Origin of the sequence: Azohydromonas sp. (genome assembly GCF_035325925.1) — a bacterium.
Taxonomy (GTDB): Bacteria; Pseudomonadota; Gammaproteobacteria; order Burkholderiales; family Burkholderiaceae_C; genus Calidifontimicrobium.
In genome coordinates, this window is the sequence record NZ_DAOKZA010000023.1 from 1 (window position 1) to 54,220 (window position 54,220).

Here is a 54,220-nt window from a genome sequence, read left to right on the forward strand (position 1 = left end):
CGGTGGCCACGCTGCCGGTGATGGTGCTCGCGGTGGGCATCGGCGTGGACTACGCGTTCTACATCTACAACCGGCTGCAGCTGCACCTCGCCGACGGGCAGCCGATCGTCAAGGCGCTCGAGCACTCGATGCTCGAGGTCGGCATGGCGACGATCTTCACCGCGATCACGCTGGCCATCGGCGTGGCCACCTGGTCGTTCTCGGCGCTGAAGTTCCAGGCCGACATGGGCCAGCTGCTGGCGTTCATGTTCATGGTCAACATGGTGATGGCGATGACGGTGCTGCCGGCGTTCGCCGTGTGGCTCGAGCGGCTGTTCCCGCGGCGCGCGCCGGTGCGCGCCTCGGGGCTGCTGCGTCACTGAGGGCGGCGGCGGTGCGCGCACGCGGGTGGGGGCCGTTCGTGGTGCTGGCGGTGCTGGGCTTCGGCGGCGCCGCGGCGGCGCTCGACGCGGCGCTGCTGCGGGTGGCGCCGCGCGCGGCGGTGCACACGCCGGCGGCGACGTCGGCGATGCTGCTCGGCGCGGCCTGGGCCGGCGCGCGTGCGGTCGCGGTCGGCGAACACGGCGTGGTGCTGCTCGCCGACGACGAGGGCCGCGCGCCGCCGCGCCAGGCGCAGGTGCCGCTGGACGCGACGCTGACCGCGGTGCACTTCGCCGACGAGCGCCACGGCTGGGCCGTGGGCCACTGGGGCGCGATCGTCGCCAGCGACGACGGCGGCGCGACCTGGCGCCGGCAGCGCCTCGACCTCGACGAGGACCGGCCGCTGTTCGCGGTGCACTTCTTCGACGCGCGCCACGGCGTCGCGGTCGGGCTGTGGTCGCTGGTGCTGACCACCGACGACGGCGGTCGCAGCTGGCGCCAGCGCGAGCTGGCGCCGCCGCCCGGCGCTGCGAAGGCCGACCTCAACCTGTGGTCGCTGTTCGCCGACCGCGAAGGCCGCGTCTACGCCACCGGCGAGCGCGGCTTCGTGCTGCGCTCCGACGACCGCGGAGCGACCTGGCGCTACCTCGCCACCGGGTACAACGGTTCGCTGTGGAGCGGCATCGCGCTGGGCGGCGGTGCGCTGGTCGTCGGCGGTCAGCGCGGGTCGCTGTGGCGCAGCGACGACGACGGCGCAAGCTGGCGCGCGGTCGACCTCGGCGCGCGGCAGTCGGTGACGGCCTTTGCTGCGCGCGGCGACACCGTCGTCGCGGTCGGGCTCGACGGACTGGTGGCCACCAGCGCCGACGGCGGGCGCAGCTTCGTGCTGCAGCCGCGCGAAGACCGGCTGTCGCTGACGGCGGTGCTCGCCGCGGGCGACGGGCGCTTCCCGATGTGGTCGCGCGCCGGAGCGGTGCCCCCCTGACGTCGAGGTCACTCCCGCGGCGATGCGATGAACCCCCGCGCGCGACCGCGCATCGGCAGCCGGCGGCGCCTGATCGCGTCGTCGCTGTGGCTGGCCGCGCTCGGCGCGTTGGCGTGGCCGCGCGCGACGCCGGTGCACGCGCGCGACGCCCGCCGCCTGCGCCCGCCCGGGGCGCTGGCGCCCGGCGCCTTCGAGGCCGCCTGCGTGCGCTGCGGGCTGTGCGTGCGTGCCTGCCCGCCGCAGGCGCTGCGCCTGTCGACCGCGACCGAAGGTGCGGCGCCACCCGGCACGCCCTACCTGCGCGTGCGCGAGCGCCCGTGCCTGATGTGCGACGGCCTGCCGTGCGTGCGCGCCTGCCCCACCGGCGCGCTCGACCCGGCGCTGCGGCGCGCCGGCGCGATGCGCATCGGCCTGGCGTCGCTGTCGGACCCGAAGGCCTGCTTCAGCCACACCGGCGCGGCGGCGTGCCGCAACTGCTGGTCGGCGTGCCCGCTGAAGAACCGCGCGCTGCGTATGCGTGCCGGCGCGACGCCGCTGGGCGGGCGACTGACCCCGGTGGTCGACGCCGAGGTCTGCACCGGCTGCGGGCTGTGCGAGCGCGCGTGCGTCGCCGCCGAGCCGGCGATCACGGTGCGCGTGCGCGGCGATGCGAGCGCCTGACGCTCTGCGCCGGCCGCGCCGCGCGCCACGCGCGCTGCGCCGCGTGCGCTGGCTGGCCGCGCGGCGTGTCGTGCAGGCGCTGGTGATCGCGGCGTTCGCCGGTGCGCCGTGGTCGGCCGGCGCGCCGGTCGTCGCAGGCACGCTGGCGGCCAGCCGCTGGTTCGACGCGTTCACGCTGGCCGACCCGCTGGTGGTGCTGCAGGCGGGGTTCGCCGGGCAGGCGCTGGCGTGGCCGGCCGTGGCCGGGGCGCTGGTCGTGGCCGCGTTCGTCGGCGTGGTCGGCGGGCGCGTGTTCTGTGGCTGGGTGTGCCCGGTGGGGCTGATCGCCGACGCCGCGGCGGCGACGCGCCGCGCGCTGGGCCTGCGCCGGCGCGCGTGGCCTGCGCCGGTCGACCGGCGCGCGCGCTGGCTCGTGCTCGCCGGCGTGCTCGCGGCCAGCGCGGGCACCGGCACGCTGGCCTGGGAGGCGGTCAACCCTGTGACCCTGAGCGGCCGCGCGCTGGCGTTCGGTGCCTGGGGTGCCGCGACGGCGGCGCTGGCGGCGGTGTTCGTGTTCGACGCCGTCGTGCTGCCGCGCGGCTGGTGCACGCACCTGTGCCCGCTCGGCGCGCTGCACGCGGCGAGCGGGGGCTGCGGCGTGGTGCGCGTCGCTGCAACGCGCCTCGAGGCGTGCACGCGCTGCGGCGACTGCCTGGCGCGCTGCCCCGAGCCGCAGGTGCTCGCGCCGGTGCTGCGCACCGGCGCCGCGACCACCGCCGTCATCGCAGGCGACTGCCTGCGCTGCGGGCGCTGCGTCGAGCGCTGCGACGCCGAGGTGTTCGACTGGCGCGTCACGCTGCGCGCGCGCTGAGCCGGCGCGCAGCGGGCCTCACTCGATGTTCTGCACCTGCTCGCGCATCTGCTCGATCGCGACCTTCATCTCGACCGCGACGTTCGTCAGTTCGAGCGCCGACGACTTCGAGCCCAGCGTGTTCGCCTCGCGCTGCAGTTCCTGGATCAGGAAGTCCAGCCGCTTGCCGACCTCGCCGCCCCTGGCGAGCAGCCGCTCGATCTCGTCGAGGTGCGCGCGCAGGCGCGCCAGCTCCTCGGCCACGTCGATGCGCAGCGCATAGGCGGCGGCCTCGTTCAGCGCGCGCTCCTGCTGCGCCTCGGCGCCGACCGGCGACGCCGCGCCGGTGGCCTGCAGCGCTTCGTGCCAGCGCTCGACGAAGCGCTGCTGCTGGCGCTGCACCACCGCCGGCACCAGCGGCGCGGCCTGCGCCGCCAGATCGCGCAGCCGCGCCAGGCGCTCGGCGAGCACCGCGACGAGCCGCGCGCCCTCGCGTTCGCGCGCCGCGCGCAGCGACTCGATCGCGCGCTGCGCGGCGTCGAGCACCGCGTCGTCGAGCCGCGGCGCCGGCGCCGCGGCGCGGCACCACTGCATGACTTCGTGCGTCGACAGCGGCGCGGCCTGCGGCAGCCACGACTGCACCTGCGACTCGATCCGAGACAGCCGGTGCAGCTGCTCGGCGACGGGTTGCGGCCACGCGGCGTCGGCGTCGCGCGCGGCGGCCACGCGCAGTTCGATCTTGCCGCGACGGAACGCCGCGCCCAGGCGCTCGCGCAGCGCCGGCTCGAGGCCGCGCAGCTCGTCGGGCAGCCGGAACGCCAGGTCGAGAAAACGGCTGTTCACCGAGCGCAATTCGACCGTTGCCGCGGCGCCGGACCCCGCAGCATCGGGCCCTTCGCACGCGCCCGCGGCGGCGCTCGCGTAGCCGGTCATGCTGTAGACTGACATCGCGCTGTAGCCTCGAAAATTCCCATTATGTCGAAGCCCAAACCAGCCCCGCTGCCCTCGGGCACCGTGGTCGGTGGCTACCAGATCGTCAAGAAGCTGGCCGCCGGGGGTTTCGGTGTGGTCTACCTCGCCGAGGACGAGCAAGGGCACCTCGTCGCGATCAAGGAATACCTGCCGGCGTCGCTGGCCGAACGCGCGCCGGGCGAGCTCACGCCGCGTGTCAAGCCCGAGAAGCAGCCGCTGTACCGCCTGGGCCTGAAGAGCTTCTTCGAGGAGGGGCGCAGCCTCGCGCAGATCAGCCACCCGAGCGTGGTCTCGGTGCTGAACTTCTTCCGCGAGAACGAGACCGTCTACATGGTGATGAACTACCTGCAGGGCGACACGCTGCAGGACTTCATCGTCACCGCGCGCGACCTCAAGCGCGACAAGGTGTTCCGCGAGTCGACGATCCGCTCGCTGTTCGACGAGACGCTGCGCGGTCTGCGCATCGTGCACCAGCACAAGATGCTGCACCTGGACATCAAGCCGGCGAACATCTTCATCACCAACGACAACAAGGCGGTGATGCTCGACTTCGGCGCCGCGCGCGAGGTGCTGAGCAAGGAGGGCAACTTCATCCGCCCGATGTACACGCCCGGCTTCGCCGCCCCCGAGATGTACAAGCGCGACGGCGCGCTGGGCCCGTGGACCGACATCTACGCCATCGGCGCGTGCATCTACGCGTGCATGCAGGGCTATCCGCCGAACGACGCGCCGCAGCGCCTCGAGAAGGACCGCCTGGCGCTGAGCCTGTCGCGCCTGCGCAATGTCTACTCGGACAACCTGATCGAGGTCACCGAGTGGTGCATGTCGCTCGACTCGCTGTCGCGCCCGCAGAGCGTGTTCGCGCTGCAGAAGGAACTGGCGCGCGAGACCGAACGCCGCTACACCAAGCTCAGCTTCTCCGAGCGCCTGAAGCTGCAGCTCGAGAACCTGAAGTCCGGCGTGAAATCGTGAGCCCCCACGCTCGCAGTGCTCGCTGCCCCCCGAGGGGGCTGCGCGGCCTTGGGGTGGCCCGGCGACCGCGCGTGAGCCCCCACGCTCGCAGTGCTCACTGCCCCCCGAGGGGGCTGCGCGGCCTTGGGGCGGCCCGGCGCGTCGTTCGCTGACGACCATGCGTTTCTCGGTGTACCAGGTCAGCCGCAAGGGCGGGCGGGAAAAGAACGAAGACCGCATGGGCTACTGCTACACGCGCGACGCCGGGCTGTTCGCGCTCGCCGACGGCATGGGCGGGCACCCGCAGGGCGAAGTGGCGGCGCAGCTGTCGCTGCAGACCCTGGCCGCGCTGTTCCAGCGCGACGCCAGGCCCAGGCTCGACGACCCGGCGCAGTTCCTGCCCGACGCGGTGTTCGCCGCGCACCGCGAGCTGCTGCGCTACGCCGAGCAGCGCGGCATGGCCGACACGCCGCGCACCACGCTGGTGGCCTGCGTGCTGCAGGACGGCGCGATGTGGTGGGCACACTGCGGCGACTCGCGGCTGTACCTGGTGCGCGACGCGCGGCTGCTGGCGCGCACGCGCGACCACTCGTACGCCGAACTGCAGGAGACGCTGGCGACGGTCGTCGCGATGAACCCGGCGTTCGGCCGCAACGTGCTGTTCACCTGCCTGGGCAGCCCCGGCAAGCCGATGGTCGACTCCGCCGGCCCGCTGCGGCTGCAGGCGGGCGACCGCGTGCTGCTGTGCTCCGACGGCCTGTGGGGCAGCGTCGGCGACCCCGAGATCACCGCCGAACTGGCGCGTCGCCCGATCGCCGACGCGGTGCCCGACCTCGTCGAGCTGGCGCTGCGCCAGGGCGGGCCGAAGAGCGACAACGTCACCGCGATCGCGGTCGAATGGGAAGGCGGCGACGACGCCGACGCGGTGTCGACGCAGTCGCTCGGCGAGGACCTGTTCGCCTCGAGCATCCAGCCCAGCGGCCTCGGCGACGCGTCGGTCGACGACCTCGACGACGCCGCGATCGAGCGTTCGATCCAGGAAATCAACGACGCGATCCGCCGCTCGTCGGACAAGCGGCACTGAAGCCCCATTCCCGGAGTCCACGATGAGCATCCGCCCCCAGGGCCGCGCCGACGACGCGCTGCGCCCGGTCACGCTGCAGCGCCACTACACCCGCCACGCCGAAGGGTCGGTGCTGGTCGCGTTCGGCGACACGCGCGTGCTGTGCACCGCGTCGGTCGACGAGAAGGTGCCGCCGCACAAGCGCGGCAGCGGCGAGGGCTGGGTCACCGCCGAGTACGGCATGCTGCCGCGCAGCACCCATACGCGCAGCGACCGCGAGGCCGCACGCGGCAAGCAGAGCGGGCGCACGCAGGAGATCCAGCGCCTCATCGGGCGCAGCCTGCGCGCGGTGTTCGACCTGGCCGCGCTCGGCGAGCGCAGCATCCTGATCGACTGCGACGTGCTGCAGGCCGACGGCGGCACGCGCACCGCGGCGATCACCGGTGCCTTCGTCGCCGCGCACGACGCGGTGACCTGGCTGTTGCGCGAGGGCCGCATCGCCGCCAGCCCGATCCGCGACCACGTCGCCGCGGTGTCGGTGGGCCTCGTCGACGGTGCGCCGCGGCTGGACCTGGAGTACGTCGAGGATGTCGCCTGCGACACCGACATGAACGTCGTGATGACCGGCGCCGGCGGCTTCGTCGAAGTGCAGGGCACCGCCGAGGGCGCGCCGTTCACGCGCGCGCAGCTCGACGCGCTGACCGACCTGGCCGCGCGCGGCATCGCCGAACTGGTGCGCGCGCAGCGCGCCGCGCTGGCCGGATGAGGGCCGCGTCGATGCGGCTGGTGCTGGCGTCGAACAACGCGAAGAAGCTCGCCGAACTGCGCACGCTGTTCGGCGGGCTGCCGCTCGAGGTGGTGGCGCAGGGCGATCTGGGCATCGCCGAGGCCGACGAGCCGCACGCGACCTTCGTCGAGAACGCGCTGGCCAAGGCGCGCCACGCGGCGCGCCTCGGCGGCGCCGCGGCGATCGCCGACGACTCGGGCTTGTGCGTCGACGCGCTGGGCGGCGCGCCCGGCGTGGCCTCGGCGCACTACGCCGAGGTCGCCCTGCCGGCGCTGGACCGCGAGGAGCGGCGCCGCGTGCAGGACGCGGCCAACAACCGCAGGCTGCTCGACGCGCTGCAGGGCGCGGCCGACCGCCGTGCGCGTTTCGTCAGCACGCTGGTCGCGCTGCGCCACGCCGACGACCCGCAGCCGCTGATCGTCTCCGGGCGCTGGGAGGGCTTCGTGCTCGACGCACCGCGCGGCGAGGGCGGCTTCGGCTACGACCCGCTGCTGTGGATCGACGAGCTCGGCTGCAGCGTCGCCGAGCTCGATGCGGCGACGAAGAACCGCATCAGCCACCGCGCGCAGGCCGCGCGCGCGATGCGTGCGCTGCTGCGCGAGGCCTGGCGGCTTGGCTGACCCGCGTCGCGGCGGCGACGGCGCGGCAGCGCCCGTGCGGGTGGTGCGCGCCGGCGACACGACGCTGGCGTCGCTGCCGCCGCTGTCGCTGTACGTGCACCTGCCGTGGTGCCTGCGCAAGTGCCCGTACTGCGACTTCAACTCGCACGAACTGCCGACCACGCCCGGGCCCGCCGCGCTCGACCCCGGGCTCGAGCGCGACTACGTCGATGCCCTCGTCACCGACCTCGAGGCGTCGCTGCCCCAGGTCTGGGGCCGGCGCGTGGTCTCGGTGTTCCTCGGCGGCGGAACGCCGAGCCTGTTCGGCCCGGCGGCGATCGACCGGCTGCTCGCCGCGGTGCGCGCGCGGCTGCCGCTCGAGCCGGGTGGCGAGGTCACGCTCGAGGCCAACCCCGGCACCTTCGAACGCGAGCGGTTCCGCGCCTACCGCGACGCCGGCGTCACGCGGCTGTCGCTGGGCGTGCAGAGCTTCGACGACGCGCTGCTCGCGCGCATCGGCCGCGTGCACGACGCGCGCCAGGCGCTCGCCGCCGCCGAGGAGGCCGCGCGCTGCTTCGACACCTTCAACCTCGACCTGATGTACGCGCTGCCCGGGCAGGACGGGGCCATGCTCGAGCACGACCTGCGCCAGGCGCTGGCGTTCGCGCCGCCGCACCTGAGCGTGTACCACCTGACGATCGAGCCGAACACGCGGTTCGCGACGCGCCCGCCGGCCGGCCTGCCCGACGACGACACCGCCGCGGCGATGCTCGACGCCATCGTCGAACACACCGCCGGCGCCGGGCTCGAGCGCTACGAGGTCTCGGCCTTCGCGCGCCCCGGCCACCGCTGCGTGCACAACCTGAACTACTGGCGCTTCGGCGACTACCTGGGCATCGGCGCCGGCGCGCACGGCAAGCTGAGCTTTCCCGACCGCATCGTGCGCCAGGTGCGCTGGCGCGACCCGGCGACCTACCTGCAGCGCGTGCGCGAAGGCCGTGCGGTGTCGAACGAGCACCGGGTCGGCGTCGACGAGCTGCCGTTCGAGTTCGTGCTCAACGCGCTGCGCCTGCGCGAGGGCTTCGCGCCGTCGCTGTTCGCCGAGCGCACCGGACTGTCCCCGTCGGTGCTCGACGACGCCGTCTCGCGCGCGCTCGCGCGCGGGCTGGTCGAGCGCGGCGCCGACGCGCGCGTTCGCCCGACGCCGCGCGGCTTCGACTTCCTGTCCGACCTGCAGGCGCTTTTCCTGCCGGCGCGCTGACGGCGCCGGCCGACACGCGGTCTCGCGAGCGCGACAGTTCGGCGGTCAGCCAGCGACGCAGCGCCACGAGCGGCGCCCACGCCGACAGCCGCGGGGGATAGACCAGCCAATAGGGGTCGGCCCGGTCGTCGTGCAGCACCTGCGGCGACAGGCGCACGAGCCGTCCCTCGCCGAGCGCGTCGGCGGCCAGCAGTTCGCGCACCAGCGCCAGCCCCAGGTCCTGCTCGACCGCCTGCAGCATCAGCCCGGCGTCGTTGAACGTGGCCACCGGCTGCACGGCGACCCTGACGCCGGCCGCGTCGAACCATCGCGCCCACCGCGTCGCGCTGCCCAGCAGAGGCTCGGCGGCCAGCGCCGCGTCGCCGCGCCCGCGCAGCCGCAGTGCGGCCTGCGGCGCGCCGACGGCGATCAGCGGCGAGTCGAGCAACTGCTCGCCGTGCAGCCCGCGCCACGGCCCCTGGCCCTGGCGCACCGCAGCGTGAAAGCCCTCGCGCTCGAGATCGACGACCTGCTGCGAGGTGTGCAGCTCGATGCCGATGTCCGGGTGGCGTTTGCGCCACAGCGCCATGCGCGGCAGCAGCCAGCGCTGCGCGAACGACGGCAGCGTGGTCAGCCGAAGGCGGTGCGCCTGGCCTGCGGCCACCTCGGCGGCGGCGCGTGCCGCGTCGTCGAGTTGCGCCAGCGCCGGCTCGACCGCCGCCAGCAGCGTGTGGCCGGCGGCGTTGAGCACCACGCGTCGCCCGCGGCGGTCGAACAGCGTGAAGCCCAGCTGTTGCTCCAACGTGCGGATCTGCTGGCTCACCGCGCTGTGCGTCAGGTGCAGCTCGTCGGCGGCGGCGCGCAGGTTCGCCAGCCGCGCGGCGGCGCGGAACGCGGGCAGGAGGTGCAGCGGCAGGCGGGCCATGTTGGTAAGCGTAACTTACCAGTGTTGCCAGGAAGAATCGTTTTGCACGGCCGCGTTGGCTGGATATCCTGACCAGGACCGATGACCCCACGGAGTTCACGATGCACGCCGCCGTCGCCGCCTGTCCCACTTCGGCCTGGCGTTGCCACGCCCTGGCGCTGGCCGCCTCGGCGCGCCGCTGGTGGGGCGTCAACGCGCCGGCGCGTGCCGACGCCGAGTCGTTCCTCGCGCTGGACGACCACCTGCTGCGCGACATCGGCGTGCCGCCCGAGTGGCGGCACGAGGCGCGCGCGCTGCACGAGGCCGCGCTGCGGCGCTGGAGCGACCTGGGCCGCTCGTGAGCCGCGTGCCGCGTCGCGGCAAGGGGCGTGTCACACGCGGGTCAGCGCCAGGCCCGCGGTCGCGCGCAGCCGCTCGAGCAGGCGCGGCGCGATCTGCGTCAGCGGCAGCACCTCGTGCGCGGCGCCGGCGGCGATGGCCTCGCGCGGCATGCCGAACACCACGCAGCTCGCCTGGTCCTGGCAGATGTTGTAGGCGCCGGCGTCGCGCATCGCGCGCATCGCCGTCGCGCCGTCGGCGCCCATGCCCGTGAGCATGATGCCGAACGCGTTCGGGCCGACGACGCGCGCCGCCGACTCGAACAGCACCTCGACCGACGGCCGGTGGCGGTTGACCGGTTCGCCGTCGCGCACGCGCGCGACGTAGTTCGCGCCAGAGCGCTCGACGCTGAGGTGCCGCCCGCCCGGGGCGATGTAGGCGTGGCCGGGCAGCACGCGCTCGCCGTCTTCGGCCTCCTTGACGCGGATGCGGGTGAGCCCGTCGAGCCGCGCCGCGTAGCTGCGCGTGAACCCCGGCGGCATGTGCTGCGTGACGACCACCGCCGGGCTGTCCGGCGGCAGGCGCAGCAGCACCTCCTTGGTGGCCTCGGTGCCGCCGGTGGACGCGCCGATGAACACGAGCTTCTCGGTCGACAGACGGCCCAGCGGCGGCGCCTCGGCGGCCGCGGTCGGCGTGGCCGCCGGCGACGCGGCGCGACGCACCTGCGCTGCGGCGGCCATGCGGATCTTCGCGGTGATGTCGTCGGCCAGACGCTGCAACCCGTCGGCAATGCCGATCTTCGGCTTGGCGACGAAGTCGACCGCGCCGAGCTCGAGCGCGCGCAGCGTCGTCTCGGCGCCGCGTTCGGTCAGGGTCGACACCATCACCACCGGCATCGGGCGCAGCCGCATCAGCCGCGCGAGGAAGTCCAGCCCGTCCATGCGCGGCATCTCGACGTCGAGCGTGATCACGTCGGGGTTCAGGCTGCGGATCGCCTCGCGCGCGGCCAGCGGGTCGGCCGCGGTGCCGATGCACTGCAGGTCGGCGGTGCGGTTGATGATCTCGGCCAGCAGCGTGCGCACCAGCGCGGAGTCGTCGACCACCACCACGCGGGTCTTCGCCATCACCGCCTCCGCTCAGAACAGGTCGACCGTGCCGGCCGCCGGCGCGGCACGCTGCGCCGCGAGGCGTTGGCGCTCCTCGCGCAGCACCGCCTCGGCGCTGGCCGGCGCCAGCCGCTTGACCATCGCCTTGCCGCTGGCCGGCAGGAAGCACACCTTGCGCGGGTACACGTCGAGCACGTCCTTGCTGACCACCGCGACGCGCTCGGTGGCCAGGTAGTCGAGCACGAAACGCGTGTTGCGCTCGCCGACGTTGAGGTGCGTCATGCCGCTGATCACCGCGCCGCCGCCGAACACCTTGGCCTCCAGCGTCGAGCGCGTCGCGCCGCGCTTGATGAGCTCGTTGATCAGCAGCTCCATCGCGTACGACCCGTAGCGCCCGCTCGCGCTGTCGCCGCCGGCGCCGACGTCGGGCAGCATGAAGTGGTTCATGCCGCCGACGCGGCGCTCGCGGTCCCACAGGCACGCGGCGATGCACGAACCCAGCGTGGTCATCAGCAGCACGTCGTCGTCATGCACGAAGAACTCGCCGGGCAGCACCTTCACCGCGGCGTTGTCGAAGCGGGTGTCGAGGTAGAAGAAGCTGGCTTCGCCGGGGCGCGGAGCGCGCCGCTGCAGCGCGGCCAGGCGGGTGCGGGCGGGCGAGTCGGTCATCGGCGCGCGCTCACAGGCGTTCGTAGACCGTCTTGCCGCGCAGGCGGAACAGGTCGCGCGCGTCGTTGAAGTGCTCCGAGTGGCCGACGTACAGCCACGCGCCGGGCCGCATCGCGCGGTGCATGCGCTCGAGCACACGGCGCTGCGTCGGGTGGTCGAAGTAGATCATCACGTTGCGGCAGAACACCGCGTCGAAAGGCTCGCCGAGCGACCACGTCGGCTCCATCAGGTTGAAGCGGCGCCACTGCACGGCGCGCGCCAGCTCGGGCTTGACGCGGATGCGCCCTTCGTTGGCGCCGGTGCCGCGCAGGAAGTGGCGCTTCAGCCGCTGCGCATCGAGGCCGCGCGCGCCGGCGTCGTAGACGCCGCGCTGCGCCACGGCGAGCACGCGCGTGTCGATGTCGCTGGCCAGCACGCCGGCGCGCCCTGCGCCGAGCACCTCGGCGCAGACCATCGCGATCGAATAGGGCTCCTCGCCGGTCGACGCGGCGGCGCACCACAGGCGCCACGCGTGCTGCGGGCGCCGGCTCAGCTGCTCGGCGAGCAGGTCGAAGTGGTGCGCCTCGCGGAAGAACGAGGTCAGGTTGGTGGTCAGGCAGTTGACGAACTCCTGCCACTCGCCGTCGCCGGCGGCGCCGCCGTGCTGTTCGAGCCAGTTCAGGTAGCTCGCGAAGCTGGGGTGCGCGGTCTCGCGCAGGCGGCGCGACAGCCGGCTGTAGACCATCGCCTGCTTGCCCTCGTGCAGGCTGATGCCCGCGCGCTGGTGGATCAGCCGGCGCACGCGTTCGAAGTCGGCGCCCGAGAAGGCGAACTCGGCGTCGCCGCGCTCGGCGAGCGCGGCGGGTGCGGTGGGTGGCGGGGCGGACATCGGCGATCGGGCGTGCACCGGCCAGTGTGCCGGCGCCGCCGCCGTGCCGCGGCGCGAACAGCGTCGCTTTCGCGGCGCAGATCGCACCGGCGCGCACGGTCGCGCTGGCTACACTGCCGCCACCGCCTTCGAAGACCGGCCGCCGCCCGACGCTGCTTGGACGCCCTCGACATCGCCTCGCCGCGCGCCGCCGCCGCGTCGCCGGGGCTCGACCTGCGCGACGCGCTGCAGCTGTTGGCGCAGTCGGGCCGTGCGCTGCCCGCCGATGCCCCGCCGGGCAGCGCCGCGTGGTTGCAGGCGCTGATCGACGCGCTGTGCGAGCTGTCCAGCCGCGACCCGCTGACCGGGCTGGCGAACCGGCGCCAGTTCGAGCTGGCGCTGGGCCAGGAGCTGGGGCGCGTCGCGCGTTCGGGCGACCCGGCGCTGCTGCTGGCACTGGACATCGATCACTTCAAGTCGATCAACGACCACCACGGCCACGCCGTCGGCGACGCGGTGCTGCAGGCCGTCGCGGCGCGGCTGCTCGAGTGCGTGCGGCCGATGGACACCGTGGCGCGCGTCGGCGGCGAGGAGTTCGCGATCGTGCTTCCGAACTGCCCGCCGGGCTTCGCGCCGGCGGTGGCCGAGCGCGTGCGCCGCCGCGTCGCCGCGCACCGCGTGAGCGCGCCCGACGGCCGGCAGGTCGCGGTGACGGTGAGCCTGGGCGGCGCGTTCGCGCCGCAGTGGGTGCGCTCGTCGCCGGCGCTGTGGATGGAGCGTGCCGACCAGCAGCTGTACCGCGCGAAGGCGGCCGGGCGCGACCGCGCCTGCTTCGAACCGACCGTGGCCGCCGAGGTCAGCGCCGAGGAGAAGGGGCTGCTGTTCGGTGCGTCCCCGTTGCAGGATGCCGAATGAGCCCGATGCCCCAGCCCCAGCCCGCGCGGCGCGCGCGCATCACCGCCGTGACCAGCGGCAAGGGCGGCGTCGGCAAGACGCTGGTCTGTGCCAACCTGGCTGCAGCGCTGGCGGCGGCCGGCGAGCGCGTGCTGGTGCTCGACGCCGACCTCGGACTGGCCAACCTCGACGTGGTGCTCAACCTGGCGCCGCACGTCACGCTGCACGACGTGATCGGCGGGCGCGCCGCGCTCGACGACGCCCTGGTCGACGCGCCGGGCGGCTTCACGGTGCTGCTCGCCGGCTCGGGGCTGGTCGAGTACTCGCGGCTGACCGCCGAGGTGCGCGAGCGGCTGCTCGGCGTCGTCGAGGCGATGCGCCCGCACTTCGACCGCGTGCTGCTCGACACCGGTGCCGGGCTGTCCGACGTGGTGCTCTACACCGTCGCGCTGGCCGACGAGGTGCTCGTCGTCGCGACCCCCGAGCCGACCTCGCTGACCGACGCCTACGCCACCGTCAAGGTGCTGGCGACGATGCAGCAGCGCCGGCGTATCGGCCTGCTCGTCAACCAGGCGGCGCGGCGCGGCGACGGCCGGCGCGTGTGCGCGCAACTGCAGCAGGTGGTCACGCGCTACGTCGACCCCGCGGTCGGCGCACCGGTCACGCTCGAGCTGCTCGGCGAGGTGCCCGAAGACGCGTCGGTGCGCGACGCGGTGCTGCGCCGCGCGCTGCTGCTGCAGGCCTACCCGGGCAGCCCGGCGTCGCGGGCGATCGTCGCGCTGGCGGCGAGAATGCGCGCATGACGACCCCCACTGCGAGGCGCGGCACGGCCCGCGCCCACCGGCCGTGAGCGACGCGGCGAGCGCGCACGATGCGACCGACGCGACGACGGCTTTTGCGCTGATCGGCGGCGAAGCCGGCGTGCGCGCGCTGGTCGACCGCTTCTACGACCTGATGGACCTCGAGCCGGCGTACGCGCGGCTGCGCGCGCTGCACCCGACCACGCTCGACGAGTCGCGCGACAAGCTGCACTGGTTCCTGTGCGGCTGGCTCGGCGGGCCGGCGCTGTACGAGCAGCGCTTCGGCCACCCTCGGCTGCGCGCGCGCCACCTGCCGTACCCGATCGGCATCGCCGAGCGCGACCAGTGGCTGGCCTGCATGCGCCAAGCGATGCGCGAGCTGGGCGTCGACGCGGCGCTCGCGCAGCGGCTGGACGCGGCGTTCGCCGGCACGGCCGACTGGATGCGCAACCGCGGTGGCTGACGCCCGCCGCCGCAGGCGCCGGTCGCGCAACGAAAACCGCCCCGCGTCGCGGGGCGTCGTGCGGCTCGACCGGCGAAGCCGTTTAGGCGGCGGTCTTCGCCGCGGCCTTGCGCGCCGGTGCCTTGCGCGCCGCCTTCGCCGCGGCCTTCTTCGCCGGGGCCTTCGCCACCTTCTTCGCGGCGCGGCCGGCGGCCGGCGACTTGCCGAACTGCGCGACCTGGGCGCTCAGCGTGTCGATGCGCCTGATCAGCGCGTCGACGTCCTTGCTCGACGGCACGCCGAGCTTGTTCAGCGCCTTGGCCACGCGCTCCTCGAAGATCGACTCGAGCCTGTCCCACTTCTGCCCGGCCTTGGCGGTGACGCCGTCGGCCATCGCGGTCATGCGGCCGGTGACCTCGCTGATGCGCTCCTCCGCGACCGCCTGCGTCTTGCGCTGCAGGCTCAGGCCTTCCTTGACCAGCGTCTCGAACACCTTGCCGCCTTCGGCCTGCGCCTTGGCGAACGCGCCCATGCCGGCCAGCCAGATCTGCTGCGCCGAGTCCTTCACTGCGCCGGCGAGCTGACTGTCGAGCAGACCCGACGGCGAAGCCGCCTTCTTCTGGGCCATCTTCTGGAGCTTCTTGACCATGTTCGTCCTCTCGGGTCGGGTTGTCCGGGCGGCACCGCACCGCGCCGCAACGTGCACGCAGTGTAGGAGCGACCCCCTCGAGTGCGCAGCCTAAAACGCTAGGGCCGCGCCTCTACGGCTCGCCGCGTTCCGAGGAGGCGCAGCGCGCCGGCGCGCGCCACGGTGCTGCGGGGAAACGCGCAGCGGGGCCGTCGGGGGTTTGAAGAAGAATAGCCGCCACACCGACCCCCGCCGCGCCACAGGAGCCCCGCATGCACTACTTCGTCACCGGTGCCACCGGATTCATCGGCAAGCGCCTCGTCAAGGCGCTGCTGGCACGCCGCGGCGCGGTGGTGCACTTCCTGCTGCGCCGGGAGTCCGCGCACAAGGTGCCCGAACTGCTGGCCTACTGGGGCGTGGGCAAGGCGCGCGCGCTGCCGGTGTTCGGCGACCTCGCCACCCGGCGCATGGGCGTGTCCGCCGACGACGTGAAGGCGCTGAAGGGCCGGGTCGACCACGTCTACCACCTGGCCGCCGTGTACGACCTCGCGGCCGACGCGGACAGCCAGATCGCGGTCAACGTCGAGGGCACGCGCGCGGCGGTCGAGTTCGCGAAGGCGGTCGACGCGAAGCACTTCCACCACGTCTCGTCGATCGCCGCCGCCGGCTTGTACGAGGGCGTGTTCCGCGAGGACATGTTCGACGAGGCCGAGAACCTCGAGCACCCGTACTTCATGACCAAGCACGAGAGCGAGAAGATCGTGCGCCGCGAGTGCAAGGTGCCGTGGACGGTGTACCGCCCGGCGGCCGTGGTCGGCGACTCGACCACCGGCGAGATGGACAAGATCGACGGCCCGTACTACTTCTTCAAGCTGATCCAGCGCATGCGGCAGATCCTGCCGCCGTGGTTCCCGTCGGTGGGCCTCGAGGGCGGGCGCATCAACCTGGTGCCGGTGGACTTCGTCGTCGCCGCGCTCGACCACATCAGCCACCAGCAGCGCGCCGGCGGCGAGTGCTTCCACCTCGTCGACCCGCAGGGTTACCGCGTGGGCGACATCCTCGACGTGTTCAGCAAGGCGGCGCACGCGCCGAAGATGAACGTGTTCGTCAACGCGGCGCTGCTGGGCTTCATCCCGCGCAGCGTCAAGAAGGGCCTGATGGCGCTGGCGCCGGTGCGCCGCATCCGCAACGCGGTGATGAAGGACCTCGGCCTGCCCGAGGACGTGCTGATGCTCGTCAACTACCCGACGCGCTTCGACCGCCGCGAGACCGACAAGGCGCTGGCCGGCAGCGGCATCGAGTGCCCGAAGCTGCACGACTACGCGTGGCGGCTGTGGGACTACTGGGAGCGCCACCTCGACCCCGACCTGTTCATCGACCGCAGCCTGAAGGGCGCGGTGGGGGGCAAGGTGGTGCTCGTCACCGGGGGCAGCTCGGGCATCGGGCTGGCGGCGGCGAAGAAGTTCGCCGAGGCCGGTGCGGTCACGATCATCGCCGCGCGCGGCGAGGACAAGCTCGCCGACGCGGTGAAGGAGATCGTCGCCTACGCGAAGCACAGGGGCACGAAGGAGCCGAAGGTCTTCAGCTACAGCGTCGACATCGCCGCCGAGGCCGATTGCGCCGCCTTCGTCAAGACGCTCGAGGAGGTGCACGGCGGCGTCGACTTCCTGATCAACAACGCCGGGCGCAGCATCCGCCGCGCGATCGAGTCGAGCTACGAGCGTTTCCACGACTTCGAGCGCACGATGGACCTGAACTACTTCGGCTGCCTGCGCGTGACGATGGGGCTGCTGCCGGGCATGGTCGCGAAGAGGAAGGGCCACGTCGTCAACATCAGCTCGATCGGCGTGCTGACCAACGCGCCGCGCTTCTCGGCCTACGTCGCGAGCAAGGCGGCGCTCGACGCCTGGACGCGCTGCGCCGCCAGCGAGTTCGCCGACGTCGGCGTCACCTTCACGACGATCAACATGCCGCTGGTGCGCACGCCGATGATCGCGCCGACGAAGATCTACCAGAACGTGCCCACGCTGTCGCCCGAGCAGGCCGCCGAGATGATCGCCCGCGCGTGCATCGAGAAGCCGGTGCGCATCGCCACGCGGCTGGGCATCACCGGCGAACTGCTGCACGCCGCCGCGCCGCGCGTCGCGCAGATCGTGATGAACACCAGCTTCCGCATGTTCCCCGACAGCGAGGCCGCCGCCGGCGCCAAGGGCGACAAGCCGCGGCTGTCGCCGGAGGCGATGGCGCTGCAGCAGATGATGCAGGGCATTCACTTCTGACCCGACGCCTGTCGGCGGCGGTCGGCCGGCGGCTCGCGAGCGGGTGCGCCAGGGACGCACGCCGCTGCGCGAGCCCGACGAGCGGTGCGCAGCCGGGTGGAGCCGGGCGGCGCCGCGGGCCGCGACGCGAGCACACGCCGACCGCCACGGCGCGGCCGGCCTTCGGGTGGCCGCCGTCACCACGGGGACATCGCGCCGCCGCTACAGTGGCGGCATGGCGCGCAAACCCCTGATCGCCCTCGACGCCGACGGCGTGCTCGTCGACTTCCACCACGGCTACGCCGAGGCTTGGCGGCGCGCGTTCGGCGAGCGGCCGGCCGAGCGCGACCCGCGCGCCTACTGGCCGATGGACCGCTGGGACGTCGAGCGGCTCGAGGGCGAGGCGCGCCGGCACTTCTGGCGCTACTTCGACGAGGAGTTCTGGCTGAACCTGCCCGCGTTGCCCGGCGCCATCGAGGCCTGCCACCGGCTGCACGACGCCGGCTTCGACCTGGTGTGCGTGTCGGCGCTCGAGGCGCCGTGGGAGTCGACGCGGCTGCGCAACCTGCGCAACCTGGGCTTTCCGATCGAGCGCGTGATCGCCACCGGCCACCACACCGGCGAGCGCAGCCCGAAGGCCGACGCGATCGCCGAACTGCGCCCCGAGGCCTTCGTCGACGACTACCTGCCGTACCTGCGCGGCGTGCCCGACGAGGTGCACCGCGCGCTGGTGCTGCGCGCGCCCCACGGCAGCCCGAACGAGGGGCCCGAGCTGGCGCTGGCGCACACGCTGCACGACGACCTGGCCGAGTTCGTCGAACACTGGCTCGCGCGCAACGCGCGCTGAGCGCCGCGGCGTGTGTCGCCGCGGGCACCGCGTCTCAGGGCGACCTGGCGATCGAGGTGACGGTGTAGTGGCCGTCGAGCTTCGCGGCGTCGAACCTCACCTTGTCGCCGACCGCGACGCGCTCGAGCAGCGCCGGGTCGGCGACGCGGAAGACCATCGTCATCGGCGGCATGTCCAGCGCCTTCAACTCGCCGTGGCGCAGCGTGATCTTGCCCTGCGCCTTGTCGATCTTGCGCACCTCGCCGTCGTAGGGCTGCGCCAGCGCGGCGGTGCCCGCCAGCGCGACGGCGGCGGCGGTGATCCACGATCTCATCGGCAGTCTCCTCGCGGGTGGCGGTTCAACGGTAGCTCGCCCACACCGTGGCGCTGCCGTCGCGCTTGACGAGCACCACGTCGTACGCGTCGCGGCGGCCGCCGTACTCGGGGCCGTCCATGCCCGGCGAGCCCAACGGCATGCCCGGCACCGCGATGCCCACCGCGTCGGGCTTCTCGGCGAGTAGCCGGCGGATCTCGCGCACCGGCACGTGGCCCTCGACGACGTAGCCGCCGATCAGCGCGGTGTGGCACGAGCCGTACTTCATCGGCAGCCCCAGCCGCGCGCGTGCCGCGGTGTTGCCCTCGTCGAAGGTCTGCACCTTCAGCCCCTCGCGCTCGAGGATCGCGATCCAGTCCTTGCAGCAGCCGCAGGTGGGCGACTTCCAGACCTGCATCGTCGGCAGCGGCGCGGCGGCGGTCACGACGGGCAGGGTGCCGACGGCGAGCGCGGCGCCTTGCAGCAGGAAACGGCGGCGGGGCGGGGTGCAGCGGGCGGACATGCGCGAGGGCTCCTGGGCAGGTGGGCCGAGGGTGGACACCGGCGGCCGCACGCGAGTTCCGCGGCGGCGCCTTTCCTACAATCGGGCGCTGATTGTCCCCTCCCTCCACCACCGCCGCGCCGCGGCCGCCGCGATGACCCTGCCCAACGCCACCGCCGAGCACCGGCTCGACCACATCTCGCCGCGCGACAAGGCCGAGATCCTCGCCCAGGCGCTGCCGTACATCCGCAAGTTCCACGGCAAGACCATCGTCATCAAGTACGGCGGCAACGCGATGACCGACCCGGCGCTGCAGCAGGACTTCGCCGAGGACGTCGTGCTGCTCAAGCTCGTCGGGCTGAACCCGGTCGTCGTGCACGGCGGCGGGCCGCAGATCGACGAGGCGCTCGCGCGCGTGGGCAAGAAGGGCACGTTCATCCAGGGCATGCGCGTGACCGACGCCGAGACGATGGAGGTCGTCGAGTGGGTGCTCGCGGGCCAGGTGCAGCAGGACATCGTCGGCCTGATCAATGCCGCCGGCGGCAAGGCGGTCGGGCTGACCGGGCGCGACGGCGGGCTGATCCGCGCGCGCAAGATGAAGATGCTCGACCTGAAGGACCCGACGATCGAGCACGACGTCGGCCAGGTCGGCGAGATCGAGAGCATCGACCCGAGCGTGGTCAAGGCGCTGCAGGACGACCAGTTCATCCCGGTGATCTCGCCGTTGGGCTTCGGCAAGGACAACGAGAACTACAACATCAACGCCGACGTCGTCGCCGGCAAGCTCGCCGAGGTGCTGAAGGCCGAGAAGCTGATGATGCTGACCAACACGCCCGGCGTGCTCGACAAGAACGGCCAGCTGCTGACGAACCTGTCGGCGCGCGAGATCGACGCGCTGTTCGCCGACGGCACGATCTCCGGCGGCATGCTGCCGAAGATCGGCAGCGCGCTCGACGCGGCGAAGAACGGCGTCAACACCGTGCACGTCATCGACGGGCGCGTGCCGCACGCGATGCTGCTCGAGGTGCTGACCGAGTCGGCGTACGGCACGATGATCCGGTCGCATTGAACGCTCCCCCCCGTAGCGCCTTCGGCGCCTCCCCCGGGGGCCACGCAGGGGGCCGGTCCGGGCCCCGGGGGCGCCGCCAGCGGACCGGCGAAGCCGGATCCGCGGCGGCCGCAGCACCGGCGCGGCGACCGTTCGAAGCGCCGAAGCAGCCCGATGGCGGTGTGCATCGCAACGTTCTCTGGCTGTTCGACCTCGACAACACGCTGCACGACGCGACGCACGCGGCGATGCCGGGCATCAACGTCGGCATGACCGAGTACATCGTCGAGTTCCTCGGCGTCGACCGCGACGCCGCCGATGCGCTGCGGCGGCACTACTGGCGGCGCTACGGGGCGACGCTGCTCGGGCTGGTGCGCCACCACGGCGTGCGGGCGTCGCACTTCCTGCACCACACGCACCGGCTGCCCGGGCTCGAGGCGCGCCTGCGTGGCCACCCGCACGACTTCGCGGCGTTGCGCCGGCTGCCGGGGCGCAAGATCGTGCTGACCAACGCGCCGCGCGTGTACGCCGAGCGCGTGCTGTCGGCGCTGGGCATCGAGGGCTGGTTCGACGGCGTGCTGTCGATCGAGGACATGCGCATGTTCGGCCAGCTGCGCCCGAAGCCCGACGCGCGCATGCTGCGGCGCCTGGTCGCGTCGCTGCGCGTGCCGGCGGCGCGCTGCGTGCTGGTCGAGGACACGCTCGAGCACCAGAAGGCGGCGCGCGGCGTCGGGCTGCGCACGGTGTGGATGCAGCGCTGGCTGCGCCCGCGCGCAGCAGGCGCCGCGCTGCGCGACCTCGCGCGGCGCCCGGCCTACGTCGACCGGCGCGTGCGCCGGCTCGGCGACCTGCTGCGCGCGGTGGCGATCCTGCGGCGTTGAACGGCCCTGGCGGCGGTCCGCGAAGTCAGTGTTTACCTGCACCGGGTCGGGCCGTGGCGGTGTGACAGAATGAATCGAGACTCCCGCTGCCGCCGACGCGCCGTATGCCCGAACTGCCCGACCCGCCCGACGAAGCGGCCACCGTCGCCGAGACGCCCGACGGCGACGCCGCGCAGGCCCCGGCGGTCGCCGCACCGGCGCGCAAGCGCCCCAGGCCCGGCGAACGGCGCGTGCAGATCCTGCAGACGCTGGCGGCGATGCTCGAGCAGCCCGGCGCCGAGCGCATCACCACCGCCGCGCTGGCGGCGCGGCTGGAAGTCAGCGAGGCTGCGCTGTACCGCCACTTCGCGAGCAAGGCGCAGATGTTCGAGGGGCTCATCGAGTTCATCGAGTCGAGCGTGTTCACGCTGGTCAACCAGATCGTCGAGCGCGAGCCGTCGGGCGTCGCGCAGGCGCACAAGGTGCTCGCGGTGCTGCTGCAGTTCGGCGAGAAGAACCCGGGCATGACGCGGGTGATGGTCGGTGACGCGCTGGTGTTCGAGCACGAGCGCCTGGGCGCGCGCATGAACCAGTTCTTCGACAAGCTCGAGGCGCAGTTGCGCCAGAGCCTGCGCCTGGTCGCCGAGTCCGCCGGCTCGCCGACGCCCACCGTCGACGCGCAGGTGCGCGCCGGCGTGCTGACCGCGTTCGCGCTCGGGCGGCTGCAGCGCTACGCGCGCTCGGGTTTCCGCCGCAGCCCCACCGAGCACCTCGACGCGGCGCTGGCGCTGCTGGCCGCCTGAGCCCGGGCGAACCTGCCGCCGCGATGGTCAGCGTCGAGGTCGGCGGCGAGACGCTGGTGTTGCTGGCCGAACGCGCGGCGTTCGCGCCGCGCCGCGGCACGCTGCTGGTCGCCGACGTGCACCTGGGCAAGGCGCTGAGCTTCCGTCGCCTCGGCGTGCCGGTGCCCGGCGGCACCACCCGCGAGACGCTGACGAGGCTGTCGGCGCTGGTCGCGCGTCACGGCGCGCGGCGCCTGGTGTTCCTCGGCGACCTGCTGCACTCGGCGCACGCGCACGCGGCGTCGACGCTCGACGCGCTGGCGCGCTGGCGCGAGCGCCACCCCGCGCTGGCGCTGACGCTGGTGCGCGGCAACCACGATCAGCGCGCCGGCGACCCGCCGGCGGTGCTGGGCATCGAGGTCGTCGACGAGCCGTTGCCGCTGGGCGGGTTCGCGCTGTGCCACCACCCGCGGGCGCAGCCCGGCGCCTACGTGCTGGCCGGGCACGAGCACCCCTGCGTGTGGGTCGGCCGCGGCGCCGACCGGTTGCGGCTGCCGTGTTTCCGCCTCGGCGCGCGCGTGGGCGTGCTGCCGGCCTTCGGCGCGTTCACCGGCATGCACCCGGTCGACGCCGACGAGCCGGGGCAGCGGCTGTACGCGATCGCCGACGACCGGGTGCTGCCGGTGGCGAGGCCCGGCGGCGGCGCGCGTGCGCCCGCGGGCACGACCGCGCGCCGCGAGAGGCGGGCCGCCGCGTGAACGCCGCGCCGGTCGTCGCGGTGTGTGCCGGCGCCGCCTTCGGCGCGCTGCTGCGCTGGGGGCTCGGCGTGTGGCTGAACCCGCTGTCGGCGGTGCTGCCGCTGGGCACGCTCGCCGCCAACCTGGTCGGCGGGCTGCTGGTCGGCGTCGCCAGCGTGTTCTTCACGACGCACCCGTCGGTGCCGCCGGAGTGGCGGCTGCTCGCGCTCACCGGTTTCCTCGGCGCGCTGACCACGTTCTCGACCTTCTCGATCGAGATCGTGACGATGCTGCAGCGCCAGCAGTACGCCTGGGCCCTCGGCACCGCGCTGACGCACCTCGCGGGCTCGCTGCTGCTGACCGTGGTCGGCATCGCGATCGCGCAGGCCTGGTGGACGCGCGCGCCGGGCGCCGGTTGAAGCGTCGCCGCGGCGTGCCGCCGCTCGTCATCCCATCCCCCCGTTGCCATGAACGCCACGCCCCCTTCCTTCCGCCTGACCTACGCGACGATGTTCGACCCGCCGGCGTCGCTGCACGCGCGCTTCGACGAGGCGCTGGCGCGCGTGCGCGCCGAGCGGCTGGGTGCCGACCACGCGATGACGGTCGGCGGCCGGCCGCGCACCAACGGCCGTTGGTTCGAGCTGCGCTCGCCGATCGACCGCGAGCTGCTGCTCGGGCGTTTCGTGCGCGGCACGCCGCAGGACGCCGCCGACGCGGTCGCCGCGGCGCATGCGGCCGCACCCGGCTGGGCCGCGACGCCGTACTCCGAGCGCATCGCGCTGCTGCGCCGCGCCGCGGCGCTGATCGAGCAGCGGGTGTTCGAGTTCGCCGCCGCGGTCGCGCTGGAGGTCGGCAAGAACCGCATGGAGTCGCTCGGCGAGGTGCAGGAGACCGCCGACCTGATCGCCTGGTACTGCGACCAGATGGAGTCCCACGCCGGCTTCGACCGCCGGCTGCCCGACGACCCGCTGGCCGGCTGGCGCAGCCGCAACCGCACGGTGCTCAAGCCGCATGGCGTGTGGGCGGTGATCGCGCCGTTCAACTTCCCGGTGGCGCTGGCCGGCGGGCCGATCGGCGCCGCGCTGGTGGCCGGCAACACGGCGGTGTTCAAGGTCGCCAGCGACACCGCGTGGAGCGGGCGGTTGCTGATGGACGTGTTCGACGCCGCCGGTGTGCCGCCGGGGGTGCTGAACCTGGTCAGCGGCAGCGGCGCCGAGGTCGGCGACGCGCTGGTCGGCGACCCGCGCATCGCCGGCGCGACGTTCACCGGCTCGCACGAGGTGGGCATGGCGCTGGTGCGGCGCTTCGCCGCCGGCGCGCGCCCACGCCCGCTGATCGCCGAGATGGGCGGCAAGAACCCGGCCATCGTCACGCGCCACGCCGACCTCGAGCGCGCCGCCACCGGCATCGTGCGCTCGGCGTTCGGGCTGCAGGGGCAGAAGTGCTCGGCGTGCTCGCGTGTCTACGTCGAGCGGCCGGTGGCCGCGGCGCTGCGCGAACGCATCGTCGAGCGCACGCGCGCGATCGCCGTCGGCGACCCGACGCAGGCGGCGCACTGGATGGGCCCGGTGATCAACGCGGCGGCGGTCGAACGCTACCGCCGCGCGGTCGGCGAGGTCGAGTCCGCGGGCGCGGTGCTCGCCGGCGCCCGCGTGCTCCAAGACGGCGCGCTGGCGCGCGGCCACTTCGTCGCGCCGACGGTCGCCAGCGTGCCGCAGGGCCACCGGCTGTGGCGCGACGAACTGTTCCTGCCCTTCGTGCTGGTCGGCGAGGTCGACTCGCTCGACGAGGCGATCGCACGCGCCAACGACAGCGACTACGGGCTGACCGCCGGCTTCTACGGCGCCCCCGACGAGGCCGAGGTGTTCCTGCGGCGCATCGAGGCCGGGGTCACCTACGTCAACCGGCCGCAGGGCGCGACCACCGGCGCATGGCCGGGCTACCAGCCGTTCGGCGGCTGGAAGGGCAGCGGCAACACCGGCAAGGCGATCGGCTCGTTCTGGTACCTGCCGCAGTACCTGCGCGAGCAGTCGCAGACGGTGGTCGAGTAGCGCCTCACGGCGCGGGGGCGGCGCCGGCGTCGTGCCACAGCGCGTGCATCGCCTCGGTGAAGCGCGCCGCGATCGCGCTGCCGCGGGCGTGGCGACCGTCGCGGCGCACCCATCGCCCGGCGACCATCACGTCGCGCCACGGCCGCGTCGGGCTCGAGAACACCGCCGCGTCGAGCCAGCGCCCGGGCGGGATGCCCAGCAGCGCCGGGTCCTGCGCGTCGGCGACCAGCGCGTCGGCGCGCGCGCCGGGCACCAGCCCCCACGCCGACTGGCCCGCGGCCGCCGCGCTGCCGGCCAGGACGCGCGACCACAGCCGCTGCGCGGTCGACGGTTCGCCTCGCGCCGGCGCCGCGGCGACGTTGCGCTGCCGGCGCTGCAGGCGCTGGCCGTAGTCGAGCCAGCGCAACTCCTCGCGCCAGTCTCGCGTGACCTGGCTGTCCGAGCCGATGGTCAGCGGCACGCCGGCGGCCAGCCAGCGCACGAGGTCGGGCAGGCCGTCGCCGAGGTTCGCCTCGGTGCCCGGGCAGATCACCGCGCCGGCGCCGCTGGCGGCCACCGCGTCGATCTCGGCCGGCAGCGCGTGCGTCGCGTGCACCAGTTGCCAGCGCGCGTCGAGCAGGCGCTCGTGCGCCAGCCACTCGATCGGCCTGCGGCCGGTGGCGGCCAGGCAGTCGTCGACCTCGCCGGTCTGCTCGGCGACGTGCACGTGGATCGGGCCATCGAGGTCGGCGGCAAGCGCACGCAGGCGGTGGATCGACGACGGCGCGGCGGCGCGCAGCGAATGCACCGCGACGCCGGCGTTGAGCACCGCGGTGCCCCGCGCGGCCACCGCCTGCGCCGCGCGGTGCACCCAGGCGGCGTCGGTGGCGAAGCGGCGCTGGTCGTCGCGCAGCGCCGGCTGCGCGAAGCCGGCGCGTTCGTACAGCACCGGCAGCAGCGTCAGCCCGATGCCGGCGTCGGCGGCGGCGTCGGCGAGCGCCCAGGTCATCTCGAGCGGGTCGGCGAAGGCGCGGCCGTCGCGGTCGTGGTGCAGGTAGTGGAACTCGCAGACCTGCGTGTAGCCGCCGGCGAGCAGCTCGGCGTACAGCTGCGCCGCCACCGCACGCAGCTCGCCCGGCGCGATGCGCAGCGCGACGCGGTACATGCGGTCGCGCCACGACCAGAAGTCGTCGGCGTCGCGATCGCGCCGCTCGGCGAGTCCGGCGAAGGCGCGCTGGAACGCGTGACTGTGCGCGTCGACCAGCCCGGGCAGCAGCGGCGCGTCGAGCCGCCTCGCGCCGGCCGGCACGTCGTCGACGCCCGGCGTCACCGCGATCCAGCGCCCGCCGCGCGCCTCGAGCAGCACGTCGCGCGCCCAGCCGCCGGGCAGCCAGGCGCGTGGCGCCCACAGCAGCTCGACGCCGGCATCAGCCACCGGGGCTCCAGTCGCGCATCGTGCGCAACAGCCGTTCGAGCAGCGGTTGCAGCCGCGCGACACGCCGCGCATCGGGGCGGTAAGGCGGCCGCTCGTCCATGTAGGTTGACCAGCACATCTCCATCTGCACCGCGTGCACGCCCTCGGCGGGGCGGCCGTAGCGGCGTGTGATGTAGCCGCCCTTGAAGCGCCCGTCGGTGACGTGCGAGTAGTCTTGCTGCGCGTCGAGCACCCCGGTGAGCGCCGCGCGCAGCGACGGCGCGCAGCTGCCGCCGCTGGCGGTGCCCAGGTTGAGGTCGGGCAGGGTGCCGTCGAACAGCCAGGGCAGCCGCGACTTGATGCTGTGCCCGTCCCACAACAGGGCGTGGCCGTGTTCGGCCTGCAGCCGCGCCAGCTCGGCGGCCAGCGCGTCGTGGTACGGCCGCCAGTAGCGCGCCAGCCGCGTGGCGACCTCGGCGTCGTCGGGCGCGGCCCCGTCGCGGTACAGCGCGTCGCCGGTGAAGAAGCGCGTGGGCACGAGTTCGGTGTTGTTCGCGCCGGGGTACATCGGCGCGTTCTCGGGCGGGCGGTTCAGGTCGACGACGTAGCGCGAGTGGCGCGGCACGATGACGCTCGCGCCGAGGTCCCTCGCGAACGCGTAGACCGCATCGAGGTGCCAGTCGGTGTCCTCGACCGCCAGCGCGCGTTCGACCAGGCGCTCGCGCAGCGCGTCGGGGATCTCGGTGCCGACGTGCGGCAGACTGACCAGCAGCGGCGAGCTGCCGCGGTGCAGCGTGCAGACGGCGGGGTCGGTGACAGCGGCGTGGTTCATCGGGGCTCCCGGCCGGCGGCGGGGTTCATCGCGCCGGCGCGACGTCGCGCGCGCCGACGACGACGCGGACGCGCGGATGCTGCCCGAACGCGTAGGCCAGCGCCGCCGGGTGTTCGTGCGGCCACACCGCGAAGTCGGCGCGCTGCCCCGGGGCGAGCCGGCCGCGGTCGGCCAGCCCCAGCGCGCGCGCGCCGTGCACCGTCATGCCGCGCAGCGCCTCGTCGGGCGTCAGGCGGAACAGCGTGCACGCCATGCTGAGCATCAGCAGCGGCGACAGCGTCGGCGAGCTGCCGGGGTTGTGGTCGGTGGCGATGGCGATCGGCACGCCGGCGGCGCGCAGCTCGGCCACCGGCGGCAGCCGCGTCTCGCGCAGGAAGTAATACGCGCCGGGCAGCAGCACGGCCACGGTGCCGGCGGCGGCCATCGCGAGCACTCCGGCGTCGTCGAGGTGCTCGAGGTGGTCGCACGACAGCGCGCCGTAGCCGGCGGCCAGCGCCGCACCGTGCTGGTTCGACAGCTGCTCGGCGTGCAGCTTGACCGGCAGGCCCAGCGCGCGCGCGGCGTCGAACACGCGCCGCGTCTGTGCCGGCGTGAACGCGATCGACTCGCAGAACGCGTCGACCGCGTCGACCAGGCCGTCGGCGTGCAGCGCCGGCAGCCAGGCGCACACCGCGTCGACGTAGGCGTCGGCGCGGCCGTCGAACTCGGGCGGCAGCGCGTGCGCACCGAGGTAGGTGGTGCGCACCGCCAGCGGCAGCTCGCGGCCGAGCCGGCGCGCCGCGGCCAGGCAGCGGCGCTCGTGCTCGAGCGCCAGCCCGTAGCCCGACTTGACCTCGAGCGTCGTCACGCCCTCGGCTTGCAGCGCCCGCGCGCGCTCGCTTGCGAGCGCGAACAGCGTCGCGTCGCCGGCGCCGCGCGTGGCCGCCACCGTCGAGCGGATGCCACCGCCGGCACGGGCGATCGCCTCGTAGCTCGCCCCCTGCAGGCGCAGCTCGAACTCGCGCGCGCGGTCGCCGGCGTAGACCAGGTGCGTGTGGCAGTCGACCAGCCCGGGTGTGACCAGCGCGCCGCCCAGCCGGTGCTCGGCATCGACGGCGAGCCCGGCGCCCAGGTCGGACTCGGCGCCGACCCACGCGATGGTCTCGCCTTCGGTGACGACCGCGCCACGCTCGATCAGCCCCCAGCCCTGCGCGCCGGCCAGCGTGGCCAGACGCGCATCGCGCCACAGCGTCTTCATGGTCGCGGTCCCCCGTCGCACTGCGCCCACAGCCACAGGCCCGCCGGCGCATCGGCGGCGTCGGCGCTGAACGACAGCACCGGCGGCGGCCGTTCGAACCAGAGCAGCGACCGTGCCGGCACCGCGACGCCGGCGCAGCGACCGGCGACGCGGGCATACAGGCCGCAGGCGGCGCCCGCCGGTGGCGTCCAGCCGGCGGCGTCGACCGCGATCTGCATCGCCCCGGGCACGCCGGCGAGCATCAGGTTCAGGTCGCGCGTCGGCCCGTCGAGCAGGCGGCAGTGCACCGCGGCCGCGCCGTCGAAGGCCAGGGGTGCGTCGCCGCGACGCAGGCGCTGCCGCCGGCCGTCGACGTCGAGCTCGACGCCGGCGCCGTCGAGCACCGCGAACCAGCGCCGCACACCGGGGAACGCCGAGAACGGGCCGTCGGCGTCGACGTCGGCGACGCTCACGCGAACGCGCCAGCCGTCGGCGCGCGGCCAGGCCAGCAACTCGCGCGTGACGCCGCCGCCGTTGCGCCAGCGGCGCGGCGGCGTGTCGGCCAGGTGCACGAGGCGCGTGGTCATGGGCTGAACTGCCCCTCGATCTGGTAGCGCGCGCCCGGGTGCACCAGGCGCACCAGCGTCACCGGCACGCCGCGGTCGACGGTGCGGCGAACGACCACCAGGCAGGGGTCGGCGGGGGCGATGCCGAGCAGCCTCGCCTCCTGCGCGGTCGGCAGCGCGGCCTGGATCGTGTACTGCGCCTGCCACAGCGGCGCGACGGCGAGCAGGTGCTGCGTCGGGGTCGTGCGCGTGAAGTCGACGTCGAGGTAGTCGGGCACCGCCGCCGGGTTGACGTAGCGGTCTTCGCACTGCAGCGGATCGCCGTTGTCGAAGTGAACGATCAGCGTGTGGAACACCGGCGCGCCGGCGTCGAGGCCGAGCTGCGCGGCCAGCGCCGCCGGCGCGCGCTCCTCGCGCTTGACGTGCACCTCGGCGTGATGGCGGTGGCCGCGCGCCTCGATCTCGTCGTGCAGGTCGCGGATCGTCAGCGTCGACGACACGCGGTGCAGGTGCGCGGCGAAGGTGCCCACCCCCTGCACGCGCTCGACGAAACCTTCGGCCGAGAGTTCGCGCAGCGCGCGGTTGACGGTCATGCGGCTGACGCCGAACTGCGCCACCAGCTCGGCCTCGGAGGGCATCAGCTCGCCGGGCAGCCAGCGCGCGCGCGACAGCTCGTCCTTCAGGTACTGCTTGACGCGCAGGTACGGCGCGGTGGCCCCGCGGCCGAGGACGACGCTCTCGCTCATGCGGCGCAGTGTAGTTGTCCGTGCCTGTCTAGACAAGTCTGGTGCAACGCCTGCGCTCAGGGAAACCCCGAATCCCGATGCTCTTGTCTAAGGTTGTCTAGACAACTACAGTCCACCCACCGACCGCACCGGGAGCGCCACGCCATGACCGACCTGTCCGTCCAGCGCCGCATCGCCACCGCCCGCCCCGTGCGCGCCCCGCGCGGCGCGCAGCTCAGCTGCAGGAGCTGGCTCACCGAGGCGGCGTACCGCATGATCCAGAACAACCTGGACCCCGAGGTGGCCGAGAACCCCGACGCGCTGGTCGTCTACGGCGGCATCGGCAAGGCGGCGCGCAACTGGGCGTGTTTCGACGCCATCCTGAAGGCGCTGCGCGAGCTCGGCGACGACGAGTCGCTGCTGGTGCAAAGCGGCAAGCCGGTCGGCGTGTTCCGCACGCACCCCGACGCGCCGCGGGTGCTGATCGCGAACTCGAACCTCGTGCCGAAGTGGGCCACCTGGGAACACTTCCACGAGCTCGACCGCCAGGGCCTGATGATGTACGGCCAGATGACCGCCGGCAGCTGGATCTACATCGGCAGCCAGGGCATCGTGCAGGGCACCTACGAGACCTTCGTCGAGGCCGGGCGGCAGCACTACGGCGGCGACCTGACCGGTCGCTGGATCCTCACCGCGGGGCTCGGAGGCATGGGCGGCGCGCAGCCGCTGGCCGCGAGCTTCGCCGGCGCGTGCAGCCTGAACATCGAGTGCCAGCAGTCGCGCATCGACTTCCGGCTGCGTTCGCGCTACCTCGACGAGCAGGCGAAGGACCTCGACGACGCGCTCGCGCGCATCGCCAAGTACACCGCCGAGCGCAGGGCGATCTCGATCGGCCTGCTCGGCAACGCCGCCGAGATCCTGCCGCTGCTGGTGCAGCGCGCGAAGGCCGGCGGCATGAAGCCCGACCTGGTCACCGACCAGACCAGCGCGCACGACCTGGTCAACGGCTACCTGCCCGCCGGCTGGAGCGTCGAGCGCTGGCGCGCCGCCGCGGCCGACGCGGCGCAGCACGCCGCGCTGCGCGACGCGGCCGCGGCGAGTTGCGCCGTGCACGTGCGCGCGATGCTCCAGTTCCACGCGATGGGCGTGCCCACCGTCGACTACGGCAACAACATCCGCCAGGTGGCGTTCGACCGGGGCGTGGGCAACGCCTTCGACTTTCCCGGCTTCGTGCCGGCGTACATCCGCCCGCTGTTCTGCCGCGGCAAGGGGCCGTTCCGCTGGGTCGCGCTGTCGGGCGACCCCGACGACATCCGCAAGACCGACGCGAAGCTGAAGGAGCTGTTCCCGGCCCGCGAGAAGGACTACGCGCACCTGCACCGCTGGCTCGACATGGCCGGCGAGCGCATCGCGTTCCAGGGGCTGCCGGCGCGCATCTGCTGGATCGGGCTGGGCGAGCGCCACCAGGCGGGACTGGCGTTCAACGAGATGGTGCGCAGCGGCGAGCTGAAGGCGCCGATCGTGATCGGCCGCGACCACCTCGACAGCGGTTCGGTGGCCAGCCCGAACCGCGAGACCGAGAGCATGAAGGACGGCAGCGACGCGGTGTCCGACTGGCCGCTGCTGAACGCGCTGCTGAACACGGCCGGCGGCGCGACCTGGGTCAGCCTGCACCACGGCGGCGGGGTCGGCATGGGCTACTCGCAGCACGCCGGCGTGGTCATCGTCTGCGACGGCACCGACGCCGCGGCGAGGCGCATCGAGCGGGTGCTGTGGAACGACCCCGCCACCGGCGTGATGCGGCACGCCGACGCCGGCTACGACGACGCGGTGGCCTGCGCGCGCGAACACGGCCTGCAGCTGCCGATGATCGGGGCATGACCATGCCGGGCCGCCGCGAGCCGCCCGTGCCGTCGCACACGGTGCGCAGGGCCGTCCGGTGACCGTGGTGCAGGCGCTGACGATCCGGCCGGGCGCGCTGTCGCTCGACGAGCTGCAGGCGGTGCACCGCGGCGGCGTCGCGCTGTCGCTCGACGCCTCGGCGCACGACGTCATCGCCGCCAGCGCCGCACTGGTGCAGCGCGCCGCGGCCGGGCACGACCCGGTCTACGGCGTCAACACCGGGTTCGGCAAGCTCGCGTCGACGCGCATCGGCGAGGCCGACCTGGCGACGCTGCAGCTGCACCTGATCCGCTCGCACAGCGTCGGCGTCGGCGAGCCGCTGGCCGCGCCGGTCGTGCGCCTGATGCTCGCGCTGAAGGCGGCCAGCCTGGCGCGCGGCCACTCGGGCGTGCGGGCGCAGGTGATCGACACGCTGCTCGCGGTGCACAACGCGGGCCTGGTGCCCTGGGTGCCTGCCCAGGGTTCGGTCGGCGCGTCGGGCGACCTGGCGCCGCTGGCGCACATGACGCTGGCGCTGATCGGCGAGGGCGAGTTCGCCGTCGACGGGCGGCGCGTGCCGGCGCGCGAGGTGCTCGCCGCGCACGACATCGCACCGCTGGCGCTCGCGGCCAAGGAGGGTCTGGCGCTGATCAACGGCACCCAGACCTCGACCGCGCTGGCGCTGCACGCGCTGTTCGCGTTCGAGCCGGTGCTCGAGAGCGCGCTGGTGATCGGCGCGCTGACGGTCGACGCGGCGCGCGGCAGCGACGGCCCGTTCGACCCGCGCATCCACGCGCTGCGCGGCCAGCCCGGGCAGGTCGACGTCGCCGAGTACTACCGCCGCCTGCTCGAAGGCAGCGCGATCCGCGCCAGCCACCGCGACGGCGACGACCGCGTGCAGGACCCGTACTGCCTGCGCTGCCAGCCGCAGGTCGTCGGCGCCTGCCTTGACCAGCTGCGCCACGCCGCGCTGGTGCTGCTGCGCGAAGCCAACGCGGTCACCGACAACCCGCTGGTCTTCGTGCGCCGGGCCGCAGGCGACGACGCGGACCCGGCGGCCGCAGACCGCTTCGGGGGGGAGCTGGTCTCCGGCGGCAACTTCCACGCCGAGCCGGTGGCGCTGGCCTGCGACGCGATGGCCACCGCGATCGCCGAGGTCGGCGCGATCGCCGAGCGCCGCATCGCGATGCTGATCGACGCCGGCGTGTCGCGGCTGCCGCCGTTCCTGGCCGCCGACGCCGGTCTGAACAGCGGCTTCATGATCGCCCACGTCACCGCGGCGTCGCTGGCCAGCGAGAACAAGTCGCTGGCGCACCCGGCCAGCGTCGACAGCCTGCCCACCAGCGCGAACCAGGAGGACCATGTCTCGATGGCCACCTTCGCCGCGCGGCGGCTGCAGCCGATGATCGCCAACGTCGCGCGCATCCTGGGCATCGAGCTGCTCGCCGCGGCGCAGGGCATCGACTTCCTGCGCCCTCTGCACAGTTCGGCGCCGCTCGAATCGGTGCATGCCCTGCTGCGCAAGACCTGCGCGCCGATGCACCATGACCGCTACGTCGCGCCCGACATCGAGCACGCGGCGGCGCTGGTCGCCGGCGGCGAGCTGGCGCGCATCTTGCGAACCCTGCCGGCGTTGCCGGCGCTGTGGATACCGGCCTGACCCCATCCTCACCCCGTTTGCCTGGAGCACTGCATGAACAAGACCCTCGCCACCCTCGCCGTCGCCGCCGTCTTCGCCGCCGCCGCGCAGGCGCAGGAGACCAAGGTGACGATCGCGATGTCGGGCTGGACCGGCTTCGCCCCGCTGACGCTGGCCAAGGAGGCCGGGCTGTTCAAGAAGCACGGGCTGGACGTGACGATCAAGAAGATCCCGCAGAAGGACCGCCACCTGGCGATCGCCTCGGGCGACGTGCAGTGCGCGGCCACCACCGTCGAGACCTGGATCGTGTGGAACGCCAACGGCGTGGCCACCACGCAGATCTTCCAGCTCGACAAGAGCTACGGCGCCGACGGCATGGTCGTCAAGCCGCACATCCAGAAGATCGCCGACCTGAAGGGCAAGACCGTGGCCGCCAGCGCGCCGGGCACCGCGCCGTACTTCACGCTCGCCTGGTTCCTGCGGGAAAACGGGCTGAGCCTGAAGGACGTCAGCGTCGTCAACCTCGAGCCGCAGGCCGCCGCCAACGCGATGATCGCCGGCACCGGCAACCTCGACGCCGCGATGACCTACGAGCCCTACCTGGGCGCGGTGCGCGCCAAGCCTGAGGCCGGCAGGATCATCGCCACCACGCTCGACTACCCGATGATCATGGACACCTTCGGCTGCACGCCGAAGTTCCTGGCCGACAACCCGAAGGCCGCGCAGGGGCTGGCCAACGCCTACTTCGACGCGCTCGAGATGATCAAGGCCGAGCCGCAGAAGAGCTTCGGCATCATGGGCGCCGACGTCAAGCAGAGCGCCGAGCAGTTCGAGGCGTCGCAGAAGTACCTGCGCTGGCAGGACCGCGAAGCCAACCGCAGGTTCTTCGCCGGCGAGCACGCAGCGTTCAGCAAGAAGGCCGCCGACGTCCTGCTCGAGGCCGGGATCATCCGCCAGATCCCCGACCTGTCGAAGCTCGCCGACCCGCGCTTCGTGCAGTGAGCGCGTAGCCGCACGCGCGTCCCGCCGCGTCGATCCCGACGTCGAACCGCCCCCGGCCCCGGGCCGGGGCTGGCGTGCCACGCCCGAGGAGGTCATGATGAGCGTCGTCTCCGCACCGGCCGCGGCCAGCGCCCGCGCCGGCACCCGCCCCGGCGCGCCGCCGCGCCACCCGACCCGCCGCTTCGCGATGAAACCGCTTGCGCCCGTCGCCCCCGTCACGCGCATCGTGCTCGGCGTGTCGTTCTTCGTGCTGTTCGTCGCCGTCTGGGCGCTCGCGACCTTCGGCGGCTTCGTGCCCAAGACCTTCCTCGCCGACCCGCTGACCATGCTGGCCAGCGGGTGGCGGCTGCTCGCCGAGTACAACTTCGCGCACGACATCGGCATGACGGTGTGGCGCGTCGTCGGCGGCTTCGTGATCGCCGCCGCGATCGCGCTGCCGCTGGGTGTGGCGATGGGCGCCTACAAGCCCGTCGAGGCGTTCTTCGAGCCTTTCGTCAGCTTCGCGCGCTACCTGCCGGCCTCGGCGTTCATCCCGCTGCTGATCCTGTGGGCCGGCATCGGCGAGGCGCAGAAGCTGGCGGTGATCTTCATCGGCAGCTTCTTCCAGCTGGTGCTGATGATCGCGGTGGCCGTGGGCAACGCGCGGCGCGACCTGGTCGAGGCGGCGTACACGCTGGGCGCGAGCGACCGCACGCTGGTGGCGCGCGTGCTGATCCCCGGCGCGGCACCGGAGATCGCCGAGATCCTGCGCATGGTGCTCGGCTGGGCCTGGACCTACGTCATCGTCGCCGAGCTGATCGGCGCATCGAGCGGCATCGGCCACATGATTACCGACAGCCAGGCGCTGCTGGCCACCGACCAGATCATCTTCGGCATCATCGTCATCGGCCTGATCGGGCTGGTCAGCGACTTCGCGTTCAAGTGGGTGAACCGGCGCCTGTTCCCGTGGGCGCTGCTGGGCCGGTGACGGGCACCGCCCCCGAGGCGCCTGCGACGCTTCCCTCTCGAAGCCGCGCCGCCGGCGGCGCGGTGAAACCGGCTGCGCAGCGGCCGCTGGACCGGTCGGCGCCATGTTCGGGGCACGGCGCGACGGGCCGAGGAGACATGCCATGACATCACTGCTGTCGATCCGCGGCGTCGAGCGCCGCTTCGACTCGGCCAAGGGCTCGACGCTCGCGCTGCAGGCCACCGACCTCGACGTCGCCGAGAACGACTTCATCACCATCCTCGGCCCCAGCGGTTGCGGCAAGAGCACGCTGCTGCGCATCGTCGCCGGGCTCGACCACCCGACCGCCGGCGAGGTGCGGCTCGACGGGCAGCCGATCCACGGCCCCGGCGCCGACCGCGGCATGGTGTTCCAGAGCTACACGCTGTTCCCTTGGCTGAACGTGCTCGACAACGTGTGCTTCGGGCTGCGCGAGCGCGGCGTGCCGCGCGCCGAGCAGATCGACACCGCGCACGCCTTCCTCGCGAAGGTCGGGCTGAAGGGCTTCGACCAGCACTACCCGAAGCAGCTGTCGGGTGGCATGCAGCAGCGCGTGGCGATCGCCCGTGCGCTGGCCAACGGCCCGCGCATGCTGCTGATGGACGAGCCGTTCGGCGCGCTCGACCACCAGACGCGCGAGCTGATGCAGGAGCTGCTGCTCGGCATCTGGGAGGCCGAACGCAAGACGGTGCTGTTCGTGACGCACGACATCGACGAGGCGGTGTTCATGGGCAGCCGCGTCGTCGTGATGAGCGCGCGCCCCGGGCGCATCAAGCTCGACCGCCCGGTCGAGCTGCCGCACCCGCGGCACTACTCGGTGAAGACCAGCCCCGCGTTCGCCGCCCTGAAGGCGGAGCTGACCGAGCAGGTGCGCGTCGAGGTGCGCGCGGCGCAGGAGGCGCTGGCCTGAGCGGCGCCGCGCGCGCGGGCCTACGCCGCCGCGCGCAGCGCCGACGCGTCCAGCCTCGCGGCCAGCCGCGCGCTCCACGCGGTGGGCCGGTGCACCAGCCGCTCGGCGAGCACGTGCCGTGCGCGCGGCAGGTCGCCGCCGCGCCGCGCCGCCTCGATCAGCGTCAGCGCCAGCACGTCGCGCTGCGCGTGGCTGCCGCCGAAGCCGTGCGCGATGTCGCGCACCGCTTCGATGCGCGCGGCCGCCTGCAACGTGCGCCCCTGCGCGAAGTCGAGGATGGCCTCGGCCAGCGGCAGGCCGATGTCGCGCGTCATCGCCCGGTTGGCGCCGGCCCCGTGCGCGGCGGTGGCACGCATCTCGGCCAGCACGCGTGCGCTGTCCGCGTCGCGCCCGGTGGCGGCGAAGCTCATCACCGCGTGCAGGTCGTTGAAGGCGTAGAACCCGCGTTCGCCCTCGGCCTTGGCCTGCCAGCGGTCGGCCACGCGCTCGAAGCGATCGCCGACGTCGACACCCTCGAGGCGCAGGCGCCACAGCAGCGCGACGCAGTCGATCAGCACCAGCATCATGTCGACCTGCGGGCCGTCGAGCCTGCGGTCGTACAGGTCGAGCGCGGCGTCGAGGTCGCCGCGGTCCATGTGCAGCAGCGCGAGGTGCCACCAGTTGTGCGGCGCGAAGGCGTTGTCGTCGCGGCCCCAGTCGTCGGCACCCGACTCGAGCCACGCGATGCCCTCGCCGATGCGGCCCTGCATCTCCATGACGTGCGCCACCGCGTGCACCGCCCAGCCGTCACCGGGCGTCAGCTCGACCGCGCGCCTCCCGGCGGCCTCGGCGTCGGGGTACTGGTGACACTCCTCGAGCCCGAAGGCGTGCATGCCCAGCAGGTACGAGTAGCCGGGAAGCGCCGTGCTCCATGCGGGCAGCACGCGCGCGACGCGGTTGCGCAGGTTCAGCGCGTCGCCGCGGTAGAAGTCCATCAGGTGCGCCGTCTGCAGCGCCAGCGCGTCGCGCGGCCACTCGCGCAGCACGGCGTCGAAGGCGCGGCAGGCCTCGTGCCAGTGGCCGTCGACCAGCAGCCGCGCGGCGGCGGTCAGCGCGCGCTCGCGCGTGTTGGCGCGTGCCGGCAGCGCCTCGGCGCGTGCGACCGCGGCGCGCGCCATCGGCATGAAGCGCCCCTCGGTGGCGGTGACCACGACGAAGGCCTTGGCCAGGTGCGCGAGCACGAAGTCGGGGTCGAGCGACAGCGCGGCGTCGAGGGTGGCGATGGGGTCGCCCCGGTAGGCGTGGAACTGCGCGAGGGCGGCCTCGAACTGGGCGAGCGCCTGCGCGCTGGGGGTGGACACGGCGAGGCCGCGATGGTCTTGAAGCATGGGGATCTCCTGGGTCGTGGGTGGGGGGAACGGGGGCTTCACGTGCACCGGGCGTGCCGCGCCGGCGCCGCGCCGGCCGCGCGGTGTCGGTCCACCGCGGCGCCGCGCGCCGCGAACGGCGACGTGGCGCGGGCATCCGGCCAGCGTGCGTCGGTGCGGGCGAGCGTGTCGATCGACGCGGCCGCGCCGAGCGTGGCGCACAGTGCCGCCACGGCGGCCAGCAGGTGCGCCGCGGTCGACGCGGTCGGGGGCAGGGCAGGGGTGATGCGGTCCATCGTCGGTGGCCTCGGGTTCTCGTGAAGGCGGGTGGCATCGTCGCCGGCGCGCCGCTTCAGGTCCTTGGCCGCGCCTGAAACGTCCTGAAGCCCGCGCCGCGCTAAGCTCGCGGGGCCTCCCCGCCGGGCCGCCTGCGTTGACCCACGACCCCGCCGAGTACCGCTTCGGTCGCTTCCGCCTCGACCCCGTGCGCCGCGTGCTGCGCGCCGACGGCGAGGCCTGCCGGCTGGGCGCGCGCGCGCTCGACCTGCTGCTGGAGCTGGTGCGTAAACGCCACCGCATCGTCGGCAAGGACGAGCTGCTTGATCGCGTGTGGCCCGGCCTGGTGGTCGAGGAGAACAACCTGCAGGTGCAGGTGTCGGCGCTGCGCAGGCTGCTGGGGCCGCAAGCCATCGTCACCGTGCAGGGACGCGGCTACCGGTTCGTCGCCGATCTCGACGACGCGGCCGGCGCGGCGGCGAACGCGGCGCCGGCTGCGGCCGAGCGCGCCGGCCCGCGGCAGGCGCCGCTGCCGGCGCTGCCCCCGGCGCACCTACCGGCACTGGTCGGGCGCGACGACGACCTGGGCGCGGGCTGCGCCCTGGTGGCCGCCCACCCGCTGGTCACGCTGACCGGGCCGGGCGGCATCGGCAAGACGCGCCTCGCGCAGGCGATCGCCCGGCACCTGAGCGACGGCTTCGCCGACGGCGTGCGCGTGGTCGAGCTGGCCGAGGTCGGCGATGCCGCAGGGGCGGCCGCGGCACTGGCCCTGGCCACGGGGGTCGAGCTGCCGCCCGGCGCGCCGGCGGGGCCGACCCTGGCGGCGGCGCTGCGCGAGCAGGCGCTGCTGCTGCTGCTCGACAACTGCGAGCATGTCGTCGACGCGGTCGTCGCGCTGGTGGTGCCGATCGTGTCGCGAGCGCCGCGGGTGCGCGTGCTCGCGACATCGCAGACGCCGCTGCGCGTGGCCGGCGAGCAGCTGCTGCGACTGCGGCCGCTCGCGCTGCCGCCGCCCGAGGAGGCCCACGATCCCGGCCGCGTCGCGAGCTACGCTGCGGTGCAGCTGTTCGTGCAGCGCGCCCGCGCGGCGCAGCACGGCTTCGCGCCCGCCGACGGCGACTGGGCCGCAGCGGCAGCGATCTGCCGCGAGCTCGACGGGCTGCCGCTGGCCATCGAGCTGGCCGCCGCGCGCGTGCCGTTGCTCGGACTGCAAGGCCTGCGCGAGCGGCTGGACAGCCGGCTGCGCCTGCTCGGCGTCGGCCCGCGCGACGCGCCGGCGCGCCAGCGCACGCTGCGCGCGACGCTCGAGTGGAGCCACGCGCTGCTCGACGCCGACGAGCAGCGGCTGTTCCGTCGGCTCGGCGTGTTCGTCGGCGGCTTCTCGCTGTCGCTTGCCCAGCGCACGCTCGTCGAACCGGGCGACGACCCGTGGGCGGTGCTGGACAGGCTCGCCGCGCTGGTCGACAAGTCGCTGGTCGCCGTCGAAGGCGTCGGCGAGCCGCGCTACCGGCTGCTCGAGTCGGCGCGCGCGTTGGCGCTCGAGCGGCTGGCGGCGTGCGGCGAGGTCGAGCAGGTCGAGCGCCGCCGTGCCGATGCGCTGCGCGACCTGCTCGACGACTTCGAGGTCGAGGTGGTGCTCGAACCGTGCTTCGACGCGCTGCTGCTGGCGCTCGAGCCCGAGCGGGCCAACCTGCACGCGGCGCTGCGGTGGGCCATGCGCGCGCCGCAGGCACGCGCGACCGCGCTGGCGCTGCTGGCGTCGAGCCAGGCGCTGTGGAGCGAGCCCGACCCGTTCGGCGACGTGTTCGAGCACTACCTGGCCGCGCGCGACTGGCTCGACGCCAGCGTGCCGACGGCGCTGGCGACGCGGTTTCGCGTCGCCTTCCAGGCGATGGCGCGACGGCGCCTTCGGCGCACCGCCGAGTGGCGCGACGAGGCCTGGCGCGTGCTCGACGGCTACCGTGCGCTCGGCGACCGCGCCGGCACCTACCGCGCGCTGTGCGCACTGGGCGGCGCGCCGCGCGACGTGATCGACGAGACCCGCGCTGCGGATCTGCTCGCCGAGGCGCAACGCCTCGAGGACCCTGCATGGTCGCCGCGGCAGCGCGCGCGGCGCCAGCTGGCGCTCGAGTGGTTCCACGATCTCGGCGGGCGCTTCGGTGCCTGCCGCGACGCCGGGCGGCAGCACGTGGCGCTGGCGCGCGCGACCGGCGCGCTGCTGGTGATCCCGGCGTTGAGCAATCTGGCCGACACCGAGCATGTGATCGGCGACCACGCCGCCGCGGTGGCGTTGTGCCGCGAGGCGATCGAGGCGGCGGCGGCGGTCGGACGGCCGGCGGCGGCCGTCGATGCTTACGGCAACATGGTGTCGGCGCTGATCTCGCTCGGCGAGCTGGCTCAGGCGGCACGGACGATCCGCGAGGGCCGGGCGCTGCGCCTGCGCACCCGCGGCACGGCCTTCGACCTGCTGCTGTCGGCCGCGCTGCTGGCGTTGCGCCGGGGGCAGCGCGACCTCGCGGCGCGGCTGGTCGGCTGTGCCGACCGGGTCTACGCCGACGCGGGCCACGAGGTCCACCCGCCGGAGCGGCGCATGCGCGAGGCGGTGCTCGCCGAACTCGACGCGGCGGTGACCGGCGCAGACCTCGCCGCACTGCTCGCCGACGGCGCACGCTGGAGCGAGGACGAGGCCTTCGCGCACGCCGGCCTGCGCGAAGGCTGACGCACGGCGATGTCGCGCGACGTCGTCGGTGCCGTGCTCGTCGCGCTGCAGCTGTCGGCGATGGCGCTGCTCGCGCTGCTCGCGCTGCCGGCGTTCGCCGCGCGGACCGCGCCGCCGGCGGCGTGGGCGCTCGCGGCACTCGCGCTGGGCGTCGGCGGCTGGGCCTTGTCGGCGAACCGGCCGGGCAACTTCAACATCCGGCCGGCGCCGCGCGTCGACGGTCGGCTGGTGCAGACCGGCCCGTACCGCTGGGTGCGGCACCCGATGTACAGCGCGGTGCTCGCCGGCGCGCTGGCCGCCGTGCTGGCCGCGCCGGCGGTGTCCAGCGTGGCCGCCGCCGGCGTGCTCGCCACGGTGCTGCTCGTGAAGTCGGTGCTCGAGGAGCGCTGGATGCTGCGGCAGCACCCCGGCTACGCGGCGTACCGCCGGCGCACGCGCCGCTTCGTGCCCTGGCTGTTCTGATCGCCCGCGGGGCCGCTGCGCGCCCGGCCCGGTGGGAGGATGGCGGCGATTCGCCGGGGCGCGGCGTCCCGACGGGCGCAGCGGGCGGGCGGCCGCGCCGATACACTGCCCGGCTTCGCACACGATCGACCCCTTGCGCGGCATGAACTTGCGCGACGACGCCCTGCTGAACCTGATCGAACGCGCCGAACGGCTGCTCGTGCGGCTCGAGGCGGTGCTGCCGCACGCGCCGCAGCCGCCCGACTGGTCGGCGTCGGTGGCGTGGCGCTACCGCAAGCGCGGCGGCGTCGGCGCGCTCGAGCCGGTGCGCCACGTCGCGACGATCCGCCTGGCCGACCTGCAGGAGGTCGACGCGCAGAAGCAGCGGCTGGTGCGCAACACCGCGCAGTTCGTCGCCGGCCGGGCGGCGAACAACGTGCTGCTCACCGGGGCGCGCGGCACCGGCAAGAGTTCGCTGATCAAGGCCTGCCTGAACGAGTTCGCGCCGCGCGGGCTGCGGCTGATCGAGGTCGACAAGGCCGACCTGGTCGACCTGCCGGACCTGGTCGACCTGGTCGCCGAGCGGCCCGAGCGATTCGTGATCTTCTGCGACGACCTCAGCTTCGACGAAGGCGAGCCGGGCTACAAGGCGCTGAAGTCGATCCTCGACGGCTCGGTGGCGCAGGCCAGCGACAACGTGCTGATCTACGCGACCAGCAACCGCCGCCACCTGCTGCCCGAGTACATGAGAGAGAACCTGACCTACACGCACACCGACGACGGCGAGGTGCACCCGGGCGAGGTGGTCGAGGAGAAGATCTCGCTGTCGGAGCGCTTCGGGCTGTGGATCAGCTTCTACCCGTTCAGCCAGGACGAGTACCTGGCGATCGTCGCGCAGTGGTTGCGCCACTTCGGCGTCGACGCCGCGCGCATCGAGGCGTCCCGGCACGACGCGCTGGTGTGGGCGCTCGAGCGCGGCTCGCGCTCGGGCCGCGTGGCGTACCAGTTCGCGCGCGACCACGCCGGGCGCGCCGGTGGCTGAAGCGTCGGTCCGTCCGGTGGACGTCGGCGACGGGGAGCCGCGCCGTCCGGTGGACGTCGGGGACGGGGAGCCGCGCCGTCCGGTGGACGTCGGGGGCGGGGAGCCGCGCCGTCCGGTGGACGTCGCGGTGGGCGTGCTGATCGACCGCAACGGCCGCTTCCTGCTCACGTCGCGGCCCGACGGCAAGGTCTACGCCGGCTACTGGGAATTCCCCGGGGGCAAGCTCGAGGCCGGCGAGTCGGTCGAGCAGGCGCTGCGCCGCGAACTGCACGAGGAACTGGGCATCACGATCGGCGCCGCGCAGCCGTGGCAGGTCAAGATCGTCGACTACCCGCACGCGCGCGTGCGGCTGCACTTCTGCAGGGTCTTCGACTGGCGCGGCGCTTTCGAGATGCGCGAGGGGCAGCGCATGGCGTGGCAGACGCTGCCGGTGCAGGTGCGCCCGGTGCTGCCGGGCACGATTCCCGTGCTTCGCTGGTTCGCCGCCGAGCGCGGCCATGCCGGCGCGACGCACGTCGAGTGACTACACTGCCCGCATGGACTGGCTCGACGAGGTCAAGTGGGACGAGCGCGGGCTCGTGCCGGCGATCGCGCAGGAGGCCGCCAGCGGCGACGTGCTGATGGTCGCGTGGATGAACCGCGAGGCGCTGGCCGCCACCGTCGCGCGCGGCGAGGCGGTGTACTTCAGCCGCTCGCGCGGCCGGCTGTGGCACAAGGGTGAGGAGTCGGGGCACGTGCAACAGGTGCACGAGGTGCGACTGGACTGCGACGGCGACGTCGTGCTGCTGAAGGTCACGCAGCGCGGGCACGAGCCGGGCATCGCCTGCCACACCGGGCGCCACAGCTGCTTCTTCCGGCGCCACGACCAGGGGCGCTGGATCGACGTCGACCCGGTCTTGAAGGACCCGGCGAGCATCTACAGATAGGACGATGGGCAGCAACGACACCCTCGCGCGGCTGGCCGCGGTGATCGAGTCGCGCAAGGGCGCCAGTCCCGACGCGAGCTACGTCGCGCGCCTGCTCGGCAAGGGCACCGACGCGGTGCTGAAGAAGCTCGGCGAGGAGGCCACCGAGGTGGTGATGGCCGGCAAGGACGGCGACGCGGCGAAGATCGTCGCCGAGACCGCCGACCTGTGGTTCCATTCGCTGGTCGCGCTCGCACACTTCGGACTGACGCCGTCGCAGGTGCTCGCCGAGCTCGAGCGGCGCGAGGGGCTGTCGGGGCTGGAGGAATTCGCACGGCGCCGGCCGGGCGCGCCAGGCGCCGGCGCGGCGCGGGAAGGGCACGAGACATGAGCGAACTGACGACGACCCCGGCGGCCGACACGCAGCGCGACCAGTCGCTGCGCACCGTGGGCCACATCAGCTACGCGTTGCACGCGATCGTCGCGATCGGCGCCGTGATTCCGTCGTTCCAGCCCAGCATCCTGCTGCTGGTGGCCGCGTTCATCATCGACGTCGTCAAGCGCGGCGACGCCGCGGGCACCTGGCACGCGTCGCACTTCGGCTGGCGCATCCGCAGCGTCGTCTGGGCCGGCGTGCTGTACCTCGTGACGCTGCCGCTGTGGTTCTTCCTCGTGCTGCCGGGCTGGATCGCCTGGGGGCTGATCTCGCTGTGGTTCATCTACCGCGTCGCCCGCGGCTGGCTGAGCCTGAACGACCGCAAACCGATGCCGACATGAACAACGACGCCGACCCGGACTGCATCTTCTGCAAGATCGTCGCCGGCCGGGTGCCGGCGAAGAAGGTGCACGAGGACGACCAGGTCGTCGTCTTCCACGACATCCACCCCTGGGCCCCGGTGCACGTGCTGCTGGTGCCGCGCCAGCACATCGTCTCGATGGCCGAGGTCGGGCCCGAGCACCAGGCACTGCTCGGCCACATGATGGCGCTGGTGCCGCGGCTGATGCGCGAGCTGGGTGTCACCGGCGGGTTCCGCCAGGTGATCAACACCGGGCGTGACGGCGGGCAGGAGGTGATGCATCTGCACATGCACGCCTTCGGCGGGCCGCGCCCGTGGCAGCGCGGCTGATCACCGCGCGCGCCGTCGGGGCGGGGGCCCTCGCCTAGAATCCGCCTTCTTATCCAGGAGATCGACATGGGAACGTTCAGCATCTGGCATTGGCTGATCGTGCTGCTGGTCGTGGTGCTGATCTTCGGCACCAAGAAGCTGAAGAACATGGGCTCCGACCTCGGCGCTGCGGTCAAGGGCTTCAAGGACGGCGTGAAGGGCGGCATGGACACGGCCGACGACGCCGGCGGCAGCCCGCCGCAGGTCACCGGCACGCAGAAGAAGGCCGACCCGAACACGGTCGACGTCGAGGCGAAGACCAAGTCCTGAGCCTCGAGCGGCGTCGCTGCCGCGTCCCGGCATGATCGAGTTCGGATTCGACAAGCTCGCGCTGATCGGCGCCGTGGCGTTGATCGTCATCGGCCCCGAGAAGCTGCCGCGCGTCGCCCGCACGGTCGGGCACCTGATCGGCAAGGCGCAGCGCTACGTCGCCGACGTCAAGGCCGAGGTGAACCGCTCGATCGAACTCGAAGAACTGAAGAAGATGAAGACGCAGTTCGAGGAGGCGGCGCGCGACGTCGAGACCAGCGTGCAGCACGAGATCCGCGAGGCCCAGACCGACTTCGACCGCAACTGGAGCGAGGCCACCGCCGGGCTCGACGCGTCGTCGTCGCTGTCGGCGCCGCTGTCCACGCCGGTGCCCGAGTACAAGCGCCCGAAGAAGAACTGGCGGCTCAAGCGCGGCGCGGTGCCGACCTGGTACAAGCAGCGCCACGGCGTGCGCACGCACTCGCAGTCGGGCGCCGCGCGCGTGGCGCGCTTCCGCCCGCCGCGCGCGCGCTGAGGGCCGTGCGGGGATGAGCGCGAACAAGGGACCCGACGACGACGACGAACTGGCCGGCACCGAGCAGCCCTTCGTCTCGCACCTGATCGAACTGCGCGACCGCCTGATCCGCGCGCTGGTGGCGGTGGGCATCGCATTCGGCGCGCTGTCGCTGTGGCCGGGACCCGGCGCGCTGTACGACCTGCTCGCGCTGCCGCTGGTGGCCAACCTGCCCGAGGGCGCGACGATGATCGCCACCAGCGTGATCTCGCCGTTCCTCGTGCCGCTGAAGATCACGCTGCTCGCCGGTTTCCTGCTGGCGCTGCCGGTGGTGCTGTACCAGGTCTGGGCCTTCATCGCCCCCGGGCTGTACAGCCACGAGAAGCGGCTGGTGCTGCCGCTGGTCGTGTCGAGCACGCTGCTGTTCTTCGCCGGCGTCGCGTTCTGCTACTTCTTCGTCTTCGGCGGGGTGTTCAAGTTCATCCAGAGCTTCGCGCCGAAGAGCATCACCGCGGCGCCCGACATCGAGGCCTACCTCGGCTTCGTGATGAACATGTTCATCGCCTTCGGATTGGCCTTCGAGGTGCCGGTGGCGGTGATGGTGCTGGTGCGCATGGGCGTGGTCACCGTCGACAAGCTGCGCCAGTTCCGCGGCTACTTCATCGTGCTGTCGTTCATCGTCGCGGCGATCATCACGCCGCCGGACGTGGTGTCGCAGCTCGCGCTGGCCATCCCGATGTGCCTCTTGTACGAAGCCGGCATCGTGGCCGCGCAGCTGTTCGCGAAGAAGCCCGCGCCGGCCGGTCAGGCGAGCGACGGCGCGGGTTGACCCTCAGGGTTCGCGCTGCGCGCGCACCGGGCGCTGCGCCACGCGCAGTGTCAGCTCCAGGCGCTGCTGCCGTCGCTGCACGCCCAGCCTGACCTCGTCGCCGGGCCTGACCGCGGTCACCGCGTCGACGAGCTGGCGCGAATCGGTCACCCCGCGATCGCCGACCTGCGTGACCACGTCGCCGGGCTGCATGCCGGCCTGCGCCGCCGGGCCGCCCTGCAGCACGCCGGTGATCAGCGCACCTTGCCGCACCGGCAGCCCGAAGCTGTCGGCGAACTCGGGCGTGACGTTGCCGACCTCGACGCCGATCCAGCCGCGGCTGACCCGCCCGTCGCGGATCAGCGCGACCATCACGTCGCGCGCGATGTCGGCCGGGATCGCGAAACCGATGCCCAGGCTGCCGCCGCTGCGCGAGTAGATCGCCGTGTTGATGCCCACCAGCTGACCGTCGACGTCCACCAGCGCGCCGCCCGAGTTCCCGGGGTTGATCGCGGCGTCGGTCTGGATGAAGTTCTCGAAGGTGTTGATGCCGACCCGGTTGCGCCCGAGCGCGCTGACGATGCCCGCGGTCACCGTCTGGCCGACGTTGAAGGGGTTGCCGATCGCGAGCACGGTGTCGCCGACGTGCAGCCCGGCGCTGTCGCCGAACACGACGGTGGGCAGCGCGTCGAGGTCGATCTTCAGCACCGCGAGGTCGGAGTCGGGGTCGGTGCCGACGACGCGCGCGCGCGCCGCGCGGCCGTCGGCGAGCTGCACCTCGATGTCGTCGGCGCCGTCGACCACGTGGTGGTTGGTCAGCACATAGCCCTCGGGCGAGACGATCACCCCCGAGCCGAGCCCGACCTGCGGCTGCTGCTGTTGGCGCAGCCGGTCGCCGAAGAAGAAGCGGAACCACGGGTCGTCGAGCTGCGGGCTGCGCGCCGGGGCGCGGCTCGCGGCGATGCTGACCACCGCGGGCGCGGCGCGCTGCGCTGCGGTGCGCAGGCTGGCCGCCGGCGCGCTGGCCGGCGCGGCCGCGGGCGCCGATTGCAGCGTGACGATCTCGGGCAACATGCGCGCCGGGTTGCGTGCCAGCCACTCGGGCTTGAGCGTGGCGACGACGAACAGCACGGCGACGGCCACCGTGACGGCCTGCGAGAAAATCAGCCAGGTTCTGCGCATAGGGGGATGCCGTGTCGAACGAGGCCCGCGTGAGCGAGGTCGGGGCGTATCTGGAGCGCCTGCTGGCCGTCGGCGAGTTCAGGGATTATGGGCCGAACGGTCTGCAGGTCGAGGGCCGGTCCTCGGTGCGCAGGATCGTCAGCGGCGTCACCGCGAGCCTCGCGCTGATCGACGCGGCGATCGACGCCGGTGCCGACGCGCTGATCGTGCACCACGGCCTGTTCTGGCGCGGGCACGACGGGCGGTTGACCGGCTGGCTCGCCGAGCGCGTGCGCCGGTTGATGGGGCACGGCGTCAACCTGTTCGCCTACCACCTGCCGCTGGACGCGCACCCGGAGCTGGGCAACAACGCGCAGCTCGGCGCGAGGCTGGGCTGGCGCGCCGACGCGCGTTTCGGCGAACAGGACCTGGGGTTCATCGGCGACGCGCCCGGCGGCGGCGCGCCGGCGCTGGCGCGCCACGTCGCGCAGGTGCTCGGCCGCGAGCCGCTGCTGCTGCCCGGCGACGGCCGCGCGGTGCGCCGAGTCGCCTGGTGCACCGGCGGCGCGCAAGGCTACTTCGAGGCCGCGGTGGCCGCCGGGGCCGACCTGTTCCTCACCGGCGAAGTGTCCGAGCCGCAGGCGCACGTGGCGCGCGAGACCGGCGTGGCCTTCCTCGCCTGCGGCCACCACGCGACCGAACGCTACGGCGCGCCGGCATTGGCCGCGCACGTCGCCGAGCGCTTCGGGCTCGAGCACCGCTTCATCGACATCGACAACCCCGCATGACGACCGCACCGCTGCTGGTGACGATGGGCGACGCCTGCGGCGTCGGCCCCGAGGTCGTGCTGCGCGCGCTCGGCGCCGACGACGCCGCACCTTGGTTCGGCGCGGCGCTCGTCGTCGGCGACATCGGCGTGATGCGCCGCGCCGCGGCATTGCTGCCCGATGCCGAGCGCCGGCCGCTGGCGTTGATCGAGGCGCCTGCCGAGCTCGAGCATTGCCCGCCGCGCTGCATCGCGGTGTGGCAGCCGCACGGGCTGCCGCCGGGGCTTGACGCGCTGCCCTGGGGCCGCGTCGACGCGCGCGCGGGCGCTGCGGCGGCGGCGTGCGTCGAGGCCGCGGTGGCCGCGCTGCGGCGCGGCGAGGGTGCGGCGATCGTCACCGCGCCGCTGCACAAGGAGGCGCTGGCCGCCGCCGGCGTGCCCCATCCAGGGCACACCGAGATGCTGCAGGCGCTGGCGACGCGGGGTGGCGCGCCGCCGCCGGTGCGCATGATGCTGGCCAACGACGAGATCAAGGTCGTGCTGGTGACGATCCACATGGCGCTGCGCGACGCGATCGACGCGGTGACCTTCGACGCGGTGCTGCACACGCTGCGCCTCGCGCACGCCGCCGCCGCGCGCTGGGGGCAGCCGCGGCCGCGCATCGCGGTGGCCGGGCTGAACCCGCACGCCGGCGAGGGCGGGCTGTTCGGCGACGAGGAACTGCGCGTGATCGCGCCGGCGGTGGCGGCCGCGCGCGCCGAGGGTGTCGACGCGCAGGGCCCGTTCCCCCCGGACACGGTGTTCATGCGTGCGCGCCGCGGCGCCTTCGACCTGGTGGTGGCCATGACGCACGACCACGGGCTGATTCCGGTGAAGTACCTCGGCGTCGAGCACGGCGTCAACGTCACGCTGGGGCTGCCGTTCGTGCGCACCAGCCCCGACCACGGCACCGCGTTCGACATCGCGGGGCGCGGCGTCGCCGACGCGGCCAGCCTGCGCGCGGCGCTGCGGCTGGCGCGCCGGCTGGCGTCAGCGTGACGCGGCCGGGCGTGCGGCGCCGAGCGCCGCCAGCTGCTTACGCGCGCGCGCGGTCGCGCGCTCGAGCAGGTAGGCGTTCTCGAACGTGCGCAACCGCCCCGACTCGCACAGCCGCATCAGCATGCGCGCGGTCAGCGAGATCGTGCGCTGGTGCTTGGCGCCGCGCGTGAACACGAAGAACGTGCGCGCCGGACTGATGTAGTTCAGCTTGACCTTGTGCCAGGCGCCCTCGAGGTGCATGCGGTACGCGAAGCCGACCTGCACGTGCTGCGCCAGCGCGGCGCCGCTGGCCGGCTCGACCGCGTCGGGCGCGGGCAGGCCCTCGATGCGCACGTCCTCGGTCGAGACCTCGGGCTCGGCCGACAGGTCGATGTCGACCCGGCCGTTCCAGTCGACCGCCGCCTCGGTGACCAGGCCGACGCGCCGGGCCTCGTCGGCGCTGAAGTTGCGCTCGGGCACGACGTCGTCGAGCACCGGCAGCACGCCCGGCGGCGGACGCTCGCTGGCATTGGGCAGCGGCGCGCCGAACACCGCGTCGAGCTTCTTGGCCAGCAGGTTGTAGTCGAGCTGGCTGACGGCGCCGCTCTTCAGCGACTCGGCGTGCGCCGGCAGCAGCTGCGCGAAGAACGCCTTCTTCGCGTCCTCGGGCCAGCCGATGCGCGCCAGTCCGTCGTTGAGCTCCTTCATCAGCGGCGGCAGCGCGAGCACGAAGGCCTTGCGCTCGGCCGGCGTGCCCTTGGGCAGCACGCTGAGCACCAGGTCGCGCGCGGCCTGGCGCGCCTTCAGCGCGCGCTCGCTGCCTTCGCCGTGCTGGCGCTCGGCGTGCACGATCGCCTGGCTCCACACCTGCGCGACGAAGGTGCGCAGGAACTCCGGCATCGCCAGCGGCGCCAGCTCGGACTGCAGCCGGCGCATGTAGCGCTGGTGCAGCAGCAGCGCCTGCTCCTTGTCGGCGAACAGCTGGGCGGCGTCGCCGGCGTGCTCCTGCACCTCCTGCGTGGCCTGGCTGGCGATGAAGGCTTCGAGCTCGGACAGCTTGCGCTCGTACAGCGCCATCTGGTCGAAGTCGCCCTCGACGATGTGCTGCACGAGCTCGCGCACCAGCGCGAGGAAGCGGTCGCCCGGACCGGCGGCGAGGTCGTCGAAGCCGCAGGCCAGCGACGCGATGCGGTTGACGAAGCGGCGCACCGGGTGACGGCGCGACGAGAAGAAGGTCGCGTCGCCGAGCGCGACGCGCAGCACCGGCAGCTGCAGCCGCGCGATCTGGCGCGCCATCTGCGGCGGCACCTTCGGGTCGGACAGGATCTGCTCGAACAGGCTGCCGACGACGTCGATCACCATGTGGTCGAGCGTGCCGGTCGACGCACGGCGCAATTCGTCGCGGTGCGCGTAGATCAGGTTCGGTACCGCGGCGCCGCCCCAGTCGGTGGCCGCCGCGCCGGCGGCCAGACCGGCGGCGGCGCCCTGGGCGCCGGCCGGCGCCAGGCTGACCCGCGCGAGCTGGCGGATCAGGGACATCAGCTGCGCGTCGACCTGGCCGAACGTGCGCGCCGCGTCGCCCGCGGCACGGCGCGTGGAGTCGCCCGCCTCGGCGGCGGCGCGGCCCGCCCCGGTCAACTCGCCGCGCGCGGACAGCGCGCCTTGCCCCGTGGAGTAGCCCGAGGTGTGGCGGCTGTGCGCCGGTGCGCCCTGCACCGTGCGCAGCGTCAGGCTCAGCGGCTGCAGCCCGCTGTTGCGCAGGTCGGCGATGACCTCGCCGTACACGCGCGGCATCGTCGTGGCCAGGCTGCGCCCGATCTCGGTGACCACCGTCTTGCGCACGTCGGCGCGCTCGGACACGCTGTCGGCGGCGTGCACCAGCGCCTTGCAGATCAGCTCGGGGCGCAGCGGGTTGCGGTCGCGGTCGGGGTTGTCGAGTTGCAGCAGCGATCCCATGTACGCGTCGAGCTCGCGCAGCTCCCATTCGCAGCCGTGGCGGATGGACTGCGCGATGCGGTCGGCGCGCACCTGCGCCTCGACCTCGTCGTCGCCGACCAGGCTCAGCGTGTCCCAGCCGAGCGCGCTGGCGGGCCGCGGCGGCGCGCCGCCGTCGGCGCGGCCGAACTCGCGCTGGATCTGCTCGTTGAGCTTCTCGCCGAAGGCGAACTCGAACGACGCGAGGTTGCGGTTCAGGTCGAACTGCGCCGTGAGCAGCGCGTCGCGCTCGGCAGCGTCGTGCGACGACAGCGCGGAGATGCCCAGGCTCTCGGTGCAGCGCTCGCCGACCTCGCGCGCGGCGCGGTGCACGCGCTTGAGCGCCGACTGGAAGGCGGCCTGGGTGCGGGGCAGGGGCGGGTTCATCGCAGGGCGGACTCGGCGTCACCGCGCCCGGCGCGGAACTCGCCCGGGCGGTGGTTGCAACGCTTATCGACCGGTCCGCCGAAGAACTTCAGGCCCACCGGACCGCCCGGTGCCGTCTTATTTGCGCAACGCGTCGCGGATTTCGCGCAGCAGCTTGACGTCCTCGGGCGTTTCGGCCGGTGCCGGCGGGGGCGTCGGGGCCTCGCGCTTGAGGCGGTTGATCTGCTTGACCATCACGAAGATGATGAACGCGAGGATGACGAAGTTCAGCGCGACGGTGATGAAGTTGCCGTACGCGAACAGCGGCACGCCCGCCTTGGTCAGTGCCTCGTAGGTCATCGGGCCGGCGAAGTCCTTCGGCGGGTCGGCGAGCATCACGAAGTAGTTCGAGAAGTCCAGGCCGCCGAAGATGCGCCCGACGATCGGCATGATCAGGTCCTTGACGATCGAGTCGACGATCTTGCCGAACGCGGCACCGATGATCACGCCGACCGCCAGGTCGATCACGTTGCCCTTGACGGCAAACTCCTTGAACTCGGAAACGATGCTCACGGGGGGGCCTCCTGCTCGGGTTGTGGCGCGCCGCCGCGGCTGCGGCGAGCGTCGATGCCAGTATCGCGCCAATCCGGCGCGCGCCGCGACGCGCCGGCGAGCCCCGGGGCGCGCGGGGGGCTCCGCTAGAATGCCCGGTTGACTCTCGAGCAAACGCGGCCGCGCCGCGGTTGCTCCGCACCCCGAGGTGGGCGGGCTGGGCCCGGCCCGGCCTCGGGGGCGCGCAGATCATCGACGTTCCACTCGAGGAAACCATGAACCAGCCCGAAGTCGACAAGGAGCGCCGCACGTGGGTGGCGATCGCCTGCGGCGCCGGTGCGGTCGGCGGCATCGCCACGGCCGTTCCGTTCGTCGCCTCGTTCACCCCGTCGGAGCGCGCGCGCGCCGCCGGCGCCGCGGTCGAGGTCGACATCTCGGGCCTGCGCCCGGGCGAGAAGCTCACCGTCGAGTGGCGCGGCAAGCCGGTGTGGATCGTGCGGCGCACGCCCGAGCAGCTCGAGTCGCTCAAGCACACCGAGTCGCAGGTCGCCGACCCGAACTCGCAGCGCACCGCCTATCCGACGCCCGAGTACGCGAGGAACCAGCACCGCTCGATCAAGCCCGAGGTGCTGGTCGCCGTGGGCATCTGCTCGCACCTCGGCTGCTCGCCCGTCGACAAGTTCGCCCCCGGCGCGCAGCCGTCGCTGCCCGACGACTGGGCCGGCGGCTTCCTGTGCCCGTGCCACGGGTCGACCTTCGACATCGCCGGGCGCGTGTTCAAGAACAAGCCCGCGCCCGACAACCTCGAGGTGCCGCCGCACAAGTACCTGTCCGACAACAGGCTGCTCATCGGCGAGGACAAGGCCTGATCTCCAGGCGGCACGAGGAATCAGGAGAACGCAATGGCTGAATGGAAAGACGCACCCGCCGACGCGCCGGCGCTGCACAAGGCCACGGTGTGGCTGGAGAACCGGTTTCCGACCGCCTTCGCCGAGTACAAGAAGCACCTCAGCGAGTACTACGCGCCGAAGAACTTCAACTTCTGGTACTTCTTCGGCTCGCTGGCGCTGCTGGTGCTGGTGATCCAGATCGTCACCGGCATCTTCCTCGTGATGCACTACAAGCCCGACGCGAACCTGGCGTTCGCCTCGGTCGAGTACATCATGCGCGACGTGCCTGGCGGCTGGATCATCCGCTACATGCACTCCACCGGCGCGAGCGCGTTCTTCATCGTCGTCTACCTGCACATGTTCCGCGGGCTGCTGTACGGCTCGTACCGCAAGCCGCGCGAGCTGGTGTGGATCTTCGGCTGCGCGATCTTCCTGTGCCTGATGGCCGAGGCCTTCTTCGGCTACCTGCTGCCGTGGGGCCAGATGAGCTACTGGGGCGCGCAGGTGATCGTGAACCTGTTCGCCGCGGTGCCGTTCGTCGGCGAGGACCTCGCGCTGCTGATCCGTGGCGACTACGTGGTCAGCGACGCGACGCTGAACCGCTTCTTCAGCTTCCACGTCATCGCGATTCCGCTGGTGCTGCTGGGGCTGGTCGTCGCGCACCTGCTCGCGCTGCACGACGTCGGCTCGAACAACCCCGACGGCGTCGAGATCAAGGCCAAGAAGGACGCCTCGGGCAAGCCGCTGGACGGCATCCCGTTCCACCCGTACTACACGGTGCACGACATCCTCGGCGTGTCGGTGTTCCTGATGATCTTCACCGCGATCATCTTCTTCGCGCCGGAGATGGGCGGCTACTTCCTCGAGTACAACAACTTCATCCCGGCCGACCCGCTGAAGACGCCGCCGCACATCGCGCCGGTGTGGTACTTCACGCCGTACTACTCGATGCTGCGCGCGACCACCGACGTGTTCGTCAACGTGCTGGTGGTGGTGGCGGCGCTCGGGGCGCTGCTGGCGGTGATCGCCGGCGGCCTGTCGGGCAAGGGCAAGCTGGCCGTCGTCGTCGCCGCGGTGGTGTCGATCGCGCTGCTCAAGACCTTCGACGCCAAGTTCTGGGGCGTGGTGGTGATGGGCGGCGCGGTGATCATCCTGTTCTTCCTGCCCTGGCTCGACCGCAGCCCGGCCAAGTCGATCCGCTACCGCCCGACCTGGCACAGGTACATGTACGCGGTGTTCGTCGTGTTCTTCGTCGTGCTCGGCTACCTCGGCATCCAGCCGCCGTCGGACCTGGGCACGCTGGTGGCGCAGATCGGCACGCTGTTCTACTTCGCGTTCTTCCTGCTGATGCCCTGGTGGAGCCGCATCGGCGAGTTCAAGCCGGTGCCCGAACGCGTCGTGTTCAAGGCGCACTGAGGCGGTCGACGGAGCAAACGAGATGAAGAAACTGATCCTGTCGCTGCTGGCCTCGCTGGCCTTCGTCACCGGCGCGCACGCGGCTGCGGGCGGCATCGCCTGGGACCGCTTCCCGACGCAGAAGTCGACCGACCTGGCCGCGCTGCAGAACGGCGCCAAGATGTTCGCCAACTACTGCCTGAACTGCCATTCGGCGGCATTCATGCGCTACAACCGCCTGCGCGACATCGGCCTGACCGAGGAGCAGATCAAGGGCAACCTGATGTTCGCCACCGACAAGGTCGGCGACCTGATGCAGGTCTCGCTCAATCCACGCGACGCGAAGGCCTGGTTCGGCGCGGTGCCGCCCGACCTGACGGTGATCGCGCGCTCGCGCTCGGCCGCCGGCATGGGCAGCGGCGCCGACTACCTGTACACCTACCTGCGCACCTACTACCGCGACGACACCAAGATCACCGGGTGGAACAACCTGGTGTTCCCCAGCGTGGGCATGCCGCACGTGCTGTGGGAACTGCAGGGCGAGCGCCGCCCGGTGTTCGACAAGCGCACCGAGCACGGCCACGAGGTCGAGGTGTTCACCGGCCGCTGGGAGCAGGTCAGGCCCGGCACGATGACCCCGCTGCAGTACGACGAGGCGGTCGGCGACCTGGTGGCATTCCTGCACTGGATGGGCGAGCCGATGCGCGGCGACCGCGTGCGCATCGGCGTGTTCGTGCTCGTGTTCCTCGCCGTGTTCACGGTGATCGCGTGGCGCCTGAATGCCGCCTACTGGAAGAACATCAAGTAGATGAACGCCGCCGCCGGCGCGCGCGCCGCGGCCACAGCGCAGCACGGCGCACCGCGCCTGCTGCGCATCGTGCTTTGTGGCGCCGCACCGAGACGGCGGCGCCGATGAACCGAAGGATCCCGCCGCCATGATGGTGCTCTACTCCGGAACCACCTGCCCCTATTCGCACCGCTGCCGCTTCGTGCTGTTCGAGAAGGGCATGGACTTCGAGATCCGCGACGTCG

General features: G+C 73.3%; 60 protein-coding genes and 1 pseudogene. 43 read left to right on the top strand and 18 right to left on the bottom strand.

From position 1 onward, the window contains the following. The 4 genes from PKC53_RS10310 to napH form a co-directional block, all read left to right on the top strand. The coding region (locus PKC53_RS10310) for an MMPL family transporter (protein WP_324428391.1) at window positions 1-362 on the top strand (362 nt) is incomplete at its 5' end. Window positions 363-373: 11 nt separating this feature from the next. After that, window positions 374-1,345 (top strand): YCF48-related protein, encoded by a 972-nt coding sequence (locus tag PKC53_RS10315; protein WP_324428392.1) that lies wholly within the window; start codon window positions 374-376, stop codon window positions 1,343-1,345. A 27-nt stretch (window positions 1,346-1,372) separates the two neighbouring features. Next, window positions 1,373-2,005, top strand: a complete 633-nt coding sequence (locus PKC53_RS10320; protein WP_324428393.1) for a 4Fe-4S dicluster domain-containing protein — start codon at window positions 1,373-1,375, stop codon at window positions 2,003-2,005. Next, window positions 1,992-2,855 (top strand): quinol dehydrogenase ferredoxin subunit NapH, encoded by an 864-nt coding sequence (gene napH, locus PKC53_RS10325; protein WP_324428394.1) that lies wholly within the window; start codon window positions 1,992-1,994, stop codon window positions 2,853-2,855. Before PKC53_RS10320 ends, napH begins: the two co-directional genes overlap by 14 nt. 18 nt (window positions 2,856-2,873) lie before the next feature. Here napH and PKC53_RS10330 read toward each other — a convergent pair whose 3' ends face one another. Next, window positions 2,874-3,782 (bottom strand): YicC/YloC family endoribonuclease, encoded by a 909-nt coding sequence (locus PKC53_RS10330; protein WP_324428395.1) that lies wholly within the window; start codon window positions 3,780-3,782, stop codon window positions 2,874-2,876. Window positions 3,783-3,809: 27 nt separating this feature from the next. Here PKC53_RS10330 and PKC53_RS10335 point away from each other — a divergent pair, with 27 nt between their 5' ends. From PKC53_RS10335 to hemW, 5 genes are all read left to right on the top strand, one after another. Then, window positions 3,810-4,778, top strand: coding sequence for a serine/threonine-protein kinase (locus PKC53_RS10335; protein WP_324428396.1), 969 nt, complete (start codon window positions 3,810-3,812; stop codon window positions 4,776-4,778). A 157-nt stretch (window positions 4,779-4,935) separates the two neighbouring features. After that, on the top strand, window positions 4,936-5,841 hold the full coding sequence (locus tag PKC53_RS10340) for a protein phosphatase 2C domain-containing protein (protein WP_324428397.1): 906 nt from the start codon (window positions 4,936-4,938) through the stop codon (window positions 5,839-5,841). A gap of 28 nt (window positions 5,842-5,869) precedes the next feature. Next, window positions 5,870-6,586, top strand: a complete 717-nt coding sequence (gene rph / locus PKC53_RS10345; protein ID WP_324428448.1) for a ribonuclease PH — start codon at window positions 5,870-5,872, stop codon at window positions 6,584-6,586. Between the two features lie 11 nt (window positions 6,587-6,597). Further along, window positions 6,598-7,227 (top strand): RdgB/HAM1 family non-canonical purine NTP pyrophosphatase, encoded by a 630-nt coding sequence (rdgB, locus tag PKC53_RS10350; RefSeq protein ID WP_324428398.1) that lies wholly within the window; start codon window positions 6,598-6,600, stop codon window positions 7,225-7,227. Beyond that, on the top strand, window positions 7,220-8,467 hold the full coding sequence (gene hemW, locus PKC53_RS10355) for a radical SAM family heme chaperone HemW (protein WP_324428399.1): 1,248 nt from the start codon (window positions 7,220-7,222) through the stop codon (window positions 8,465-8,467). The genes rdgB and hemW overlap by 8 nt, the downstream gene beginning before the upstream one ends. 22 nt (window positions 8,468-8,489) lie before the next feature. Here the strand turns inward: hemW and PKC53_RS10360 are convergent. Further along, window positions 8,490-9,371, bottom strand: a pseudogene (locus PKC53_RS10360) (LysR substrate-binding domain-containing protein); the annotation flags it as partial. 101 nt (window positions 9,372-9,472) lie between these two features. Between PKC53_RS10360 and PKC53_RS10365 the strand changes: the two are divergent. Further along, on the top strand, window positions 9,473-9,712 hold the full coding sequence (locus PKC53_RS10365) for a hypothetical protein (protein ID WP_324428400.1): 240 nt from the start codon (window positions 9,473-9,475) through the stop codon (window positions 9,710-9,712). Between the two features lie 30 nt (window positions 9,713-9,742). Here PKC53_RS10365 and PKC53_RS10370 read toward each other — a convergent pair whose 3' ends face one another. From PKC53_RS10370 to PKC53_RS10380, 3 genes are read right to left on the bottom strand one after another with little or no spacing between them, the layout of a single operon-like run. Continuing rightward, window positions 9,743-10,813: a chemotaxis response regulator protein-glutamate methylesterase gene (locus tag PKC53_RS10370; RefSeq protein WP_324428401.1), complete on the bottom strand. Its 1,071-nt coding sequence runs from the start codon at window positions 10,811-10,813 to the stop codon at window positions 9,743-9,745. A 12-nt stretch (window positions 10,814-10,825) separates the two neighbouring features. Continuing rightward, a complete protein-coding gene (cheD, locus tag PKC53_RS10375; RefSeq protein ID WP_324428402.1) occupies window positions 10,826-11,464 on the bottom strand; it encodes a chemoreceptor glutamine deamidase CheD in 639 nt (212 codons plus the stop codon). Window positions 11,465-11,474: 10 nt separating this feature from the next. After that, window positions 11,475-12,332, bottom strand: coding sequence for a CheR family methyltransferase (locus PKC53_RS10380; RefSeq protein ID WP_324428403.1), 858 nt, complete (start codon window positions 12,330-12,332; stop codon window positions 11,475-11,477). A gap of 156 nt (window positions 12,333-12,488) precedes the next feature. Between PKC53_RS10380 and PKC53_RS10385 the strand changes: the two genes are divergently transcribed. The 3 genes from PKC53_RS10385 to PKC53_RS10395 are packed head-to-tail and all read left to right on the top strand — an operon-like array spanning window position 12,489 to window position 14,468. Continuing rightward, window positions 12,489-13,226, top strand: coding sequence for a GGDEF domain-containing protein (locus PKC53_RS10385; protein WP_324428404.1), 738 nt, complete (start codon window positions 12,489-12,491; stop codon window positions 13,224-13,226). Beyond that, window positions 13,223-14,008: a MinD/ParA family protein gene (locus PKC53_RS10390; RefSeq protein ID WP_324428405.1), complete on the top strand. Its 786-nt coding sequence runs from the start codon at window positions 13,223-13,225 to the stop codon at window positions 14,006-14,008. Before PKC53_RS10385 ends, PKC53_RS10390 begins: the two co-directional genes overlap by 4 nt. A 43-nt stretch (window positions 14,009-14,051) precedes the next feature. Continuing rightward, the gene (locus PKC53_RS10395) at window positions 14,052-14,468 is read left to right on the top strand and encodes a group II truncated hemoglobin (RefSeq protein ID WP_324428406.1); all 417 of its coding nucleotides are present in this window, start codon (window positions 14,052-14,054) and stop codon (window positions 14,466-14,468) included. A gap of 82 nt (window positions 14,469-14,550) precedes the next feature. On the opposite strand, the gene PKC53_RS10400 is transcribed toward PKC53_RS10395, so the two are convergent. Next, on the bottom strand, window positions 14,551-15,096 hold the full coding sequence (locus PKC53_RS10400; protein ID WP_324428407.1) for a phasin family protein: 546 nt from the start codon (window positions 15,094-15,096) through the stop codon (window positions 14,551-14,553). Window positions 15,097-15,347: 251 nt separating this feature from the next. Here PKC53_RS10400 and PKC53_RS10405 point away from each other — a divergent pair, with 251 nt between their 5' ends. Further along, on the top strand, window positions 15,348-17,354 hold the full coding sequence (locus tag PKC53_RS10405) for an SDR family oxidoreductase (protein WP_324428408.1): 2,007 nt from the start codon (window positions 15,348-15,350) through the stop codon (window positions 17,352-17,354). Window positions 17,355-17,568: 214 nt separating this feature from the next. After that, window positions 17,569-18,180 carry an HAD family hydrolase gene (locus PKC53_RS10410; protein WP_324428409.1) on the top strand — a complete coding sequence of 204 codons (612 nt, stop codon included), beginning with the start codon at window positions 17,569-17,571 and terminating at the stop codon, window positions 18,178-18,180. Window positions 18,181-18,214: 34 nt separating this feature from the next. Here the strand turns inward: PKC53_RS10410 and PKC53_RS10415 are convergent, their stop codons facing one another. Together PKC53_RS10415 and PKC53_RS10420 are read right to left on the bottom strand one after the other, a co-directional pair. After that, on the bottom strand, window positions 18,215-18,493 hold the full coding sequence (locus PKC53_RS10415; protein WP_324428410.1) for a copper-binding protein: 279 nt from the start codon (window positions 18,491-18,493) through the stop codon (window positions 18,215-18,217). A gap of 25 nt (window positions 18,494-18,518) precedes the next feature. Further along, window positions 18,519-18,995 (bottom strand): DUF411 domain-containing protein, encoded by a 477-nt coding sequence (locus tag PKC53_RS10420; protein WP_324428411.1) that lies wholly within the window; start codon window positions 18,993-18,995, stop codon window positions 18,519-18,521. Window positions 18,996-19,128: 133 nt separating this feature from the next. On the opposite strand from PKC53_RS10420, the gene argB reads away from it, so the two are divergent. From argB to PKC53_RS10450, 6 genes are all read left to right on the top strand, one after another. Beyond that, the gene (gene argB, locus PKC53_RS10425) at window positions 19,129-20,043 is read left to right on the top strand and encodes an acetylglutamate kinase (RefSeq protein ID WP_324428412.1); all 915 of its coding nucleotides are present in this window, start codon (window positions 19,129-19,131) and stop codon (window positions 20,041-20,043) included. Window positions 20,044-20,204: 161 nt separating this feature from the next. Further along, the gene (locus PKC53_RS10430) at window positions 20,205-20,903 is read left to right on the top strand and encodes a pyrimidine 5'-nucleotidase (protein ID WP_324428413.1); all 699 of its coding nucleotides are present in this window, start codon (window positions 20,205-20,207) and stop codon (window positions 20,901-20,903) included. Between the two features lie 104 nt (window positions 20,904-21,007). Further along, window positions 21,008-21,685 carry a nucleoid occlusion factor SlmA gene (gene slmA, locus PKC53_RS10435; RefSeq protein ID WP_324428414.1) on the top strand — a complete coding sequence of 226 codons (678 nt, stop codon included), beginning with the start codon at window positions 21,008-21,010 and terminating at the stop codon, window positions 21,683-21,685. Between the two features lie 23 nt (window positions 21,686-21,708). After that, window positions 21,709-22,422, top strand: a complete 714-nt coding sequence (pdeM, locus tag PKC53_RS10440; RefSeq protein ID WP_324428415.1) for a ligase-associated DNA damage response endonuclease PdeM — start codon at window positions 21,709-21,711, stop codon at window positions 22,420-22,422. Beyond that, window positions 22,419-22,820 (top strand): fluoride efflux transporter CrcB, encoded by a 402-nt coding sequence (crcB, locus tag PKC53_RS10445; RefSeq protein ID WP_324428416.1) that lies wholly within the window; start codon window positions 22,419-22,421, stop codon window positions 22,818-22,820. Before pdeM ends, crcB begins: the two co-directional genes overlap by 4 nt. A 48-nt stretch (window positions 22,821-22,868) precedes the next feature. Beyond that, window positions 22,869-24,452 carry an aldehyde dehydrogenase family protein gene (locus tag PKC53_RS10450; protein WP_324428417.1) on the top strand — a complete coding sequence of 528 codons (1,584 nt, stop codon included), beginning with the start codon at window positions 22,869-22,871 and terminating at the stop codon, window positions 24,450-24,452. 4 nt (window positions 24,453-24,456) lie between these two features. Here the strand turns inward: PKC53_RS10450 and PKC53_RS10455 are convergent, their stop codons facing one another. The 5 genes from PKC53_RS10455 to hutC are packed head-to-tail and all read right to left on the bottom strand — an operon-like array spanning window position 24,457 to window position 29,205. Continuing rightward, entirely contained in the window at window positions 24,457-25,866 is a 1,410-nt protein-coding gene (locus PKC53_RS10455) for a formimidoylglutamate deiminase (RefSeq protein ID WP_324428418.1), read from the bottom strand. Then, on the bottom strand, window positions 25,859-26,677 hold the full coding sequence (hutG, locus tag PKC53_RS10460; RefSeq protein WP_324428419.1) for an N-formylglutamate deformylase: 819 nt from the start codon (window positions 26,675-26,677) through the stop codon (window positions 25,859-25,861). The genes PKC53_RS10455 and hutG overlap by 8 nt, the downstream gene beginning before the upstream one ends. Window positions 26,678-26,702: 25 nt before the next feature. Further along, window positions 26,703-27,914 carry an imidazolonepropionase gene (gene hutI, locus PKC53_RS10465; protein WP_324428420.1) on the bottom strand — a complete coding sequence of 404 codons (1,212 nt, stop codon included), beginning with the start codon at window positions 27,912-27,914 and terminating at the stop codon, window positions 26,703-26,705. Beyond that, on the bottom strand, window positions 27,911-28,480 hold the full coding sequence (locus PKC53_RS10470; protein ID WP_324428421.1) for a HutD family protein: 570 nt from the start codon (window positions 28,478-28,480) through the stop codon (window positions 27,911-27,913). The genes hutI and PKC53_RS10470 overlap by 4 nt, the downstream gene beginning before the upstream one ends. Next, entirely contained in the window at window positions 28,477-29,205 is a 729-nt protein-coding gene (hutC, locus tag PKC53_RS10475; RefSeq protein ID WP_324428422.1) for a histidine utilization repressor, read from the bottom strand. Before hutC ends, PKC53_RS10470 begins: the two co-directional genes overlap by 4 nt. A gap of 144 nt (window positions 29,206-29,349) precedes the next feature. On the opposite strand from hutC, the gene hutU reads away from it, so the two are divergent. From hutU to PKC53_RS10500, 5 genes are all read left to right on the top strand, one after another. Then, entirely contained in the window at window positions 29,350-31,065 is a 1,716-nt protein-coding gene (gene hutU / locus PKC53_RS10480; protein ID WP_324428423.1) for a urocanate hydratase, read from the top strand. Window positions 31,066-31,129: 64 nt separating this feature from the next. Next, window positions 31,130-32,725, top strand: coding sequence for a histidine ammonia-lyase (gene hutH, locus PKC53_RS10485; RefSeq protein WP_324428449.1), 1,596 nt, complete (start codon window positions 31,130-31,132; stop codon window positions 32,723-32,725). Between the two features lie 33 nt (window positions 32,726-32,758). Further along, window positions 32,759-33,706, top strand: coding sequence for an ABC transporter substrate-binding protein (locus PKC53_RS10490; protein ID WP_324428424.1), 948 nt, complete (start codon window positions 32,759-32,761; stop codon window positions 33,704-33,706). A 94-nt stretch (window positions 33,707-33,800) separates the two neighbouring features. Then, the gene (locus PKC53_RS10495; protein ID WP_324428425.1) at window positions 33,801-34,673 is read left to right on the top strand and encodes an ABC transporter permease; all 873 of its coding nucleotides are present in this window, start codon (window positions 33,801-33,803) and stop codon (window positions 34,671-34,673) included. 142 nt (window positions 34,674-34,815) lie between these two features. Continuing rightward, window positions 34,816-35,601, top strand: a complete 786-nt coding sequence (locus PKC53_RS10500) for an ABC transporter ATP-binding protein (protein ID WP_324428426.1) — start codon at window positions 34,816-34,818, stop codon at window positions 35,599-35,601. A 20-nt stretch (window positions 35,602-35,621) separates the two neighbouring features. Here PKC53_RS10500 and PKC53_RS10505 read toward each other — a convergent pair whose 3' ends face one another. Together PKC53_RS10505 and PKC53_RS10510 are read right to left on the bottom strand one after the other, a co-directional pair. Beyond that, on the bottom strand, window positions 35,622-36,968 hold the full coding sequence (locus PKC53_RS10505; protein WP_324428427.1) for a tetratricopeptide repeat protein: 1,347 nt from the start codon (window positions 36,966-36,968) through the stop codon (window positions 35,622-35,624). A gap of 38 nt (window positions 36,969-37,006) precedes the next feature. Further along, the gene (locus tag PKC53_RS10510; protein WP_324428428.1) at window positions 37,007-37,243 is read right to left on the bottom strand and encodes a hypothetical protein; all 237 of its coding nucleotides are present in this window, start codon (window positions 37,241-37,243) and stop codon (window positions 37,007-37,009) included. Window positions 37,244-37,380: 137 nt separating this feature from the next. Between PKC53_RS10510 and PKC53_RS10515 the strand changes: the two genes are divergently transcribed. From PKC53_RS10515 to tatC, 11 genes are all read left to right on the top strand, one after another. Next, window positions 37,381-39,942 carry a winged helix-turn-helix domain-containing protein gene (locus PKC53_RS10515; RefSeq protein WP_324428429.1) on the top strand — a complete coding sequence of 854 codons (2,562 nt, stop codon included), beginning with the start codon at window positions 37,381-37,383 and terminating at the stop codon, window positions 39,940-39,942. A gap of 9 nt (window positions 39,943-39,951) precedes the next feature. Continuing rightward, window positions 39,952-40,404 (top strand): methyltransferase, encoded by a 453-nt coding sequence (locus tag PKC53_RS10520; protein WP_324428430.1) that lies wholly within the window; start codon window positions 39,952-39,954, stop codon window positions 40,402-40,404. 142 nt (window positions 40,405-40,546) lie between these two features. Beyond that, the gene (locus PKC53_RS10525; protein ID WP_324428431.1) at window positions 40,547-41,425 is read left to right on the top strand and encodes an ATP-binding protein; all 879 of its coding nucleotides are present in this window, start codon (window positions 40,547-40,549) and stop codon (window positions 41,423-41,425) included. 115 nt (window positions 41,426-41,540) lie between these two features. After that, window positions 41,541-41,948 carry an NUDIX domain-containing protein gene (locus PKC53_RS10530; RefSeq protein WP_324428432.1) on the top strand — a complete coding sequence of 136 codons (408 nt, stop codon included), beginning with the start codon at window positions 41,541-41,543 and terminating at the stop codon, window positions 41,946-41,948. A 13-nt stretch (window positions 41,949-41,961) separates the two neighbouring features. Next, complete coding sequence (gene hisI, locus PKC53_RS10535) at window positions 41,962-42,351, top strand: phosphoribosyl-AMP cyclohydrolase (RefSeq protein ID WP_324428433.1); 390 nt, start codon at window positions 41,962-41,964, stop codon at window positions 42,349-42,351. A 4-nt stretch (window positions 42,352-42,355) separates the two neighbouring features. Beyond that, window positions 42,356-42,721: a phosphoribosyl-ATP diphosphatase gene (locus PKC53_RS10540; RefSeq protein WP_324428434.1), complete on the top strand. Its 366-nt coding sequence runs from the start codon at window positions 42,356-42,358 to the stop codon at window positions 42,719-42,721. Continuing rightward, the gene (locus PKC53_RS10545; RefSeq protein WP_324428435.1) at window positions 42,718-43,107 is read left to right on the top strand and encodes a hypothetical protein; all 390 of its coding nucleotides are present in this window, start codon (window positions 42,718-42,720) and stop codon (window positions 43,105-43,107) included. The genes PKC53_RS10540 and PKC53_RS10545 overlap by 4 nt, the downstream gene beginning before the upstream one ends. Further along, entirely contained in the window at window positions 43,104-43,457 is a 354-nt protein-coding gene (locus PKC53_RS10550; protein WP_324428436.1) for a histidine triad nucleotide-binding protein, read from the top strand. The genes PKC53_RS10545 and PKC53_RS10550 overlap by 4 nt, the downstream gene beginning before the upstream one ends. Window positions 43,458-43,523: 66 nt before the next feature. Beyond that, complete coding sequence (tatA, locus tag PKC53_RS10555) at window positions 43,524-43,766, top strand: Sec-independent protein translocase subunit TatA (protein ID WP_324428437.1); 243 nt, start codon at window positions 43,524-43,526, stop codon at window positions 43,764-43,766. A 31-nt stretch (window positions 43,767-43,797) separates the two neighbouring features. Further along, window positions 43,798-44,280, top strand: coding sequence for a Sec-independent protein translocase protein TatB (gene tatB / locus PKC53_RS10560; RefSeq protein ID WP_324428438.1), 483 nt, complete (start codon window positions 43,798-43,800; stop codon window positions 44,278-44,280). 13 nt (window positions 44,281-44,293) lie between these two features. Further along, entirely contained in the window at window positions 44,294-45,088 is a 795-nt protein-coding gene (tatC, locus tag PKC53_RS10565; RefSeq protein WP_324428439.1) for a twin-arginine translocase subunit TatC, read from the top strand. A 3-nt stretch (window positions 45,089-45,091) separates the two neighbouring features. Here tatC and PKC53_RS10570 read toward each other — a convergent pair whose 3' ends face one another. Then, window positions 45,092-46,249 carry a Do family serine endopeptidase gene (locus tag PKC53_RS10570; protein WP_324428440.1) on the bottom strand — a complete coding sequence of 386 codons (1,158 nt, stop codon included), beginning with the start codon at window positions 46,247-46,249 and terminating at the stop codon, window positions 45,092-45,094. A 29-nt stretch (window positions 46,250-46,278) separates the two neighbouring features. On the opposite strand from PKC53_RS10570, the gene PKC53_RS10575 reads away from it, so the two are divergent. Both PKC53_RS10575 and pdxA read left to right on the top strand, forming a co-directional pair. Beyond that, entirely contained in the window at window positions 46,279-47,016 is a 738-nt protein-coding gene (locus PKC53_RS10575) for a Nif3-like dinuclear metal center hexameric protein (RefSeq protein WP_324428441.1), read from the top strand. Continuing rightward, on the top strand, window positions 47,013-48,032 hold the full coding sequence (gene pdxA / locus PKC53_RS10580) for a 4-hydroxythreonine-4-phosphate dehydrogenase PdxA (RefSeq protein ID WP_324428442.1): 1,020 nt from the start codon (window positions 47,013-47,015) through the stop codon (window positions 48,030-48,032). Before PKC53_RS10575 ends, pdxA begins: the two co-directional genes overlap by 4 nt. Here the strand turns inward: pdxA and PKC53_RS10585 are convergent. After that, window positions 48,024-50,372, bottom strand: a complete 2,349-nt coding sequence (locus tag PKC53_RS10585; RefSeq protein ID WP_324428443.1) for a DUF1631 family protein — start codon at window positions 50,370-50,372, stop codon at window positions 48,024-48,026. The genes pdxA and PKC53_RS10585 overlap by 9 nt on opposite strands. Window positions 50,373-50,489: 117 nt before the next feature. Beyond that, window positions 50,490-50,924: a large conductance mechanosensitive channel protein MscL gene (mscL, locus tag PKC53_RS10590; protein WP_324428444.1), complete on the bottom strand. Its 435-nt coding sequence runs from the start codon at window positions 50,922-50,924 to the stop codon at window positions 50,490-50,492. 254 nt (window positions 50,925-51,178) lie between these two features. Between mscL and petA the strand changes: the two genes are divergently transcribed. The 4 genes from petA to PKC53_RS10610 form a co-directional block, all read left to right on the top strand. Next, the gene (petA, locus tag PKC53_RS10595) at window positions 51,179-51,772 is read left to right on the top strand and encodes a ubiquinol-cytochrome c reductase iron-sulfur subunit (protein ID WP_324428445.1); all 594 of its coding nucleotides are present in this window, start codon (window positions 51,179-51,181) and stop codon (window positions 51,770-51,772) included. A gap of 33 nt (window positions 51,773-51,805) precedes the next feature. Continuing rightward, on the top strand, window positions 51,806-53,209 hold the full coding sequence (locus PKC53_RS10600; RefSeq protein WP_324428446.1) for a cytochrome bc complex cytochrome b subunit: 1,404 nt from the start codon (window positions 51,806-51,808) through the stop codon (window positions 53,207-53,209). 22 nt (window positions 53,210-53,231) lie between these two features. Further along, window positions 53,232-53,996, top strand: coding sequence for a cytochrome c1 (locus tag PKC53_RS10605; RefSeq protein ID WP_324428447.1), 765 nt, complete (start codon window positions 53,232-53,234; stop codon window positions 53,994-53,996). A gap of 127 nt (window positions 53,997-54,123) precedes the next feature. Further along, on the top strand, window positions 54,124-54,220 hold a 97-nt coding region (locus PKC53_RS10610; RefSeq protein WP_324428450.1), incomplete at its 3' end, for a glutaredoxin domain-containing protein.

Bases quoted from the DNA above. Each gene is read 5' to 3' on its own strand.
- PKC53_RS10410 (WP_324428409.1), top strand. From the start codon at position 17,569: ATGGCGCGCAAACCCCTGATCGCCCTCGACGCCGACGGCGTGCTCGTC.
- argB (WP_324428412.1), top strand. From the start codon at position 19,129: ATGACCCTGCCCAACGCCACCGCCGAGCACCGGCTCGACCACATCTCG.
- tatB (WP_324428438.1), top strand. From the start codon at position 43,798: ATGATCGAGTTCGGATTCGACAAGCTCGCGCTGATCGGCGCCGTGGCG.
- PKC53_RS10540 (WP_324428434.1), top strand. From the start codon at position 42,356: ATGGGCAGCAACGACACCCTCGCGCGGCTGGCCGCGGTGATCGAGTCG.
- PKC53_RS10365 (WP_324428400.1), top strand. From the start codon at position 9,473: ATGCACGCCGCCGTCGCCGCCTGTCCCACTTCGGCCTGGCGTTGCCAC.
- PKC53_RS10490 (WP_324428424.1), top strand. From the start codon at position 32,759: ATGAACAAGACCCTCGCCACCCTCGCCGTCGCCGCCGTCTTCGCCGCC.
- PKC53_RS10500 (WP_324428426.1), top strand. From the start codon at position 34,816: ATGACATCACTGCTGTCGATCCGCGGCGTCGAGCGCCGCTTCGACTCG.
- tatC (WP_324428439.1), top strand. From the start codon at position 44,294: ATGAGCGCGAACAAGGGACCCGACGACGACGACGAACTGGCCGGCACC.
- PKC53_RS10340 (WP_324428397.1), top strand. From the start codon at position 4,936: ATGCGTTTCTCGGTGTACCAGGTCAGCCGCAAGGGCGGGCGGGAAAAG.
- PKC53_RS10390 (WP_324428405.1), top strand. From the start codon at position 13,223: ATGAGCCCGATGCCCCAGCCCCAGCCCGCGCGGCGCGCGCGCATCACC.
- hutC (WP_324428422.1), bottom strand. From the start codon at position 29,205: ATGAGCGAGAGCGTCGTCCTCGGCCGCGGGGCCACCGCGCCGTACCTG.
- PKC53_RS10570 (WP_324428440.1), bottom strand. From the start codon at position 46,249: ATGCGCAGAACCTGGCTGATTTTCTCGCAGGCCGTCACGGTGGCCGTC.
- PKC53_RS10520 (WP_324428430.1), top strand. From the start codon at position 39,952: ATGTCGCGCGACGTCGTCGGTGCCGTGCTCGTCGCGCTGCAGCTGTCG.
- PKC53_RS10585 (WP_324428443.1), bottom strand. From the start codon at position 50,372: ATGAACCCGCCCCTGCCCCGCACCCAGGCCGCCTTCCAGTCGGCGCTC.
- PKC53_RS10380 (WP_324428403.1), bottom strand. From the start codon at position 12,332: ATGTCCGCCCCGCCACCCACCGCACCCGCCGCGCTCGCCGAGCGCGGC.
- napH (WP_324428394.1), top strand. From the start codon at position 1,992: ATGCGAGCGCCTGACGCTCTGCGCCGGCCGCGCCGCGCGCCACGCGCG.
- tatA (WP_324428437.1), top strand. From the start codon at position 43,524: ATGGGAACGTTCAGCATCTGGCATTGGCTGATCGTGCTGCTGGTCGTG.
- PKC53_RS10550 (WP_324428436.1), top strand. From the start codon at position 43,104: ATGAACAACGACGCCGACCCGGACTGCATCTTCTGCAAGATCGTCGCC.
- PKC53_RS10335 (WP_324428396.1), top strand. From the start codon at position 3,810: ATGTCGAAGCCCAAACCAGCCCCGCTGCCCTCGGGCACCGTGGTCGGT.
- rdgB (WP_324428398.1), top strand. From the start codon at position 6,598: ATGCGGCTGGTGCTGGCGTCGAACAACGCGAAGAAGCTCGCCGAACTG.
- slmA (WP_324428414.1), top strand. From the start codon at position 21,008: ATGCCCGAACTGCCCGACCCGCCCGACGAAGCGGCCACCGTCGCCGAG.
- PKC53_RS10545 (WP_324428435.1), top strand. From the start codon at position 42,718: ATGAGCGAACTGACGACGACCCCGGCGGCCGACACGCAGCGCGACCAG.
- cheD (WP_324428402.1), bottom strand. From the start codon at position 11,464: ATGACCGACTCGCCCGCCCGCACCCGCCTGGCCGCGCTGCAGCGGCGC.
- petA (WP_324428445.1), top strand. From the start codon at position 51,179: ATGAACCAGCCCGAAGTCGACAAGGAGCGCCGCACGTGGGTGGCGATC.
- PKC53_RS10320 (WP_324428393.1), top strand. From the start codon at position 1,373: ATGAACCCCCGCGCGCGACCGCGCATCGGCAGCCGGCGGCGCCTGATC.
- PKC53_RS10405 (WP_324428408.1), top strand. From the start codon at position 15,348: ATGCACTACTTCGTCACCGGTGCCACCGGATTCATCGGCAAGCGCCTC.
- pdeM (WP_324428415.1), top strand. From the start codon at position 21,709: ATGGTCAGCGTCGAGGTCGGCGGCGAGACGCTGGTGTTGCTGGCCGAA.
- PKC53_RS10505 (WP_324428427.1), bottom strand. From the start codon at position 36,968: ATGCTTCAAGACCATCGCGGCCTCGCCGTGTCCACCCCCAGCGCGCAG.
- hisI (WP_324428433.1), top strand. From the start codon at position 41,962: ATGGACTGGCTCGACGAGGTCAAGTGGGACGAGCGCGGGCTCGTGCCG.
- PKC53_RS10525 (WP_324428431.1), top strand. From the start codon at position 40,547: ATGAACTTGCGCGACGACGCCCTGCTGAACCTGATCGAACGCGCCGAA.
- pdxA (WP_324428442.1), top strand. From the start codon at position 47,013: ATGACGACCGCACCGCTGCTGGTGACGATGGGCGACGCCTGCGGCGTC.
- hutI (WP_324428420.1), bottom strand. From the start codon at position 27,914: ATGAAGACGCTGTGGCGCGATGCGCGTCTGGCCACGCTGGCCGGCGCG.
- hutG (WP_324428419.1), bottom strand. From the start codon at position 26,677: ATGAACCACGCCGCTGTCACCGACCCCGCCGTCTGCACGCTGCACCGC.
- PKC53_RS10510 (WP_324428428.1), bottom strand. From the start codon at position 37,243: ATGGACCGCATCACCCCTGCCCTGCCCCCGACCGCGTCGACCGCGGCG.
- PKC53_RS10415 (WP_324428410.1), bottom strand. From the start codon at position 18,493: ATGAGATCGTGGATCACCGCCGCCGCCGTCGCGCTGGCGGGCACCGCC.
- PKC53_RS10600 (WP_324428446.1), top strand. From the start codon at position 51,806: ATGGCTGAATGGAAAGACGCACCCGCCGACGCGCCGGCGCTGCACAAG.
- PKC53_RS10330 (WP_324428395.1), bottom strand. From the start codon at position 3,782: ATGTCAGTCTACAGCATGACCGGCTACGCGAGCGCCGCCGCGGGCGCG.
- PKC53_RS10370 (WP_324428401.1), bottom strand. From the start codon at position 10,813: ATGGCGAAGACCCGCGTGGTGGTGGTCGACGACTCCGCGCTGGTGCGC.
- PKC53_RS10450 (WP_324428417.1), top strand. From the start codon at position 22,869: ATGAACGCCACGCCCCCTTCCTTCCGCCTGACCTACGCGACGATGTTC.
- hutU (WP_324428423.1), top strand. From the start codon at position 29,350: ATGACCGACCTGTCCGTCCAGCGCCGCATCGCCACCGCCCGCCCCGTG.
- PKC53_RS10420 (WP_324428411.1), bottom strand. From the start codon at position 18,995: ATGTCCGCCCGCTGCACCCCGCCCCGCCGCCGTTTCCTGCTGCAAGGC.
- PKC53_RS10605 (WP_324428447.1), top strand. From the start codon at position 53,232: ATGAAGAAACTGATCCTGTCGCTGCTGGCCTCGCTGGCCTTCGTCACC.
- PKC53_RS10400 (WP_324428407.1), bottom strand. From the start codon at position 15,096: ATGGTCAAGAAGCTCCAGAAGATGGCCCAGAAGAAGGCGGCTTCGCCG.
- PKC53_RS10470 (WP_324428421.1), bottom strand. From the start codon at position 28,480: ATGACCACGCGCCTCGTGCACCTGGCCGACACGCCGCCGCGCCGCTGG.
- PKC53_RS10495 (WP_324428425.1), top strand. From the start codon at position 33,801: ATGATGAGCGTCGTCTCCGCACCGGCCGCGGCCAGCGCCCGCGCCGGC.